Origin of the sequence: Pseudomonas sp. NFX15 (assembly GCF_049132105.1) — a bacterium.
Classification (GTDB): Bacteria; Pseudomonadota; Gammaproteobacteria; order Pseudomonadales; family Pseudomonadaceae; genus Aquipseudomonas.
Genome location: NZ_JAFMPV010000008.1, coordinates 170,898 through 221,580, shown reverse-complemented (window position 1 = coordinate 221,580; position 50,683 = coordinate 170,898). Strand labels below are relative to the sequence as shown.

The window sequence follows — 50,683 nt, the reverse complement described above, 5'->3', positions numbered from 1 at the left end:
TTCGCCGGCAAGCCGGCTCCTACAGTACTTAGGCGACACCCCTCCCTTCTTTCAATGTTCGAATATTTTCCTTTAACGGCCCTTCGATGAGTATTTTCAATCGAAGCCGACTGGCTGCGCGCGTCTTTATGGGCTAGTATTTTCGCAAATGAACATTTATGTTCGAATTCAAATACAGAACATCAAAGAATGCCGAGGCCGTGCCGATGCCCACTTCCACTCTGTCTACGCCCCCTCTCGCTGAGGTCTACGATATCGCCGTCATCGGTGGCGGGATCAATGGCGTGGGGATCGCAGCGGATGCCGCCGGTCGCGGGCTCTCGGTGTTCCTTTGCGAAAAGGATGACCTGGCCAGCCATACGTCGTCGGCCAGCAGCAAGCTGATCCACGGTGGCCTGCGCTACCTCGAACATTACGAATTCCGCCTGGTGCGCGAAGCCTTGGCCGAGCGTGAAGTGCTGTTGAAGAAGGCACCGCACATCGTCAAGCAAATGCGCTTCGTGCTGCCACACCGCCCGCACCTGCGCCCGGCGTGGATGATCCGCGCCGGTCTGTTCCTCTATGACAACCTGGGCAAACGCGAACAACTCGAAGGCTCGAAAAGCCTGAAGTTCGGCCCCGACAGCGCCTTGAAAAGCGAAATCACCAAAGGCTTCGAATACTCCGACTGCTGGGTCGACGACGCGCGCCTGGTGGTACTGAACGCCATGGCCGCCCGGGAAAAAGGTGCCCACGTGCATACTCAGACCCGCTGCGTCAGCGCTCGCCGTACCAAGGGCCTGTGGCACCTGCACCTGGAACGCGCCGACGGCAGCCTGTTTTCGATCCGCGCCAAAGCGCTGGTGAACGCGGCCGGGCCATGGGTCGCCAAGTTCATTCGCGATGACCTGAAGATGGAATCGCCCTACGGCATCCGCCTGATCCAGGGCAGTCACCTGATCGTGCCGAAACTGTACGAAGGCGAACACGCGCACATCCTGCAAAACGAAGACCAGCGCATCGTGTTCACCATTCCGTACCTGAATCATTTCACCCTGATCGGCACCACCGACCGCGAGTACACCGGCGATCCGGCGGCCGTGGCGATTACCGACGGCGAAACCGATTACCTGTTGAACGTGGTCAACGCCCACTTTAAAAAGCAGATCAGCCGCGACGACATCCTGCACAGCTATTCCGGCGTGCGCCCGCTGTGCAACGACGAGTCCGACAACCCGTCGGCGGTGACCCGCGATTACACCCTCGCGTTGTCCGGTAGCGGCGAAGAAGCACCGTTGTTGTCCGTGTTCGGCGGCAAACTCACCACTTACCGCAAACTCGCCGAGTCGGCGCTGGCGCACCTGGCCCCGTACTTCCAGCACATACAGCCAAGCTGGACCGCCACTGCCACGCTGCCGGGCGGTGAAGACATGACCACCCCGCAAGCATTGAGCTCGCGGATCCGCGACCAATTCGACTGGATCCCGACCGAAATCGCCCGCCGCTGGGCCACCACCTACGGCAGCCGCACCTGGCGTATGCTCGAAGGCGTACAAGCGCTCAGCGACCTGGGCGAACACATCGGCGGCGGCCTCTACACCCGTGAAGTCGATTACCTGTGCAGCGAAGAATGGGCCACCAGCGCCCACGACATCCTCTGGCGGCGCAGCAAGCTCGGTTTGTTCACCACGGCGGTCGAGCAGGAAAAACTCAAGGCCTACCTGAACAAGGTCGAACAGAATCGCAGCAAGATCGAAGCGGCCTGACCGGTCACCGGCAAAAACAAAAAGCCCCTGGATCTGACGATTCAGGGGCTTTTTCGTATCGACGGATGTCAGTCGCGCAAATCCGATTCGTGAATCGGCTGCTCACGGTGAGTCGCCCGCTGATACTGCGCCGGCCACACCGCCTTGTGACCACCCAGATCATCATCGGCGTGCAGCGCCCAGTACGGGTCGCGCAACAATTCACGGGCGAGGAAAATAATGTCTGCCTGGCAGGTCCGCAGAATGTGCTCGGCCTGAGCCGGCTCGGTGATCATGCCGACCGTGCCGGTGGCCATGCCAGACTCCTTGCGCACGCGTTCGGCGAAACGGGTCTGGTAGCCCGGCCCGGTAGGAATCTCGGCGTTCACCGCCGTCCCGCCCGACGACACGTCGATCAAGTCCACGCCCAGATTTTTCAGGCGCCGCGCCAGCTCCACGGTTTCGTCGGGGTTCCAGCCGTCCTCCACCCAGTCGGTGGCCGAGACCCGGACAAACACTGGCAACTCCTCTGGCCACACTGCGCGCACCGCTTCGGTGACTTGCAGCACCAGCCGGATGCGATTTTCGAACGAACCGCCATATTGATCGCGGCGTTGATTGCTCAACGGCGACAGGAATTGATGCAGCAGGTAACCATGTGCCGCGTGCACTTCGACGACCTTGAAACCCGCCGTAAGGGAGCGCTTCGCTGCATCGACGAAGGCCTGGATCACCTGGGCGATCTCGCCCTCATCCAGTTGTTTGGGCTGCGTGTGCTGGGGATCGAAAGCAATCGGCGACGGGCCGACCGGTACCCAGCCGCCATCATCGGCTTTGACGCTGCCATGCTTGCCGAGCCACGGTCGGTAGGTACTGGCCTTGCGCCCGGCATGGGCCAGTTGAATACCGGCAACGGCGCCCTGTGCGTTGATGAAGCGGGTGATGCGTTGCAACGGCTCGATTTGCTCGTCATTCCACAAACCGAGGTCCTGGGCAGTAATCCGGCCGTCGGCAGTGACTGCCGTGGCCTCGGTAAATACCAGCCCGGCCCCGCCGACAGCACGGCTGCCGAGGTGGACCAGGTGCCAGTCATTGGCCAGGCCATCGGTGCTGGAGTACTGGCACATCGGCGAGACCGCGATGCGGTTGGGCAAGGTCAATTGGCGAAGGTTAAAAGGTTCAAGCAGCAGACTCATGGGGCACCTCTCGAATCAGTGGGCAGGCTCCAGGTTCTGTTTGAATAGTCGACGAGTGACAGGAAAACGGTGCAACACCCGCCCCCGCGGGCAAAAAATTCGACAAGACGTCACAAGGCCAAAATCAAGCAGTGCTTAGAGCCTAGTCGACAACCGGGAATGAGGGAGGGTTCAGAGAGATTCGGTGTCAGGGAAATCGCCTTCGCTGGCAAGCCAGCTCCTACAGGGTTTATGCAAATCCTGTGGGAGCTGGCTTGCCAGCGAATGGGCTCAACGCGGTTCGATGTGGGCAATCATTAGTTGAACCGTTTCGTTGCCGCGAAACTCGTTGAGGTCGAGCTTGTAGGCCAGTTCCACCCATTTGATGGTCGGGTTCGGCCAGATGTCGCGGTCGATGCCGAAGGCGATGCCGTCGAGTTTCACCGAACCGCATTCACTTTTCAGCACGACTTTGAGGTGCCGCTCGCCTACGACCCGTTGCTCGACCAACTGGAACACGCCGTGAAACAACGGCTCCGGGAAGTGCTGCCCCCAAGGGCCGGCGTGCCGCAAGGCGCGGGCCAGTTCCAGGTGAAACTCTTCCACCGCCAGGGTGCCGTCCGACAGCAGGCGCCCGGTCAGGTCCTCTTCGCGCAGTTGCCGGCGCACCTCAAAGTCAAAGGCTTCGGCGAACAATGGGAAATTCGCTTCCGGCAGCGTCAGGCCGGCCGCCATCGCGTGGCCGCCGTACTTGGTGATCAGGTTCGGATGCTGCGCGGCCACCACACTCAAGGCGTCACGAATGTGAAAGCCCTGGACCGAACGCCCCGAGCCCTTGAGCAGACCGTCGCCGGCATCGGCAAAGGCGATGGTCGGGCGGAAGTAGCGCTCTTTCATGCGCGAGGCGAGGATACCGATGACACCCTGATGCCATTGCGGATCGAACAGGCACAAGCCGAACGGCATCGACTCCACCGGCAAATCCTTGAGCTGCGCCAGCGCTTCACGCTGCATGCCTTGCTCGATGGATTTGCGATCCTGGTTCATGCCGTCCAATTGAGCGGCCATCTCACGAGCCATCGCCGCATCATCGGTCAGCAGGCATTCGATGCCCAGGCTCATGTCATCCAGGCGCCCCGCCGCATTCAGGCGCGGCCCGACAATGAAACCCAGGTCGGTAGAGGTGATGCGCGCATGATCGCGCTTGGCCACTTCGAGGATCGCCTTGATCCCCGGCCGGGCACGCCCAGCGCGAATCCGCTCCAGGCCTTGATGCACCAGGATCCGGTTGTTGGCATCCAGCGGCACCACGTCGGCGACGCTGCCCAGGGCCACCAGATCGAGCAATTCGCCGATATTCGGCTGCGGCTTGCTGGTGTACCAGCCGAGTTCGCGCAACCGCGCACGCAAGGCCATCAGCACATAGAAAATCACCCCGACACCGGCCAGCGCCTTGCTCGGAAATTCGCACCCTGGCTGGTTCGGATTGACGATGGCATCGGCCAGCGGCAGCTCGTCACCGGGCAAGTGGTGATCGGTCACCAACACCTTGAGCCCGGCCTTTTTCGCCGCGGCCACGCCTTCGACGCTGGAGATGCCGTTGTCGACGGTGATGAGCAAATGCGGCTGGCGTTCCAGCGCGACTGCGACGATCTCCGGCGTCAGGCCATAGCCGTAGTCGAAACGGTTGGGCACCAGATAATCGACGTGGGCAGCACCCAGCAAGCGCAACCCCAACGTGCCCACAGTGCTGGCCGTCGCGCCGTCGGCATCGAAGTCACCAACGATCAAAATGCGCTGGCGCTGTTCGAGTGCCGTCACCAGCAGATCCACGGCGGCATCGATGCCCTTGAGCTTCTGGAATGGAATCAACCGCGCCAGGCTCTTGTCCAGCTCCGCCTCGGACAACACGCCCCGCGCCGCATACAAACGGGTCAATAGGGGTGGAAGATCACCGAGGAACGGCAGGGTGTCGGGCAGCTGGCGAGGTTCGATGCGCATGGGGTGAAAGGGGCTTCTCTTGAGTACGTAGGATAAAACCGGGGGAACTGGCGCAGACTCAGCCGCGCTCACCCGCCAACCACTGCAACTGGACTTCATGCTGACCACGGTCGTCGGTGACGAAGATCGTCCCTTCGCTGATCATCACGTCCCACTTGATCACCCGCGGCATGTCCTTGGCCAGGGTTTCCAGGACTTCCTGAGGCACGGCCGCGATGTTGACGTTCTTCAGGTTTTTCACCGCCGGCACCACTTTGCCTTCCCACACGCGCAGGCTGCCGTAGGCCAGCAGGCTGGTGCGTTCGGTGCGGCGCGAACACCAGGTCAGGCGCTCGGCGTCGGGCTGGCCGACTTCGATCCAGTGCAGGACGCGGTCATCCAGGCTTTTTTCCCACAAGGCGGGTTCATCCACTTCCGACAGACCGCGGCCAAACGACAACTGCTCGTTGTACCAGAGCGCGTAGGCCAGCAGGCGCACGGTCATGCGCTCTTCGGTTTCCGAAGGATGACGGGCGATGGTCTGCTTTACGCTCTCATAGACGCTGCGGTCGAGGTCGGTGAGGTTCAGTTCAAACTTGTAGGTCGTGGACGGCTGGGCCATGAACGGGCTTCTTGATACGAGGAAAGGCGGCAAGTCTAACCGATGCGCAAGGCAATCCACGAATTGAAGGTGATCAACCTGAAGCGCCTGACAGTCGGCTATGTTAAAACGCTGTATTCGCTCAGCCTTTGTCCTACAGGATTCAGCATGCCGTTCACCGCCAAACCGCTCTCGGGTCTGAAAGTCATCGAATTGGGCACCTTGATTGCTGGTCCGTTCGCCTCACGCATTTGCGCCGAATTCGGCGCCGATGTGATCAAGATCGAATCCCCGGACGGCGGCGACCCCTTGCGCAAATGGCGCAAATTGTACGAAGGCACGTCGTTGTGGTGGTTCGTCCAGGCGCGCAACAAAAAGTCCCTGACCCTCAACCTCAAGCACCCCGAAGGCCAGGCGATCCTCAAGCAACTGTTGGGCGAAGCCGACATCCTGATCGAAAACTTCCGCCCCGGCGTCCTGGAAAAACTCGGCCTGGGCTGGGATGTCCTGCACGCCTTGAACCCGAAACTGGTCATGGTGCGGCTGTCCGGTTTCGGCCAGACCGGGCCGATGAAGGATCAGCCCGGCTTTGGTGCGGTCGGTGAATCCATGGGTGGCCTGCGCTACATCACCGGCTTCGAAGACCGGCCACCGGTGCGCACCGGCATTTCCATCGGCGACTCGATTGCCGCACTGTGGGGCGTGATCGGGGCGTTGATGGCCCTGCGGCATCGCGAGGTCAACGGCGGCCAGGGCCAAGTGGTGGACGTGGCCTTGTATGAAGCCATCTTCGCCATGATGGAAAGCATGGTCCCGGAGTTCGACGTGTTCGGCTTTATCCGCGAACGCACGGGCAATATCATGCCGGGCATCACCCCGTCCTCGATCCACACCAGCGCCGATGGCAAGCACGTGCAGATCGGCGCCAATGGCGATGCGATCTTCAAACGTTTCATGTTGATCATTGGTCGGGAAGACCTGGCGAACGACCCATCGCTTGCCAGCAACGATGGCCGCGATACCCGACGCGACGAGCTCTACGGCGTCATCGATCGCTGGGTCAATTCGCTGCCGCTGGACACGGTGCTGGCGCAACTCAACCAGGCCGACGTGCCGGCCAGCCGGATCTTCAGCGCCGAAGACATGTTCAGCGATCCGCAGTACCTGGCGCGGGAAATGTTCCTGCAGGCCAAGTTGCCCGACGGCAAAGCCTTCAAGATGCCGGGCATTGTGCCGAAACTCTCAGAAACACCCGGCGAATGTGAATGGGTCGGGCCACAGCTGGGTGAGCACAACGCACCGGTACTCCAGGAACTGGGCTATGACGCGTCGCAAATTGCGCAGTTGCGCAAAGACGGAGCCATCTGAACTGATGGCGGCTGCCGGCAGGGGCCATTCGACACTGCCCATCGCTCTGCAAGTGGCTGCCGTGCATGCTGGCGACCCTGTTCCTGCTCGTTGACGCCGTCCCGCCTGCCCTGGCGCAACCCAAGGAAACCCTGATCTGGCTCAAGCGCGACCTACCGCCGCTGACGATTTTCGACGGACCGAAGAAGGGTCAGGGCGTCATCGATCAACTCCTGCCGTTGTTGATCGCCGCCATGCCGCCTCCTGCAAATGCAGCGCCTGGGGCGTTTGCGCCTACTGTTGGGCTATCGTCCGGAAATTCGCTACCAGGCCTCGCTGCAAGGTATTGCCGAGGATGAGTTGCAGTTCTACCCGATTCGCGGCACAGGCCAATACTTGTCTGGCTACATTGGCTGCACCGATACCCCCAAGGGCCGGCAGGCCATCGTCGAGATCAACCAGGTGCTGCGTACCCTGCCCCGCGGGCGCCTCGACGCGGCCTACGCGGCCTGGCTGGATCCGCAAAGCCGCAGCGACTACCTGAAAGACACCAAGGCGTTTTTCGACAATCTGGCGCAGCCGTGAGGAATGGCGGGCAAAAGAAACCCCGAGAAGTGGGGAAACGACTCGGGGTTAAACGTGGTCTGCTTGGAGACCAGTAGCAGCAAGCGACAAGCACCGGAGCACAATGCTTGATCCTGCTGTTACAAAGTCTGACTGACCTTGGCGCGGGAAGGTTCCCCCGCCGCTTCATTCAATTGCGGCTGGCCAACAACTTGTCCTGCGCCGCATTGCGCAATGCGGCAATGACACAGGGCTCCAGGCGTCCTTCAGCGATCAGCACGTCGCGATGCAAACCGTCGACTACGTCGGTCAGCAGGCGTTTGTCATTCAACTGCGCCTGGTTGAACTCGCGCTCGACCACGGTCGCGCCAATGGCATTCTTCAAGGTCACCCGGCATTCGCCATGTATGCCTGACGGCGTCAAAGTGACTTGATACGGGCTCAGCGCTTCACCGAGCAACAGACTGATACTTTCCATCCCGATCACCATTCAATAGTCCGAAAAACAACGTGCCTGGGGCATGCCTTGTACAGATGACCACTGGCCCGAGAAGAAAGTTCTGAAGACTGGGCGCGGGCGAACCGGCGACTCAGACAACTGAGCATGCACGGCAAACATGACAGGGAAAAAACGTACGCCTCACGTTTGTCGGGTACGTCGGCCGATATCGGCCCATCCACCCAACAATCCTCGAAGCTGGCCATCCCCGGTGTAAAACGGCACCGTCCACTGGTAGACATCCCTGACGCCGTCCTTGAACACCAGTTGACGCTCGAAAAAACGCGTGCGGCGCGTGCTCAATTGCGCCATGAACTCGGCATGCAATAGCTCCGCGGTGTGTCGGGGCATGGCATCGACCTCCATCAATTGCCGCCCCTGCATTCGGTCGAAACGCGTCGACAGGGCGTCCTCGTAGCTTTTGTTGCACATGATCAAACGCCCTTGCAGGTCACGCACGAACATCGGGTCAGGCATCGCATCCATCAGGGCATGCTGGAAGGCAAGTTGATCGCGCAGACTGCTTTGCGCTTCGAGCCGTTGCCTGACCAGCACTGCCAACCGTCGGTTCCAGACCAGGGACAACAGGCCGAACAGGCCGAGCACCCACACGCCCCAGCACACCCACTGGTCAATCCGCTGCCATAAGCCGGATTGATAGGGCGGGGGCGTGCCGCCTAGCCATTTCAGGCGCAGGGCGCGCAGCTCCGGCTCGGGAAACGCTTCCAGCGCCTTGTTGAGGATGCCCAGCAGGTGTCGCTGGCCTTTGCGTACTGCCAGATAATCCGCGTCCCACTTGCCCGGCACCACGGCCCCGAGTTGTAGCCGGCTCGAAGGAAAAAGCTGGGCGCCGATTTCGTTTTCAATCGTCGCCCAGGCTTCGCCGCTTTCAACCAGGGCCCGGGCTTCGGCGTAGGTCTTGACCGAGCGCAATTCGATCGACGGATAATCGCGGCGGATCATTCCCTCCAGCACATGCCGGGCCGGCAGCACCAACACCCGCCTGGCCATGTCCTCCAGCGACTGAACCGGTGGCGCCCCAACCTGCCCGACGAACACCCAGCCGGCCCCGCCGAATGCATGGCTGAAATCGAGGAATAGCCTGCGCTCCTCATTCAGCGACAAGGTGGTGCTCAAATCTGCCGTGCCGCTTTCCAGGTGCATCAACATCTGGTCAGTGGAAAACGCTTCCTGATAAACGAACTGCACGCCCGTCATGTCGCTGATGCGCTTGAGCAGGTCATTGTTCAGGCCCGTCCATTGCCCCTGTTCATCCTTGAACAGGTACAAGGGGTATTCCAGTGCCGCGACCACCACCCTTGGACGGTGGGCCAACCAGCGCAATTCCTGATCATTGAGCACGACCATTGGGCGAGGGTCCGACTTGCCGCGCTCCGGAATCGATGCCCAGCCTACCCCTCCCCATTGGGTCACCCCCATGATGCCGAGCAAAAACAGCCAGCGCGCAACCGGCTTGTACACACTTGTAAACAGCATTGCCACGTCCTTGGTGATCCTTTCGCCTGTCCTTTGGCGGCGATGACCTGACAAGTGTGCATGCAGAAATGAAAAAGCCCGTCAGGAGACGGGCTTCAAAATGTGACAGCTTCGAGCGGTTACAGCGGCTTGCCGCGGTTGCCATGCTGGCTGACAAAGGCCTGCACGGCCTTCAGGTCATTTGGCAATACGGTGCAACGTTCGTCTCGTTCAAACAAATCAGAAAGATGTGCAGGCAGTTCGAGTGCTTTTCCTACACCGGCTTTTTCCACGGCGTCCGGGAACTTGACCGGGTGGGCGGTCCCCAGGATCACCATCGGAATGTCCAGGCTGCGACGGCATTCCCGCGCAGCTTTCACGCCGATGGCCGTGTGCGGATCCAGCACTTCACCGGTCTGCTCGTAGACTTCAGCGATGGTTTCGCAGGTTTGCGCGTCATCCACGGCCAGCGAGTCGAACAACTTGCGGGCTTCGGTCCAACGCTCTTGCTCGACGCTGAAACCGCCACCCTGCTTGAACGAGTCCATCAGCCCGGCGATCGCCGCGCCGTTGCGACCGTGCAGGTCGAACAGCAAACGCTCGAAGTTCGACGAAACCATGATGTCCATCGATGGCGACAGCGTGGCGTGCAGGGTTTCCTTGACGTACTGGTTGCCGCTCATGAAGCGGTGCAGGATGTCGTTGCGGTTGGTGGCGACGATCAACTGGTTGATCGGCAAGCCCATGTTGCGAGCCAGATAACCGGCGAAGATGTCGCCGAAGTTGCCAGTCGGTACCGAGAACGCCACCGAGCGACCCGGGCCGCCCAACTGCAGGGCTGCGTGAAAGTAGTAGACGATCTGGGCCATGATCCGCGCCCAGTTGATCGAGTTCACCGCGACCAGGCGCGTGCCTTTGAGGAAGCTCTGGTCAGCGAAGCTGTTCTTGACCATTTCCTGGCAGTCATCGAAGTTGCCTTCGATAGCGATGTTGTGGATGTTCTCACCGAAAATGGTGGTCATCTGCCGACGCTGCACTTCAGACACGCGGTTGTGCGGGTGCAGGATGAAGATGTCGACATTTTCGCAGTGCTTGCAGCCTTCGATGGCGGCCGAGCCGGTGTCACCTGAAGTGGCGCCAACAATCACCACGCGCTCGCCGCGTTTTTCCAGCACGTAGTCGAGCAGGCGGCCGAGCAGTTGCAGGGCGAAGTCCTTGAACGCCAGGGTCGGGCCTTGGAACAGCTCCAGCACCCATTCGTTGCCGTTCAACTGGCGCAGTGGCGCGACCGAACTGTGGGCAAACACACCGTAGGTTTCTTCAAGGATCTTTTTGAAATCGGCATCCGGAATGCTGCCGGTAACAAACGGGCGCATCACGCGAAAGGCCAGTTCGTGATACGGCAGGCCGGCCCAGGAAGCGATTTCTTCCTGGGTGAAACGTGGCAGGTTTTCCGGGACGTACAGACCGCCGTCGGTGGCCAGACCGGCCAGCAGGACGTCTTCGAAATTCAGGGCCGGTGCCTGGCCGCGGGTACTGATGTAACGCATGACTGACTCCAATGGACAGTGTTCGTAATCCGGGCTCAACCCGTGAGCCCGGTGAACGATAACGGCTTAGTTCAGGTGCTCGACGCGGATCCGTACAACCGGACCGACCACACCCGCCAGGGCTTCCAGCGCCTGGATCGCATCGTTGATGTGCTGTTCCAGCACGCGGTGGGTCAGCAGGATCATCGGCACCAGGCCGTCGTGCTCCTCGGCTTCCTTCTGCATGATCGACTCGATGTTGATGCCGCGCTCCGAGAGGATGCTCGCGACCTGAGCCAATACGCCTGGATGGTCCTTGGCCTGGATACGCAGGTAGTAGGCGCTTTCGCAGGCTTCGATCGGCAGGATCGGGTGCGCCGACAACGAATCCGGCTGGAATGCCAGGTGCGGCACACGGTTCTCCGGGTCGGAGGTCATGGCGCGGACCACGTCCACCAGGTCGGCGATCACCGACGAAGCCGTTGGCTCCATGCCGGCACCGGCACCGTAGAACAGAGTCGAACCGGCGGCGTCGCCGTTGACCATGACCGCGTTCATCACGCCGTTGACGTTGGCGATCAGACGATCGGCCGGGATCAGCGTCGGGTGCACGCGCAACTCGATGCCGGCCGCAGTGCTGCGCGCCACGCCCAAGTGCTTGATGCGGTAGCCCAGCGCTTCGGCGTAGTTCACGTCGGCGGTGGTCAGCTTGGTGATGCCTTCGGTGTAGGCCTTGTCGAATTGCAGCGGGATGCCGAACGCGATGGATGCCAGGATCGTCAGTTTGTGCGCGGCGTCGATGCCTTCAACGTCGAAGGTCGGATCGGCTTCGGCGTAACCCAGGGCCTGGGCTTCGGCCAACACGTCTTCGAAGGTGCGACCCTTCTCGCGCATTTCCGTCAGGATGAAGTTGCCGGTGCCGTTGATGATGCCGGCCACCCAGTTGATGCGGTTGGCGGACAGGCCTTCGCGGATCGCCTTGATCACCGGGATGCCGCCAGCCACGGCCGCTTCGAACGCAACGATCACGCCCTTCTCGCGGGCCTTGGCGAAAATTTCATTACCGTGAACGGCGATAAGCGCCTTGTTCGCGGTGACCACATGCTTGCCATTCTCGATGGCCTTGAGTACCAGCTCGCGGGCAACGGTGTAGCCGCCCATCAGCTCTATAACGATGTCGATCTCAGGGTTCGTGGCCACTTCGAAGACATCGTTGGTAATCGCAATACCGGTCGTGTGGAACTGAGGCTTTGGCGTGCGCATGGCAATTTGTGCCACTTCGATCCCACGCCCGGCACGACGAGCAATTTCCTCGGCGTTGCGCTGAAGTACGTTGAAGGTACCGCCACCGACGGTTCCTAACCCACAGATGCCTACTTTGACCGGTTTCACTGTGAACTCCCCATAAAACGGCCGACTCGAGGCCGGCCGTGAAAACAACCGCGTGCTCGCGGCTCTCTATTGATGGCCCGGCGAATGTCGCTGCCAGGCCACGATCGTCACCGGCTGACCGTGACGATGCGAATTTACTTCGCGCTCAGTGCCAGTTTGGCGACTTGTGGCGCAGGCTGGTAGCCCGGAATGACCTGACCGTCGGCCAAAACGATGGCCGGTGTACCGTTCACGCCAATCGACTGACCGAGGGCGAATTGCTTGGAGACCGGGTTATCGCACTTGGCGGCCTTGATTTCCTTGCCATCGACCATTTTATCCATGGCCGCTTTCTTGTCTTTCGAGCACCACACCGCTTGCAGTTGCTCGTCACCCGGCGAACCCAGGCCCTGACGCGGGAACGCGACGTAACGCACTTCGATGCCGCGCTTGTTCAGCTCAGGCACTTCGGCGTGCAGCTTGTGGCAGTACGGGCAGGTGGTGTCGGTAAACACGGTGATGTGCGATTTGGTTTCGCCAATGGCCGGGTAGACCACGGTTTCAGCCACCGGAATGTCGTTGATCAGTTTGGAGATGCCCAAGCGCTCGGTCTTCTCGGTCAGGTTGACCGGTTTGCCGTCCTTGAGATCGAACAGGTAGCCCTGCACGACGTACTGGCCGTCGGCGCTGGCGTAGAGCACGCGGCTGCCCTTGAGCTTGACTTCGTACAGGCCTGGCAGCGGGCTGGCGGTGATGGTCTCTACCGGCACTTCGAGCTGGAGGTTTTCCAGGCTTTTACGGATGGCTTTGTCGGCCGCATCATCGGCGACGGCAAAGGTGCTGACCAACGCAATGGCGGCGGCGGCGAAAATCTGGGTCAGACGCATGAGAACTCCTGAAGGCGAACATATGGGACGATCAGAACGCCCGTGCCGAAACACCGGGTCATAACCGCCCATCGTGCAAACCGGCCAAGCCTATCACATAAGGCCCTTGTGGCGAGGGGGCTTGCCCCCGTTGGGCCGCGAAGCAACCCCTCTTGACGATCTCAATCCGACAAACAGAGCAGTTTGTATGGCTTGACGATTGCTGCGCAGTCGAACAGGGGCAAGCCCCCTCGCCACAGGTCTGTATTCCTTTAGAGCCTGCGTCAGCCTCTGGGATGGTGCTTGGCATGCAAATCCTGCAACCGCGCCCGGGCAACATGGGTATAGATCTGCGTCGTCGACAAATCGCTGTGCCCCAGCAGCATCTGCACCACCCGCAAGTCTGCGCCGTGGTTGAGCAAGTGCGTGGCGAAGGCGTGGCGCAGGGTGTGCGGCGACAGCGATTTGCCGATCCCGGCGACCTTGGCCTGGTGCTTGATCCGGTGCCAGAACGTCTGGCGGGTCATCTGCTCGCCACGCTGGCTTGGGAACAACACATCGCTGGGGCGCCCGCCGAGCAGTTCGCCACGGGCATCACGCATGTAGCGCTCGATCCAGACAATCGCCTCCTCGCCCATCGGCACCAGGCGCTCCTTGCTGCCCTTGCCCATCACCCGCAGCACGCCTTGGCGCAAATTGACCTGTTCCAGGGTAAGGCTGATCAGCTCGGTCACCCGCAAGCCGCAGGCATATAGCACTTCGAGCATGGCCCGGTCGCGCTGACCGATGGCTTCGCTCAAGTCAGGCGCCTTGAGCAAGGCTTCCACATCGGCCTCGGACAAGGATTTGGGCAGCGGCCTGCCCAGTTGCGGCATATCAACCCGTAGCGTGGGATCGATAGCGATCAACTTTTCCCGCAACAGATAGCGATAAAAGCCACGCACGCCCGATAGAAACCGCGCGGTGGAGCGCGGCTTGTAATGTTGCTCCAGCCGCCAGGCCAGGTGGTCGAGGATCAACTCGCGTCCGGCGTTGACCAGTTCCAGTCCTTTGTCCTGCAACCAGCCGTTGAACAGCGCCAGGTCACTGCGATAGGCATCGCGGGTGTTATCGGAAAGGCCTTTCTCCAGCCACAGGGCATCGAGGAATTGATCTATCAGCGGGTGGTCGATGGCAGGCATGGGCACTCGAATCACGCAGCCTTGAGGCGGCTGCTGAAAATTAAAATTGGACATGGAAACGGCCGCTAGTCTTTCATAGGCCGCCAAATCAAGGAACAGGGAGCAGCAATGAGCGAGCAGCAGATTTTATTGGCATTTGGCGCAATTGGCGCAGCGGCGCTGCTTTGCCAATGGCTGGCGTGGCGGTTGAAATTGCCAGCGATCCTTTTCCTGCTGCTGACCGGCATCCTCGTCGGCCCCGTGCTGCACTTGCTCGACCCGCAAGAAATGTTCGGGCCGCTACTGATGCCGCTGGTGTCTCTGGCGGTCGCGCTGATCCTGTTCGAAGGCAGCCTCACCTTGCACCTGTCGGAATGGCGCGAGATCGGCAGCGTGGTCCATCGGCTGGTCACCGTGGGTGCGCTTTCGACCTGGATCGTGATTGCGGTTGCCACCCACTGGCTGCTGGATTTCGACTGGATGCTGGCCATCCTCTTTGGCAGCCTGACCCTGGTGACCGGACCGACCGTGATTGTGCCGATGCTGCGGGTCGTGCGTCCGAAAGCCTCGATTGCCAACATCCTGCGCTGGGAAGGCATTGCCATCGACCCGATCGGCGCCCTGCTCGCGGTGGTGGTCTACAGCTTTATCATCGCCAGCTCCGAAGGTAACGGCCTCAAGGAAAGCCTGCTGACCTTCGGCGGTGTCATTTTGTGCGGCAGCCTGTTCGGTATTGCTGGTGGCTGGTTGCTCGGCACCCTGATGCGGCGCCAGTGGCTGCCGGAATACCTGCATAACCTGGCAGCGCTCGCGGCGGTCCTGGGCATTTTCATTGCTTCGAACGAAGTCACCAATGAGTCCGGGTTGCTGGCCGTGACCCTGATGGGCATGTGGCTGGCCAACATGAAAGGCGTGGACGTACGGCACATCCTGCACTTCAAGGAGAACCTCAGCGTGCTGCTGATCTCCGGCCTGTTCATCCTGCTGGCGGCGCGCCTGGACCTGAACGCCATGATCGGCCTAGGGCCGCTGGTGCTGATCCTGCTGCTGGTGATCCAGTTCATTGCCCGCCCCTTGAACGTGCTGCTGAGCACGGCCGGCTCCAGCCTGAGTTGGCGCGAGCGGGCGCTGCTGGGGTGGATTGCGCCCAGGGGCATCGTGGCGGCGGCGGTCTCGGCGATCTTTGCCATTCGCCTGCATGAGGCTGGGCATCATGGCGCGCTGCTGCTTGTGCCGCTGACCTTTGCGGTGATCATCGGCACGGTCGTGTTGCAAAGTGCGACGGCACGGCCGCTGGCTCGCTTGCTGAAGGTGGCGGAACCGGCACCGAGCGGCTTCCTGATCATCGGCGCCAACGGACCTGCGCGCACGCTGGGCAAGGCACTGCAACAACTGGGCAGTCGGGTACTGCTGACCGATTCGAGCTGGGAAAACATTCGGGCGGCGCGGATGGACAGCTTGCCGACCTATTTCGGCAACCCGGCGTCGCAACATGCCGATGCGCACCTCGACCTGGTCGGTCTGGGGCATTTGCTCGCGCTGTCACCCTCGGGCGAGATGAACACCCTGGCGCTGATGCGCTTTCGACATGAACTGGGGCATCAGCGCATGTTTGGCCTGGCGAGTGGCCAGGAAAGCCGTCGCACCGACAAGCACCGCACCAGCCTGGAACATCGCGGCAATCAACTGGGCAGCGAAGCGCTGACCTACGCCAAACTCGCCAGCCAGCTGAGCCACGGTGCAGAAGTGTATAGCACGACGTTGACCGACGGTTTCAGTTGGGACGACTACCAAGCGCTACATGGCGAGCGTGCGACGTTGCTGTTCGTGCGCGACGACAGTGGTTGGGTGCATGTGGTGACGCCGGACAGTTCGTTGAAGCCTGCGGCGGGGTGGACGTTATTGGCGTTGATTCAGTCCGAGACCAACGCAGCCTGATCGATTCGCCGGCAAGCCAGCTCCTACAGTAATGGGTGTGGGTGAGAACATCTCTGCCGAACGCCGAATCCTGTAGGAGCAAGCTTGCTCGCGATAGCCGTGACGCGGTGTGTCAGGCCAGCGAAGAGGCCTGGCCTGCGGGGATAAATCGCAGGCAACAAAAAAGCAGCCCGCAGGCTGCTTTTTTCTGCATCGGAAGCTGGACTTAAACCAGTTTTTCCTTGATGCGAGCTGCTTTACCCGACAGGTCACGCAGGTAGTACAGCTTGGCTTTACGTACGTCACCGCGACGCTTGACAGCCATGCTGTCGATTTGCGGCGAGTAGGTCTGGAAAGTACGCTCTACGCCAACACCGTTGGAGATTTTACGAACGGTGAATGCACTGTTTACGCCGCGGTTACGCTTGGCGATAACAACACCTTCGAACGCTTGCAGACGCGAACGGTCGCCTTCCTTCACTTTCACCTGAACGACAATGGTGTCGCCCGGGGCAAAGGGAGGGATCTCTTTGGTCATCTGCTCTGCTTCGAGTGCAAGGATGATTTTGTTAGTCATGCTGTGCTCCTAAGGTAAATCGTCGGATCTACCATCGATACGTTGTTAACTATCGTCCCGCTCGCGGATGTATTCCTCGAGCAGCTTCTTCTCTTCTCCAGAAAGCGAGCGGCTTTCCAGAAGATCGGCGCGTCGTTCATAGGTCCGACCAAGGGACTGCTGTAAACGCCAACGCCGGATGTGCGCGTGATTGCCACTTAGCAATACGTCGGGAACACGCTGATCCGCATACACCTCCGGTCGGGTGTAGTGCGGGCAATCCAGCAAACCATCCGTAAAGGAATCTTCCTCGGCGGAGTCCGCATGCCCTAAAGCTCCGGGCAGCAGTCGTGTAACCGCATCGATCAGGACCATCGCCGGCAGCTCGCCGCCAGACAGTACATAGTCGCCAATCGACCACTCTTCATCGACATGAGCATCAATAAAACGCTCGTCAATGCCTTCATAGCGGCCGGCAATCAGGATCAATGCATCCAGATTCGCCAACTCGCGTACCGCCGACTGAGTCAGTTGACGGCCTTGGGGCGACAGGTAAATAACCTTCGCCGCCTCCCCGGCTGCTGCCTTGGCCTGAACCAGGGCGTCTTCCAGGGGCTTGATCTTCATCACCATGCCCGGACCACCGCCAAACGGGCGATCGTCCACAGTGTGATGTCGATCCGTCGTGTAGTCTCGCGGATTCCAACAGGTGAGCTGCAAGAGCCCCTGTTTCACCGCACGACTGGTGATGCCGTACTCGCTGATGGCGGAGAACATCTCGGGAAACAGACTGATCACTTCTACGCGCAAGTTAGCCACGCTTAGAAATCCGCGTCCCAATCCACCTTCATCTCACCCGCGGCCAGGTCGACGGCCAACACGCATTGCTCGGTATAGGGCAACAGGCGTTCGCGATCATCCAGGCTGCCAGCGCAAGGCTTGACCACCATTACATCATTCGAGCCGGTCTCCAGCAGGTGATCGATCTTCCCGAACAGTTGCCCGAGGGTATCGATGACCTTAAGACCTTCCAGCTGGTACCAGTAGTACTCGCCGTCGGTCAGTTCAGGGAACAGGTTGCGCGGCACGCAGATCTCATAACCGGCCAGAAGACGAGCTTCTTCGCGATCATCGAGACCCTTGAGCTTTGCGACCAGGAACTTGTCGTTCCCACGTCCGCTGACCAGCTCTACCTGCTTTACATTGCCGTCACGCTTGAGCGTCCAGGTTTTGTAATCCAGCAGGTTCTTGATCGGATCAGTAAAGGAATACACCTTCACTTCGCCGCGAACGCCGTGAACAGAGTAAATCTTGCCGATAACGATCAAATCATCAGCAACCGTTGGCGTCGCGTTCATATTGCTCAGGCCGCAGCCTTAGCAGATTCCTTCAACAACTGAGCAACGCGCTCAGAAGGTTGTGCACCAACGCTCAGCCAGTAGGCTACGCGCTCTTGGTTCACGGACAGACGAACTTCCTGACCACGAGCAACAGGGTTGAAGTAGCCAACCTGTTCCTTGTGCGAACCGTCGCGCGGGTTGCGGCTGTCGGTTACGGTCAAGTGGTAAAACGGGCGCTTTTTGGAGCCGCCAAGGGCAAGACGGATTGTTAGCATGTGAACATCGTTCCTGTAGTCGGTGCTGCAAATCTAAATGCACAGCGGGCATGGGTGCCCGAAAGGCCGCATATTCTAAGGAATATCCGGACTTTTGCAAATGTCTTTTTCCGGCGCCTATCGGCCGCCATGCAGATTTGCTATAGAGCCGTCATTGAAAACGGCCGGTCAGCTCCCGCCAAGTGCGGGTTTGCTGGAGATCCCGCATCCTTGCGGGGTCGACGCCGGTACGACGACCGGCGTTGATTCTTTACATCTTGGGCATGCCGCCGCCGGGCAACATACCGCCCATGCCGCGCATCATCTTGGCCATTCCGCCTTTGGCAGAGAACTTCTTCATCATTTTCTGCATCTGCTTGTGCTGCTTGATCAAGCGGCCGATGTCCTGCACCTGGGTGCCCGAACCCATGGCGATCCGGCGCTTGCGCGAACCGCTGATCATCTCAGGGTCGCGGCGCTCGGCCGGGGTCATGGAGTTGATGATGGCTTCCATCTGCTTGAATTGCTTTTCTGCCGCACCCTGGGCGTTGCCCATCTGCGCCAGGTTCACGCCACCCATGTTCGGCAGCTTGTCCATGAGCCCGCCGAGGCCGCCCATGTTCTTCATTTGTTGCAGCTGATCGCGGAAGTCTTCGAGGTCGAAGCCCTTGCCCTTCTTCAGCTTCTTGGCCAGTTTTTCGGCCTTGTCCTTGTCGAGGGTCGCTTCGGCCTGTTCGATCAGGCTGAGCACGTCGCCCATGCCAAGGATGCGCGAGGCGATACGCTCAGGGTGGAACGGGTCGAGCGCTTCGCTTTTCTCGCCCATACCGATGAACTTGATCGGCTTGCCGGTGATGGCACGTACCGACAGCGCGGCACCGCCACGGGCGTCGCCATCGACCTTGGTCAGGATCACACCGGTCAGCGGCAGTGCGTCGCCGAAGGCCTTGGCCGTGTTGGCGGCATCCTGGCCGGTCATGGCGTCTACCACAAACAGCGTTTCGACCGGGTTGATCGCGGCGTGCAGGGCCTTGATCTCGCCCATCATCTCTTCATCGATGTGCAGGCGACCGGCGGTGTCGACGATGACCACGTCGATGAATTTGAGTTTTGCTTCCTTAATAGCCGCGTTGGCGATGTCGACCGGCTTTTGGCTCAGGTCCGACGGGAAGAACGTCACGCCGATGTCGTTGGCCAGGGTTTCCAGCTGCTTGATCGCCGCCGGACGGTAAACGTCGGCAGACACGACCATGACCGATTTCTTCTTGCGCTCTTTAAGGAACCGCGCGAGCTTGCCGGCGGTGGTGGTTTTACCAGCACCCTGCAAACCGGCCATGAGGATGACCGCTGGCGGCACGGCGCTCAGGTTCAAATCTTCGTTGGCCGCGCCCATCAGGCTTTCAAGTTCGGCCTGAACAATTTTCACGAAGGCCTGGCCCGGCGTCAGGCTGCGCGACACCTCGGTGCCGACGGCGCGCTCCTTGACCGAATTGACGAAGTCCTTGACCACCGGCAGGGCGACGTCGGCTTCGAGCAACGCCATGCGCACTTCGCGCAGGGTGTCTTTGATGTTGTCTTCAGTCAGCTTGGCCTTGCCGGTGACATGGCGCAGCGTCTGCGAGAGACGGTCGGTTAAGTTTTCAAACATTGCGCGATCCTTTCAGGCCCTGTGTAGACCGGGATAATGGCGGCCCGGACCGGACTAAACGTGTGCTCGGCGAGCCTGCGGCGTGGGCAGGTCGCGGATTATAGCGAAGACTGTGGCTGGCGGACACCTCGCCGTCAGGTTGTGCGGTCTTTCGTGTGGCGGGGGTTCTATGCCAAACTCAGCGACTTTCGGGCTTGCCTAACAGGATTTATGCTCCCCTTGTCACCCAGCTTGCTTACTACCCTCGCCGCCGCCTGCTTGTATGCCGCTGCGACCTTTTATCAGGGCACTCGCCTGGCTTCCGGCGCCAAGGCCAACAAACGCCTGCTGGTCACGCTCGGCGTGCTCGCCGTATTGGCCCACAGCGCCAGCCTGCTGACCCACCTGCTGACCCCGATCGGCCTGGGCCTGGACTTCTTCAGTGCCGCCAGCCTGATTGCCGTGGCGGTCATCGCGCTGACCCTGCTGGCCTGCTCGCGCATTCCGGTGGAGAACCTGCTGGTGCTGCTGTTCCCGCTGGGCGCCCTGACGGTGCTGCTGGCACAATTTGCCCCGGCCGGTACGGTGCAGGTCATCGACGAGGAGCCGGGCATTCTCGCCCACATCCTGCTGTCGATCCTGGCCTATGGCATGTTCACCATCGCGGTGTTCCAGGCCTTGCTGCTACTGGTGCAAGACCACCAGCTCAAGCACAAGCACCCTTCCGGGCTGATCAAGAACTTCCCGCCACTGCAAACCATGGAAAGCCTGCTGTTCGGCTTCCTGTGGGCCGGCTGGACGCTGTTGTCGCTGTCGCTGATTTCCGGCTGGCTGTTCGTCGAGAACCTGTTCGCCCAGCACCTGGTGCACAAAACCCTGCTGGCCTGCCTGGCCTGGGTCGTGTTCAGCGTGCTGCTGTGGGGGCGCAACCGCCTCGGCTGGCGCGGGCACAAAGCCATTCGCTGGACCTTGGCCGGTTTCTGCCTGCTGATGCTGGCGTACTTCGGCAGCAAACTGGTTCGTGAATACATCCTGCATATCTGACGGGCGGCATTAATGGACGACTTGCCCATAGGGCCGATGCTCGCGGTAATCACCCTGCTGATTTTATGGTCGGGGTTGTTTACCGCCATCGAAGCGGCACACCAGCATTTGCTGGCACAGCGCACCGCGACGCGTTCCAGCGACAAGCCGGTGGCCAAACTCAGCTTCCCCCTGGCCAGCCTGATTTTCTGCAATACCCTGTGTCGTGCACTGGTGGTGGTCATCAGCACCTTGCTGGCCATTTTCACCTGGGCCGAAAACGGTCCGTGGGCTGCTTGCGTCGGCGCTGGCGCCATTTTGCTGGTGTTTTGCGACTACCTGCCGCGCGCCCTCGCCGCCCGCTATACGGATGCCATCCTCGCCCAAGGCAACAACCTGCTGCGCGTACCGCTGAAAATCATCTATCCGGCGGCGTGGCTGCTCAGCACCCTCAGCCAGTCGCTGCTACGGCCGTTTGCCCGCAAGACCAAAGTGGTGCAACAGAGTGAGGACGACCTGCCGACTGAGCGCCAGGACGCGCCCGAAGTTGCCGCCAACCGCCCGCACTCGCTGTCGGGCATTCACGCGCTGGACAACATCACGGTCAATGACATCCTGGTGCCCCGCAGTGAAGTGGACGGCATCAACCTCGACGATCCCATCGACGAGATCATCGAGCAACTGCGCCGCAACAACCGCACGCGCCTGCCGGTGTTCCACAGCGACATCAACCAGGTCGAAGCCGTCCTTAATACCCGGCACATCCTGCATTTGCTGCACGATGCGAGCCTGACCAGGGAAGCCCTGCTCGCGGCCAGCCATGAACCGTACTTCGTGCCGGAAAGCACGCCACTGCAATTGCAACTGCTCAATTTCCACAAGCAGCAACGACGCCTGGGCATGGTGGTCGACGAATACGGCGAAGTGCTGGGTATCGTTACCCTGGAAGACATTCTCGAAGAAATCGTCGGCGAGTTCGAAAGCCAGCACAGCCTGGACAACCCGCACATTCATCCGCAGGCCGATGGGCGACTGGTGGTTGATGGCGCCGCGTCCATCCGCGAGCTGAACAAAAGCCTCGGCTGGCACCTGCCCAGCGACGGCCCGAAAACCCTGAACGGCTTGGTCACCGAGGCGCTGGAGACCATTCCCGATTGCGCGGTGTGCCTGAAGATCGGTCGCTACCGCCTGGAGATTCTCGAGACCGAGGACAACCGGGTTACGCGGGTGCTGATCTGGCAGACCAGCTCGATGCCTGTCCTTATCTAACACTCGTACACTTCCCTGTGGCGAGGGGGCTTGCCCCCGTTGCGCTTCGAAGCAGCGCAAAACCATGCAACCACACTTCATCTGACGCACCGAGACCGCCAGCTTCACGACTGCGTCGCAGCCGAACGGGGGCAAGCCCCCTCGCCACAATGTGTTCGCAATGCCTCTTGTTCGATCGTTAGCCACCTTCCTATAATCACTGCGCTTACCCAAGCCCCGCCGGGCCCGTGCTTACCCCGCACTTCGCTGCTTCCGGTCGGTCCATCAGTAATGTCCGCAACAAACCGACGACTGTTCCTACCTGAAACAGCGACCGTGCCCTCACCCACATCCCTGGGTTCTCGACCATAATAATTCGCTCCACTGGAGCCCATGACTGTCAGGGATAACCGCATGACGACCAGCACGACCTATAGCGACGCCACACCGGCGCAACCGACGAACTCCACGGCCCGCGTGGCCACCGCGAGCTTCATCGGCACCGCGATCGAGTTCTACGACTTCTACGTCTATGCCACTGCCGCCGCACTGGTGATTGGCCCGGTGTTTTTTCCGCAAACCTCCGGCACAGCCCAGATGCTCTCGGCGTTTCTCACGTTTGGCATCGCCTTCCTGGCGCGCCCACTGGGTTCGGCACTATTTGGCCACTTTGGCGACCGCATCGGACGCAAATCGACCCTGGTCGCTTCGCTCCTGCTGATGGGTGTGTGCACCACGCTGATCGGCGTGTTGCCGGGGTACGACAGCATTGGCGCCTGGGCACCGATCCTGCTTTGCGTCCTGCGCTTCGGCCAGGGCCTGGGGCTGGGTGGCGAATGGGGTGGCGCTGCGTTGCTGGCCACGGAGAACGCACCTAAAGGAAAACGCGCCTGGTTCGGCATGTTCCCGCAACTGGGGCCATCCATTGGTTTTCTGGCGGCCAATGGCCTGTTCCTGACCTTGGCCGTGGTGCTGGACGATGAACAATTCCGCTCATGGGGCTGGCGTATTCCGTTCCTGCTCAGCGCTGTACTGGTGATGGTCGGCCTGTACGTTCGCCTCAAGCTGCACGAAACCCCGGTGTTCGCCAACGCCATGGCGCGCCAGGAACGGGTGAAGATCCCGTTGTTCGAGCTGTTCGGCCAATATTGGGCACCGGTATTGCTGGGCGCCGGTGCGATGGTGGTGTGCTACGCGCTGTTCTATATCTCCACCGTGTTTTCCCTCAGCTACGGCGTGGCCACACTCGGCTACAGCCGCGAAACCTTCCTCGGCCTGCTGTGCTTCGCCGTGCTGTTCATGGCCGCGGCCACCCCGCTGTCGGCCCTGGCCAGCGACCGTTATGGGCGCAAACCGGTGCTGATCGTCGGTGGCGTGCTGGCGATCCTGTCCGGGTTTCTCATGGAGCCGCTGCTGACCCACGGTTCGACCTGGGGTGTGGCGTTGTTCCTGTGCATCGAACTGTTCCTGATGGGCGTGACCTTTGCGCCGATGGGCGCGCTGTTGCCAGAGCTGTTCCCCACTCACGTGCGCTACACCGGTGCCTCGGCGGCCTACAACCTGGGCGGGATTGTCGGCGCCTCAGCGGCGCCGTTCTTCGCGCAGAAACTGGTGGCGATGGGTGGTTTGAATTATGTCGGCGGGTATGTGTCCGGGGCGGCGGTACTGAGTTTGATTGCGGTGCTGTGCCTTAAAGAGACCCGGCATAACGATTTGAACCGCATTGACTGACAGACCGCTTTCGCTGGCAAGCCAGCTCCTACAGGGTTTGGTGTCATTCACAAAACAGCTGTACGACACATAACCCGTGGGAGCTGGCTTGCCAGCGATGGGTCCCCACTGACAAAACGAAAACCTCAACTTTTCTCCCACCCATTGTCACCTCGCTCTACGCGCACCCGCTCATCCCCGCTATACTTCCCGGCTTTTCCTGAATAAATGCCAATAGGGTCCCGCCGCGCATGGATAAGACCTACCAGCCGCACGCCATTGAAACTTCCTGGTACAACACCTGGGAGTCAGAGAATTATTTCGCCCCGCAAGGCGCGGGCGACTCCTACACCATCATGATCCCGCCGCCGAACGTCACCGGCAGCTTGCACATGGGTCACGGCTTCAACAACGCGATCATGGACGCCCTGATCCGTTTCCGCCGCATGCAGGGTCGCAACACCCTGTGGCAGCCGGGCACCGACCACGCCGGTATCGCTACGCAGATGCTGGTGGAGCGTCAGCTCGAAGCCAAAGGCCAGAACCGTCACGATCTGGGTCGCGAGAAATTCCTCGAGAAAGTCTGGGAATGGAAAGATGAGTCCGGCGGCAACATCAGCCGTCAGATCCGTCGTCTCGGTTCGTCTGTAGATTGGAGCCGCGAGCGCTTCACCATGGACGACGGCCTCTCGGAAGCCGTGAAAGAAGCGTTCGTACGCCTGCACGAAGACGGCCTGATCTACCGCGGCAAGCGCCTGGTCAACTGGGACACCAAGCTGCATACAGCGATTTCCGACCTCGAAGTGGAAAACCACGACGAGAAAGGTTTCCTGTGGAACCTGAAGTACCCGCTGGCCGACGGCGCCAAGACCGCTGAAGGCAACGACTTCCTGATCGTCGCGACCACTCGCCCGGAAACCATGCTCGGCGACTCCGCCGTCGCGGTTAACCCGAACGATGAACGCTACAAAGCCCTGATCGGCAAATTTGTCGAGCTGCCACTGGTTGGCCGCCGCATCCCGATCATCGCCGACGATTACTGCGACCCTGAATTCGGCACCGGCTGCGTGAAGATCACCCCGGCCCACGACTTCAACGACTATGAAGTCGGCAAGCGCCACAACCTGCCGCTGCTGAACATCTTCGACAAGAACGCCGCTGTCCTGCCGGCCTGCCAGGTGTTCAACCTCGACGGCACGCTGAACGAAAGCATCGACGGCAAGATCCCGGCTGAATACGCCGGCCTTGACCGCTTCGAAGCGCGCAAGCAAATCGTCGCGGCATTCGACGCTGCCGGCTTGCTGGTCAGCGTCGACGATCATGGCCTGAAAGTGCCGAAAGGCGATCGCTCCGGCACCATTATCGAGCCTTGGTTGACCGATCAGTGGTACGTCTCCACCAAGCCATTGGCCGAGCCTGCGATAGCTGCCGTTGAAGACGGTCGCATCCAGTTCGTGCCGAAACAGTACGAAAACATGTACTTCTCGTGGATGCGCGACATCCAGGACTGGTGCATCAGCCGCCAGCTGTGGTGGGGCCACCGGATTCCGGCCTGGTACGATGAGTCGGGCAAAGTCTACGTCGGTCGCGACGAAGCCGAAGTGCGTACCAAGCACAACCTCGGCGCCGACGTATCGCTGCAACAGGACAACGACGTTCTCGACACTTGGTTCAGCTCGGGCCTATGGACGTTCTCTACCCTGGGCTGGCCGGAAAAAACCGAATTCCTGAAGAAATTCCACTCTACCGACGTGCTGGTGACTGGCTTCGATATCATTTTCTTCTGGGTTGCCCGGATGATCATGCTCACCATGCATTTGGTGAAAAACGAAGACGGCACGCCTCAGGTTCCGTTCAAGACCGTGTACGTGCACGGCCTGGTGCGCGATGGCCAGGGCCAGAAGATGTCCAAGTCCAAGGGCAACGTCCTGGACCCGCTGGACATCATCGACGGTATTGAGCTGGAAGAACTGGTGCAGAAACGCACCTCCGGCCTGATGCAGCCGAAACTGGCGAAGAAGATCGAAAAGCAGACCCGCGACGAGTTCGCCGAAGGCATCGCCAGCTACGGTACCGACGCCCTGCGCTTCACGTTCTGCTCGCTGGCGTCCACCGGTCGTGACATCAAGTTCGACATGGGCCGCGTCGAAGGCTATCGCAACTTCTGCAACAAGATCTGGAACGCGGCGCGCTACGTGCTGGACAAGGGCGAAGACTGCGGCCAGAACGGCGAAGCCTACGAGCTGTCCCTGGCGGATCGCTGGATCATCTCGCAGTTGCAGCGCACCGAAGCCGAAGTGACCCGTCAGCTCGACCAGTTCCGCTTCGACCTGGCCGCGCAAGCCCTGTATGAGTTTATCTGGAACCAGTATTGCGACTGGTACCTGGAACTGTCCAAGCCTGTGCTGTGGGACGAGAACGCGCCGGTCGAACGCCAGCGCGGCACCCGTCGCACCCTGGTTCGGGTGCTGGAAGTCGCCCTGCGCCTGGCGCACCCGTTCATGCCGTTCATCACCGAAGAAATCTGGCAGCGCATCGCGCCGCTGGCCGGTATCGAAGGCAAGACGATCATGCTGCAACCTTGGCCAGTGGCCAACGAAGAGCGCATCGATCCGGCCGCCGAAGACGACATCGAATGGCTCAAGGGGCTGATGCTCGGCACCCGTAACATTCGTGGCGAAATGAACATCGGCCCGGGTAAACCGCTGCCGCTGTTCCTGAAGAACGTCAGCGTCGAGGATCAGCGTCGCCTGACCGAGAACGAGGCCTTGCTGAAGAAGCTGGCGCGCCTGGAGTCGATCACCGTATTGGCGGCGGGTGAGGAAGCACCGCTGTCGGCCACCGCGCTGGTCGGCGAGATGGAAGTGCTGGTGCCAATGGCCGGCCTGATCGACAAAGGTGCGGAACTGGCGCGTCTGGACAAGGAAATCCAGCGTCTGCAAGGTGAAGTACAACGCGTCGGCGGCAAGCTGTCCAACGCCGGTTTCGTTGACAAGGCCCCGGCCGAAGTCATCGAGAAAGAACGCGCCAAACTGGCCGAAGCCGAACAGGCTTTGGGCAAGCTGGCCGAGCAGCATGCGCGGATTGCCAGCCTGTAACGGCAAATCGCAATCAACAAGGGAGGCCATTTGGGCCTCCCTTTTTTGTCCCCCGCTTTTTTGTAGGAGCTGGCTTGCCAGCGAATCGCCCGAATAATCACCGCCGACCTCAAGATCCCCTTCGCCGGCGAACCGGCGCCTACAAAAAGCCTGTTCAGCTACCGGGCGATAGATGTGGGACAATGGCCGCCACTTTCAGCCATACCCGAATCGAACACAGCCATGACCGCCCCCCGCACACCCAAACCTGCGCGCAAGAAGCCTGACTCCGCGACCCCGGCCAAAGCCGTGGAACCCCGCGAGAAGGCCAGCCTGCACCCGCGCAACCGCCACCAGGGTCGCTACGACTTCCCGGCGCTGATCAAAAGCACGCCGGAATTGAAGAAGTTCGTGATCATCAATCCCTACGGCAAGGAAAGTATCGACTTTGCCAGCCCGGATGCAGTCCGCGTGTTCAATCGGGCGCTGCTCAAGGCGTTCTATGGCATTCAACATTGGGACATCCCGGCGGACTACCTCTGCCCACCTGTACCGGGCCGAGCCGATTATGTGCACTTCCTGGCCGATTTGCTGGCCAGCATGAACGATGGCAAGGTCCCGCGCGGCGCAATTGTCAATGTGCTGGACATCGGCATGGGCGCCAACTGTGTTTATCCGCTGATCGGCAATAGCGAGTACCGCTGGCACTTCCTCGGCTCGGAGATCGACCCGACGGCCGTAGCTGCTGCCAGAGCCATCGTCCAGTCCAATGATCTGAATAAGGTTATCCAACTGCGCCAGCAGGAAAATCGAAAGCACATCCTGATCGGCCTGCTGGAGCCGGGCGAACGCTTTGACCTGACCATGTGCAACCCGCCGTTCCACGCTTCGCTGGAAGAAGCGACCAAGGGTAGTGAGCGCAAATGGCGCGCCCTGGGCCGTGCCGATCCGAAACGCAAACTGCCGGTGCTGAACTTCGGGGGCCAATCCGCCGAGCTGTGGTGTGAAGGTGGCGAGGCGCGCTTTGTGACACAACTGATCGCCGAGAGCGCGAACTTCCAACATAAAGTGCTGTGGTTCAGCACACTGGTATCGAAGGCGTCGAACCTGCCCGCCATCGAAACCGCCCTGAAGAAGGCCGGCGTGCTGGAAAGCCAAGTGGTGGAAATGTCTCAGGGGCAGAAACAGAGCCGCTTCGTCGCCTGGACCTTCCAAACCAAGTCCGAGCAGCAGATATGGCGCCGCGAGCGCTGGGTTCGTTAAGTTTCTACGAAACAGGCAGGCACAAAAAAACCGTGCCCGGATCGCTCCGGCGCACGGTTTTTTTTAACAAGTCTTACTTGTTAACAGCGTCGGTCAGGCCTTTGGCCACAACCAGCTTGATCACTTTCTTGGCAGCGATTTCGATGGCAGCGCCAGTCGAAGGGTTGCGGCCGGTACGGGCAGGGCGCTCAGTCACTTTCAGTTTGCCGATACCTGGCAGAGTGATTTCGCCGCCGTTTTCCAGCTGATCGGCAACGATTTGGCCCAGTTGGTCCAGAGCGTTACGCGCGGTGGTTTTCGGCGCGTCGATAGCTTCAGCGATGTCGGCGATCAGTTGGTCTTTAGTAAGAGCCATGTAGTGTTCCTTCCCTATCAAATTCATATGGATTGCAGAGTGCAATGTCAGCCATCGAGCCCGATCTTTTGGATCCGGCACCCTCGGCCAAATAACCGCGGGATCGGGGTTATAGATACCGAAATCAGGGTTTGGTTCGACCTGACAAATGCTGACTGCACGCTTAACGCAGTGACTTCGCGCAAGACCGGGCAAAGCTAGCACACAGACGTGGAAATATCCGCCTCTAGCTACCCATTTGGTCAGCTTTATTGCGCTAAAACAGGAAAAAAACGCATAAGCGCCGCCGGTCACCCCCGAATTACCCCACAACCCGCGCCAAAACCAATGGGTGCGGTACACTGAGCGCTTTTTCGGGGGAGCACGCCCTCCTCTCTTCATTCAGCCGAGAAGCCCATGCCGATCCGTCATTGCATCGTCCACCTGATCGACAAAAAACCCGACGGCACACCCGCAGTTCTCCACGCTCGTGACTCTGAACTGGCTGAGTCCGCCGCCATCGAGAACATGCTCGCCGACCTCAACGAAAGCTATAACGCCAAACAGGGTAAAGCCTGGGGCCTGTTCCATCCGGAATCCGGCGCGTTCCCGTTCAGCGGCTGGCTGAAGGAATACCTCGAGGGCGGCCAGGACTTCACCGCGTTCAGCCGCGTGGCGGTCGAACATCTGCAAAAGCTGATGGAGGAATCGAACCTGTCGGTCGGCGGCCACGTTCTGTTCGCCCACTATCAGCAAGGCATGACCGACTACCTGGCCATCGCCCTGCTGCACCACAGCGAAGGCGTGGCCGTGACCGACGAACTGGACGTGACCCCGTCCCGTCACCTGGACTTGGGCCAGTTGCACCTGGCGGCGCGGATCAACGTGTCCGAGTGGCAGAACAACAAGCAATCCAAGCAGTACATTTCGTTCATCAAAGGCAAGAACGGGAAAAAGGTTTCGGAGTATTTCCGCGACTTCATCGGCTGCCAGGAAGGGGTCGACGGCCCGGGTGAAACCCGCACGTTGCTCAAGGCCTTCAGTGACTTCGTTGAAAGTGAAGACCTGCCGGAAGACGATGCCCGCGAAAAGACCAAGACCCTGGTGGACTACGCCAGCAGCCAGGCCAAGCTTGGCGAGCCGATGGGTCTGGAAGAACTCTCGGGCCTGATTGACGAAGAACGTCCGAAGGCGTTCTACGATCACATTCGCAACAAGGATTACGGCCTGTCGCCGGAAATCCCGGCGGATAAACGCACCCTTAACCAGTTCCGCCGCTTCACCGGCCGCGCCGAAGGGCTGTCGATCAGTTTCGAAGCGCACTTGCTGGGCTCGAAGATCGAGTACGACGAAGAAGCCGGCACGCTGATCATCAAGGGCCTGCCGACCTCGCTCACCGATCAACTGAAGCGACGCAACTGATGCTCGGCGGCGTACTGAAGAAGGTCCTGCTGATCCTGCTGGTGGTCGTCGTTTACCAGAACTGGGGCAAGATCGAGCGGGTGTTCAATCCTTCGCAGGTGGTGTCCGAGCAGACGCAGGCCAAGGCCAATGTGGTGCTCTACGCCACCGAGTGGTGTGGGTATTGCAAACTGACCCGGCGCTTTCTCGATCAGAAAGGCATTCCGTACAAGGCGTTCGATATCGAGAAGGATGCGGTCGCGCGCAAGGACTATGAGGCGCTGGGTGGCGGCGGGATTCCGATCATTGATGTGAACGGCACGTTGATTCGTGGATATGACCCGGATGCGATTCTGGCTGCACTGAAATAATCCGGAACATCATTGCAAAATCCAAAGGCCCCTTCGCCGGCAAGCCGGCTCCTACAAGGGACCTTGGCTCCCCGCCTCCCCTTTAATTGGATGGCTAGCCAGCGAAGACGGTGGTTCAGCCGACAGATGCGATGACTGATACATCGCTTTCGCTGGCAAGCCAGCTCCTACAAGGGTTGCATCTACTGGGCTTCGATGCGAAAGCCCAATCGCGGGAAGTGCACATGCACCACGCCGCCACGTTCATCCTGGCGGCGTACGATCAACTCTTCGCTGCCGGCAAACAACAATTCCCCCGCCACCGGATCAACGCCGTAATCCGTGGCCGCAATCACTACGTGTTGCCCCGCCTTGAATCCATTGGGATCGACAAACTGCTCGTCCGGCAAGGCCGCCGGTGTGGACGTACGCGCCACTTCCAGCGCCTCTTCGGAACTCATCTCGCTAAACGCGCCATGGCCAAAGCCCAACACCCGTGCGTGCCACGCGCTCACCGCCGGATAAGCGTTGACCAGCGGTGCGGTCACCGGCGTGGCCTTGAGGAACCACAGGCAATGGGCCAGGGCGAAGTCGGCTATCGATGGCTCGCCGAACAGGAAGTCGCCGTCCTCGCGCTGCAACTGCTGCTCCAGCCGCGACATGAGGGTGGGCCATTGATGCTTGGCCTGCTCGGCGGACAACTTGGTCGCACTACCGCCACTGAACAATCCGGCGCGATCGGCGATGAACGCCTTGATCGCTTCGGGCGGCAAACTGCCGAAACGCACGGCAATTGATTCGGGCTGGAAGACCAGGCTCACCGCATGCTGGAACACCACTGAATCAGCCCAGGCAGCGAATGACGCAGCAACCATTTCCTGTCCTTGCGGGAAGAACGCCGGCAAGGCTTTTTCCTGCTCCAGGCGTCGGGCAATCAACGCGGTGTCGCAGTAAATATCGGCACCAATCTGCAGCACCGGCGTCTTGCGATAGCCACCGGTCAGCGCCGTGAGATCGGGTTTTGGCATCACCGGCGAGATCTTCACCGAACGCCAGGACAGGCCCTTGAAGCCCAGCAGCAAGCGGGCCTTTTCGGCAAAAGGGGACGTCGGGTAATGATGCAGGATCAACTCGGACATGCTCGGCTCCGCCGCAAGAATCAGGAGCCCGCAGCTTAGCGTGCAATCGGTTGGCAGCCTACCGATCTGCCTGATGGGAACTTATCAGTCAGAGTGATAAGCCAACAGCGGCACTCGCCACCAGGCATTCCTTGGCGCTCTTCTTGAGTTTTTTGATCAGCCGTTCCTGGCGCAGGGCATCGCCCTTATCGCGACAACGCTCGGTATAGACCAGTGCCATCGCCGGGCTGGACAGAAAGAACCGCGCACCCTTACCGCTTTGATGCTTGGCAAAACGGCGCACGGGATCGTCGCTGATTCCGCAATAAAGCGAACCGTTGGCCGCACGAACGAGGTAGACGAACCAGGGTTTGCTCGCGGGCATTTCGTCTTCGGCAAGGTTTTCGCTGAGGGTGTTCACGTCACGTTCAAGGCTTGTAGGAAAACAAGCCGCGATCTTATCAGCGACTGGCCTGGAATGCCTTCAACCCCTTCAACGCCTGGGCGCGAACGGCATTGCGCACCAGTGGCGACCAGCCCAGCAACAGGCCTTTGAAACCCAGTGCCTGACGCGACCAGGCCCACAGGTCGAAACGGTCGTGGTGCTCGCAAATCTTGCCGTCGCGAAAGACGAAGCGCGCCTGGATGTCGTTGATCACGATATTGCCAGTCTGGCTGAACAGGTACGTCGCGACCCAATGCGCGCCACCGCTGCGCTCGTCGACGCGGACATTATCGAAGGTCAGGGAAAAGTCCTTGGCCCGGGTGGTGAGCATGCGCCACATGTCGGCGGCATCGCGACCGCGCAGTTCGCCGAACGCCGGGTCACTGAACACCACGTCATCGGTGTAGCAAGCCGCCATGGCTTCGGCATCCAAGCGCTGGAAGGCCTGGTAGAAGCGGGTGATCACTGCGCTGTGGGCATCACTCATGGACAAGCTCCGTTCGATGGAAGAATGCCTGCACAATAATCTGCAAATGTGTTGAACACTATCGGCATTCGTACGCCGAATACCGACAGTGTCGGGCTTCAGACCTTTTCGCTTTCTACCTGTACGTAGAGCGCGCGACCGGCACCCAATCCCGCGATGATCGCGCCAGTACCAATGACCGCGAAGATCCAGCCAACGGCATTCCAGCCGCCGGTCCAGTCATGCACGATGCCGACCGCGAACGGCCCCATGGACGCCAGGGTGTAGCCGAAGCCTTGCGCCATGCTCGACAGGTTTGCCGCCACGTGGGAATCGCGCGAGCGCAGCACGATCAGGGTCAATGCCAGGCTGAACGTGGCCCCCTGCCCCAGGCCCAGCACAATCGCCCAGCCCCACAAACCTTCGATCGGTGCATACAGGCAACCGAACAAACCACCGAGGGTCAGCGCCATCACGATCACGATGGCCAGCCGCTGGTCCTTGCCGCGCGTCGCCAGCCACGGTGCTGCCAGTGAGCTGACCAACTGCACGATCACCGAACCGGACAGCACCAGCCCGGCCTGGGTCGGGGTCAGGCCACGGCCGATGAGGATCGACGGCAACCAGCCGAACACGATGTAGGCCAGCGACGATTGCAGGCCCATGTACAAGGTCACTTGCCAGGCCAGCGGATCACGCAGTAAGCCTCGCACGCGATAGGCGACGTTGTGGGTGCCGTGCTTCTGGCCGGTTTGCGGTAGCCAGAACAACGCCGCGGCCAGCGCCGGAATGACCCAGAAGCCGAGGCCCATGGCCCAGCTGTTGTCGAAGTGCTCGCTCAGCGGCACGGTCGAACCCGCCGCCATCGCCGCGCCCAGGCACAGCGCCATGGTGTAGACGCCGGTCATGGTCCCGGCCTGTTTCGGGAAATCACGCTTGACGATGCCCGGCAGCAACACGCCGATCACGCCGATGCTGGCACCCGCCAGAACGCTGCCAGCGAACAGGCCGATTTCGCCGAAGGAGCTGCGCAGAATGATCCCGCCGGCGAGGGTCAGCAGGATGCCGAGCACCACCCGTTCGGCGCCGAAACGCCGTGCCAGCAACGGTGCCAACGGCGCGAACAGGCCCAGACACAGCACCGGCAGCGTGGTCAGCAAACCGGCCTGAGAAGCCGACAAGCCAAGGGATTTCGACACTTCGCTGAGCATCGGCGCCATGCTCGACAGCGCCGGGCGCAGGTTCAGCGCCACCAGGATCAACCCCAGCAGCAACAGCCACGGCCGGCGCAGGACGGGGTGGGTTTGCTGCACCTGATCGTCATCGGCTTCGGCGTCGATCAGCAGCTCTTCGAGCTCGGCCGTGCGCTTGTACGGTGATGGTTCAAGGCTGGACATGTGGTTCTCGGTTTCACGGTTCATTGATCAACTGCCTCGACAGGGCTTTGGCCCGTTCCGGGTCGCGTTGTTCGACGGCATCGAGCAGCTCGATGTGCAAGTCGAACACTTCCTGGCGGCGGGGAGTGATGTTCAGGCAGTGGCGCAATTGGGCGCCGACCACGCTGGAGAAGTAGCGATATAACTCGCTGAGTGTGGGGTTGTGCGCGGCGTCCACCAGACGGCGGTGGAACACCAGGTCGCAAGCGATGTAGGTGTCGAGGTCGCCGTGGTAGTGGCTGCCGCTGACGCCGAGCGCTTCGCGCAAGGCGATCAGGTCTTCATCCGAGCGACGCAGGGCCGCCAGGCCGATGGCCTCGACTTCGAGGATATGCCGGGTTTCCCGCGCCTGTTCGCGCGAACAACTGGACAACGCCTTCAAGGTGTCCAGCGGATCGACCACCGCGCGCAGATAGCTGCCGTCGCCCTGGCGGATTTCGATGAGCCCGGAAAACGCCAACACGCGCATGGCTTCGCGCACGGTGTTGCGGCTGATGCCCAGTTCGGCGGACAGCTCGGGTTCGGTGGGCAGGCGCTGGCCGACGGCCCAGGTACCTTGGGTGATGCGCAGGCGCAATTGGTCCAGAGCCTGGTCGACCAGAGATCGTTTAACGAGTGGAGAAATGTCTGACATGGAATTCACCCTTTCATCCAATCATAGGATGAATTTTCTGACATGGTAGTCAGACCGCGTCCAACACACAACCCTCCAACGTGCTGCGCATTCCCTTTGTAGGAGCTGGCTTGCCAGCGAAGGCGGTGGTTCAGGCACCTGCGATGTTGAACAGGAGATTGCCTTCGCTGGCAAGCCAGCTCCTACAAGGAATGGTGGTGCATCAGGCAAAAATAAACCCGGAACGATGTCCGGGTTTATTTCAGTGCCTGGCTGGGATCAATGCAGGATCTGGCTCAGGAACAGTTTGGTGCGTTCATTCTGCGGGTTATCGAAGAAGTCGTTTGGCGCGGCCTGTTCGACGATTTCGCCCTTGTCCATGAAGATAACGCGGTTGGCCACGGTGCGGGCGAAGCCCATTTCGTGGGTCACGCAGAGCATGGTCATGCCGTCTTCAGCGAGGCCGATCATGGTGTCCAACACCTCTTTCACCATTTCCGGATCGAGGGCCGAGGTCGGTTCGTCGAACAGCATGATTTTCGGTTTCATGCACAGCGCACGGGCAATCGCCACACGCTGCTGTTGACCGCCGGACAACTGCCCCGGGAATTTATGCGCCTGCTCCGGAATGCGTACGCGCTCCAGATAATGCATGGCGATTTCCTCGGCCTTGCGCTTGGGCATCTTGCGCACCCACATCGGCGCCAGGGTGCAGTTCTGCAGGATGGTCAGGTGCGGGAACAGGTTGAAATGCTGGAACACCATGCCGACTTCACGGCGGATTGCTTCGATCTGTTTGAGGTCGTTGGTCAGTTCCACGCCATCGACCACGATGCGGCCCTGCTGGTGTTCTTCCAAGCGATTGAGGCAGCGGATGGTGGTGGACTTGCCCGAACCCGACGGGCCGCAGAGAACGATACGCTCGCCCTGCTTGACGTTGAGGTTGATGTCCTTGAGTACGTGAAACTGGCCGTACCATTTGTTCACGCCCTGCATCTGAATAATGCCTTCAGGGTTTGCAGGCTGCTTGATTGCTTCGCTCATCACAAAACTTCCTAAATTGGGTAGCGACTCAGCGCTTGTGGCCAGTGTCGAGCTTGCGTTCCAGATGCATGGAATAGCGCGACATACCAAAACAGAAAATCCAGAACACCAGGGCGGCGAACACATAGCCTTCGGTGGCCATGCCCAGCCATTTCGGATCGGCAGCCGCTTGCTTGACGCTGTTGAGCAGGTCGAACAAGCCGATGATGATCACAAGGCTGGTGTCCTTGAACAGTGCAATGAACGTGTTGACGATGCCGGGAATCACCAGCTTCAGGGCTTGCGGCAGAATTACCAGGCCCATGCTGCGCCAGTAACCCAGGCCCATCGCCGCGGCCGCTTCGTACTGACCTTTGGGAATCGCTTGCAGGCCACCGCGCACCACTTCGGCGACGTAGGCCGACTGGAACAGGATCACGCCGATCAGAGCCCGCAGCAGCTTGTCGAAGTTCATGCCTTCGGGCAGGAACAGCGGTAGCATCACCGAAGACATGAACAGCACCGTGATCAATGGCACGCCGCGCCAGAACTCGATGAAGGTCACGCAGACCACGCGAATCGCCGGCATGTTCGAACGACGACCCAATGCCAGGACAATCCCCAGCGGCAACGCCCCGGCAATGCCGACGGTGGCGATCACCAGGGTCAGCATCAGGCCGCCCCACTGGCTGGTCGAGACGTTGGTCAGGCCGAAGATGCCGCCATGTAACAGGAAGTAGGCAAAGATCGGGTACAGCACCAGGAAGCTCAGCCCGTACACCGCTTTATGGTGAAAGCGCGAGATGAACAACGGCGCCACGCCGACAATCGCCAGCCACACCGTCAGGTCCACGCGCCAGCGCAGTTCCGGCGGGTAGTAGCCGTACATGAACTGGCCGAAGCGCTGCTCGATGAACACCCAGCAGGCGCCAGCCTTGGTGCAGTCGGCGCGGGTCGTGCCGACCCAGTTGGCGTCGAGGATGGCCCAGTGCAGGATCGGCGGCACCACCAGGTAGATGAGGTAGAACGCAAACAGGGTCAGCAGGGTGTTGAGCCAACTGGAGAACATGTTCGCGCGCATCCACGCCACCACACCGATGCTACTGCTCGGTGGGGGCATGTCAGGTTTGAAAGTATGAGTGCTCATGCGCTTTTCCTTACCGCTCGATCAGCGCAATGCGCTTGTTGTACCAGTTCATCAGCAGGGAAATGCTGATACTGATCGCCAGGTACACACTCATGGTGATCGCAATCACCTCGATAGCCTGGCCGGTCTGGTTGAGCACGGTCCCGGCAAACAGCGAGACCATTTCCGGGTAGCCAATACCGGCCGCCAGCGAGGAGTTCTTCGCCAGGTTCAGGTATTGGCTGGTCAGCGGTGGAATGATCACGCGCAGGGCTTGCGGGATGATCACCTTGCGCAGGGTCGGACCGTTGCGAAGGCCCAGGGAATGCGCCGCTTCGGTCTGGCCGTGGCTGACCGACTTGATGCCCGAACGCACGATCTCGGCGATGAACGCCGCGGTGTACACGGTCAGGGCCAAGGTCAGCGCCAGCAGTTCCGGGATCAATACCCAGCCACCAACGAAGTTGAAGCCTTGCAGCTTCGGCAGCTCCCAGTGCAGCGGCGCGCCGAAGATCAACGCGCACAGCGCCGGGATCGCCAGGATCAACGCCAGGCCGGTCCAGAACTTATGGAACGGCACGCCGGTCGCTTCGAAGCGCTTGTTGGCCCAGCGGCTCATCATCACGATAGCCACGATGGCCACCACGACGCTGACCACGAACGGCCAGAAACCGTCCGCCATCTTCGCGGCCGGCATGTTCAGGCCACGGGCGCTGACAAAGAAGGTGTCACCGAAGTTGTGACTGTTGCGCGGCCCCGGCATGGTCAGGAATACCGCGAAGTACCAGAACAGGATCTGCAGCAGCGGTGGAATGTTACGGAAAACTTCCACATACACCGTTGCGAGCTTGGCGATGATCCAGTTCTTCGACAGCCGTGCCACGCCGACGATGAACCCCAGGAGTGTCGCCAGGATCACGCCGATGAACGTCACCAGCAAGGTGTTGAGCAGGCCGATGACAAACACCCGGGCGTACGTGTCCGATTCGGTGTAGTCGATCAGGTGTTGAGCGATGCCGAAACCGGCACTGCGCTCCAGAAAGCTGAAGCCCGAGGTAATGCCCCGGTGCTGAAGATTGGTCTGGGTGTTATCGAACAGATACCAGCCCATCGAGACCACCGCGACAATGGTGATGATCTGGAAAAGCCACGCGCGCACTTTTGGATCGCTGAGGCTGAGCCTCTGCTTTGGTGCGCCGATTGAATTTTGCATGAAGTGCCCCGCAAATAATGGAACAGAACATCACCCGGTGGTTGGCCCACCGGGTGATAGAACCATCAGCGCACTGGTGGTGCGTATTGAATGCCGCCAGCGTTCCACAGCGCGTTCAGGCCGCGGTCGATTTCCAGTGGAGTGCTCTTGCCGAGGTTTTTCTCGAACACTTCGCCGTAGTTACCCACTTGCTTGACGATCTGCACGACCCAGTCTTTCTTCACTTTCAGGTCTTTGCCGTACTCGCCATCGGTACCCAGCAGGCGGGCAACGTCAGGGTTCTTGGTGTCTTTGGCTTCAGCTTCGACGTTCTTCGAAGTGACGCCGGCCTCTTCGGCGTTGAGCATGGCGTAGCCAACCCAACGAACGATGGCCAGCCACTCGTCGTCGCCGTTACGCACGACCGGGCCCAGCGGCTCCTTGGAAATGGTTTCCGGCAGGACCACGTAGTCCTTCGGCGCCGCCAGCTTGCTGCGCTGGGCGAAGAGCTGGGATTTGTCGGAGGTCAGCACGTCGCAACGACCGGATTCCAGCGACTTGGCGCTTTCATCGGAGGTGTCGAAGGTGATCGGGGTGTATTTCAGGCCGTTGCCGCGGAAGTAGTCGGAAACGTTCAGCTCGGTGGTGGTACCGGCCTGGATGCAGATGGTTGCACCGTCCAGTTCCTTGGCGCTTTTCACGCCGAGCTTGTTGTTGACCAGAAAGCCGATGCCGTCGTAGTAGGTGATGAAGCCCGGGAATTTCAGGCCCATGCCGGCGTCACGCGAGCTGGTCATGGTGGTGTTGCGCGACAGGATGTCGATTTCGCCGGATTGCAGCGCGGTGAAGCGCTCCTTGGCGTTCAACTGGCTGAACTTGACCTTGGTCGCGTCGCCGAAGACGGCGGCGGCTACAGCACGGCAGTAGTCAGCGTCGATACCGACGATCTTGCCGGTGGAATCCGGAACCGAGAAGCCTGGTAAGCCATCGCTGACGCCACACTGCACGAAGCCTTTCTTCATCACTGCATCCAGGGTTGCGCCCGCCTGGGCAAACCCGCTGACACCGAGTACCGCGGCTGCGGTCACGATCGCCAGGGTGGATTTCAACATCTTCATTCAAACCTCCAGTTTTGCTCTTGTTGTGTCGGAGCGTGAGTCCTGTCGCACCCTTTTGAGGCGTAGTCGACCCGTGTTGGCTTGTTTTGGGGTCAACCGACGTAAGACGTTAGCTATGAGTCTAGTAGGAGAAAATCCACGTCATGGAAAACTCACTTTCACCAGTCGGCCGAAACGGGGCGGTAGCCCTCATCACGTTCGCTACGCCTGATGCGGCCATTGGCGAACATCCATCACCGGATTCATTGCTATCCCGCAGTCCGCAGTACACTGATAGTGTTACCGCCGGGCGCGAGATGGGTTGCACCGTTCTCCCATAGCAAAGCCCGTACCACACCGCTTGCGGAAGCGGTTCAGCCGCGGGTCAATAGCAAAACTTGTACGCTTGCGACATCTTCTTAACAGATCAACCAGACGCGCCCTCGCATCACGCACTGAATGAGCGCGCACGCACAACCTTGGAGCAGACATGACCGAGCCCCTGATTCTTCAACCCGTCAAGCCGGCAGACGCCTGCGTTATCTGGCTGCATGGCCTGGGCGCTGATCGCTATGACTTCCTGCCGGTGGCCGAAGCGCTGCAGGAAACCTTGCTGACCACCCGCTTCGTTCTGCCCCAGGCACCGCATCGCCCTGTCACTATCAACGGCGGCTACGAGATGGCGAGCTGGTACGACATTCTGACCATGAGCCCGGCGCGCGCGATCAACATCGGCCAACTGGAAGAGTCGGCCAACCGCGTCATTGAATTGATCGAAGCACAGCGAGCGAGCGGAATAGACGCCTCGCGGATTTTTCTGGCAGGTTTTTCCCAGGGTGGCGCCGTGGTGCTGCACACCGCCTTCCTGAAATGGCAGGGGCCGCTGGGTGGCGTACTCGCCCTCTCCACCTATGCGCCGACCTTCAATGAACAACTGCAGTTGTCTGCCAGCCAGCAACGCATTGCAGTGCTGTTCATGCACGGCCAGTACGACAACGTGGTGCAAAACTCCATGGGCCGCAGTGCCTACGAGCACCTGAAGGGCCATGGTGTCACCGTGACATGGCAGGAATACCCAATGGAGCACGAAGTGTTACCCGAGGAAATTCGCGACATCGGCACTTGGCTCATCGAGCGCTTGCGTTAGGCATTTGCGTTTAAAAGCACCCTTTGATCATCCCACTACGCCGCGCCCGATTCTTGCATTACACTGGCCGGCGTACATTCCTTAACCAATTGATGAGATGACCGTGCTCAAAGCACTCAAGAAAATGTTCGGTAAAAGCGAGACTGAGCAACTCGCGCCAGTCCCAAGCGCTGCGTCTCACGCTCCCGGCCACCGCCCTGACGGCATCGAGCCTGAACGAGCCACCCCCACTGCGGCCCCCCGGCATGAGCCCAAGCCCGCAAAAGCAGCCCAGCCTGCGGCAGTGGCTGCCCCGGAACAACCGCACAGCGAAACGCCGAAACCTGACAAACCGCGCCGCGAACCCAAGCCCAAGGCGCCGGTCATCCCCTGGAAACTCGAAGACTTCGTCGTCGAACCCCAGGAAGGCAAAACCCGCTTCCACGATTTCAAACTCGCCCCGGAACTGATGCACGCCATCCAGGACCTCGGCTTCCCGTATTGCACGCCGATCCAGGCCCAGGTGCTGGGTTTCACCCTCGCCGGCAAAGACGCCATTGGCCGCGCCCAGACCGGTACTGGCAAAACTGCCGCGTTCCTGATCTCGATCATCACCCAGCTGTTGCAAACCCCGCCGCCGAAAGAACGCTACATGGGTGAGCCACGGGCACTGATCATTGCGCCGACCCGCGAACTGGTGGTGCAGATCGCCAAGGACGCCGCCGATCTGACCAAATACACCGGCCTCAACGTCATGACCTTTGTCGGTGGCATGGACTTCGACAAGCAACTCAAGCACCTCGAAGCCCGTCATTGCGACATCCTCGTGGCCACGCCGGGCCGCCTGCTGGACTTCAACCAGCGCGGCGACGTGCACCTGGACATGGTCGAAGTGATGGTGCTGGACGAAGCCGACCGCATGCTCGACATGGGCTTCATCCCGCAAGTGCGCCAGATCATCCGCCAGACGCCGCCGAAGGCCGAGCGCCAGACGCTGCTGTTCTCCGCGACCTTCACCGAAGACGTGATGAACCTGGCCAAGCAATGGACCACCGACCCGTCGATCGTCGAGATCGAGTCGCAGAACGTGGCCAACGAAAATGTCGAGCAGCACATCTACGCGGTGGCCGCGGCCGACAAGTACAAACTGCTCTTCAACCTGGTCAACGACAACGGTTGGGAGCGGGTCATCGTGTTCGCCAACCGCAAGGATGAAGTGCGGCGCATAGAAGAACGCCTGGTGCGTGATGGCATCAACGCCGCGCAACTGTCCGGCGACGTGCCGCAGCACAAGCGCATCAAGACCCTGGAAGGTTTCCGCGAAGGCAAGATCCGTGTCCTGGTCGCCACCGACGTGGCCGGTCGCGGCATCCACATCGATGGCATCAGCCACGTGATCAACTTCACGCTGCCGGAAGTGCCGGACGACTACGTACACCGCATCGGTCGTACCGGTCGCGCGGGCGCGGACGGTGTGTCGATCAGCTTTGCCGGTGAAGACGACTCGTACCAGCTGCCGTCCATCGAGGAAAAACTGGGACGCAAGATCAGCTGTGAAACGCCACCAACGCATCTGTTGCGGGCGGTTGAGCGTAAGCGTTCGCAATAAGCACCATTGAAATGAAAAGCGCAGCCGGCAACGGACTGCGCTTTTTTTTCGCTCGGATGTTGCCGACAGAAACTAAAAGTCCATAATGGACAAATTAGTTTACTTCGCACATCGGAGCCAAGCATGCCCAATACCCCGCAAGTGATTACCCAAGACCAGGCTCGCGAGCTGCTGGCACAGGTCGATGTGCCGCAGATCATGCGCAAACTGTTCCGCGACCTGGCGGCCGGGCAAGCCGTACAACCGGCGCAGCAAGGGGTGGAATTTCCACAGGGTGCCGGCGACTTCATCAACTACCTGGGCGTACTGGCTGAAGACGGCGTGTACGGCATCAAGACTTCGCCGTACATCGTGCGTGAACAGGGACCGTTGGTGACAGCGTGGACGCTGTTGATGTCGATGCAAACCGGCCAACCGCTGTTGCTTTGCGATGCCGGCGAACTGACCACGGCACGCACCGCCGCAACCACCGCCGTGGCCGTCGATGCCCTCGCGCCTATCCATGCGAGTCGCCTGGCCATTATCGGCAGTGGCAAAGTGGCTCAGGCGCACCTGCATTACGTGAAAGGCCTGCGCGACTGGCAAAGCATCAGCCTGTACGCGCCGAACCTGAGCGATGATGTTGAAACCGCGAGCCTGCTGAAAACCATCGAGCCGCGTGTGAACATCGTCGACAGTCGCGAAACCGCCGTTCAGGACGCCGATGTGATCATGCTCTGCACTTCGTCTGCCAGACCGGTGATAGATCCTGCGCAATTGAGCAAACCGGCGCTGATCACCTCCATCAGCACCAACGCGCCGCGTGCCCACGAAGTCCCGCCGCAGAGCCTCAACGACATGCAGGTATTCTGCGACTATCGCCTGACCACCCCGGGCTCGGCTGGTGAAATGTTGATTGCTGCCGAACAGCACGGTTGGGACAGCAGCGTGATTGCCGGCGACCTGCCGGACCTGGTCAGCGCAAAAGTGCAGCGTCCGGCGTACGACCGCCACGTGTTCTTCCGCTCCATCGGCCTGGGTCTGGAAGACATTGCGCTGGCCAATGCGATCTACCACCTGCTTCCCTAACACCACAAATGCTGTAGGAGCTGGCTTGCCAGCGATGCAGACGCTGCGGTCTATCAGACAAACCGCGGTGATGCGTTCGCCGGCAAGCCGGCTCCGACAGGAATCATCAATACCAGGAGACGTTCATGAGCCAGGCAGACTTCATCATCATCGGCGGCGGAATTGCCGGGGCTTCCACCGGTTTCTGGCTGTCGCAGCACGGCCGTGTGATCGTGCTCGAACGCGAATCCCATCCGGCCTATCACTCCACCGGACGTTCGGCGGCGCTGTTCACTGCCGCCTATGGCACGCCACAAGTGCGAGCGCTGACCCAAGCCAGCCGCGACTTCTTCGACAACCCGCCGAGCGGCTTCTGCGAACACCCGCTGCTGACCCCGCGCGGCGAAATGACCGTGGACCTGACCGGTGACCCGGACGAACTCCAAAGGCAATACCAGAGTGCAAAAACCACCGTGCCAGAGATGCAATGGCTCAATGCCGACGAAGCCTGCGCCTTGATGCCGATCCTGCGCCGGGAAAAGGTCCACGGCGCGATCTACGACCCGACCGCCAGCGACATCGACACCGATGCGCTGCACCAGGGCTATCTGCGCGGTATCCGTCGCAACCAGGGTGAAGTGCACACCGACAGCGAAGTCGTCAGCCTGAGCCGCGATAACCAAGGCACCTGGCACGTGCAGACCGGTAGCCAGACCTTCAGCGCGCCAATCATTATCAACGCCGCCGGCGCCTGGGCCGACAAGCTCGGCGAGTTGGCCGGTGCCAAGCCGCTGGGCCTGCAACCGAAACGCCGTGCCGCGTTCATCTTCGCCGGCCCTGAAGGCGTGGATATACACCACTGGCCAATGCTGGTCAGCCTCGACGAGTCCTTCTACATGAAGCCCGACGCCGGGATGTTCCTCGGCTCGCCGGCCAACGCCGACCCGGTGGAACCCCATGACGTGCAGCCCGAGGAGCTGGACATCGCCATGGGCATCTACCAGATCGAAGAAGCTACGACCCTGACCATTCGCCGCCCAACCCGTACCTGGGCCGGCTTGCGCAGCTTCGTCAGCGACGGCGACTTGCTGTCCGGTTTCGATCCACAGGTGCCGGGGCTGTTCTGGGTCGCGGCGCAAGGCGGTTATGGCATCCAGACGTCGCCGGCCATGGGCCAGGCCAGCGCAGCATTGGTACGCGGCGTCGCCCTGCCCGAAGCGCTGGGCCGTTTTGGCCTGAATGCCGACATGCTGTCCCCTGCCCGCCTCGGCTGACCCTGATCGTCAGGTGACGTGCCCCCACGATTACGGCACACTTTCAGCGCCCCTTTGATGGGGCGCTGACGCTGCCTGGAGCCCCACTCAATGAACGCCCCCGAAAAAGACTTGGCACTGGACGACACGTCCCTGGATAACTTCCACGCGATCGCCGACGCCATCGCCACGTTGTTTTTCCCCCACGCCGAAGTGGTGCTGCACGACCTGCGCACGCAAAAGGTCGACTACATCGCCAACAACCTGTCCAAGCGGGAGATCGGCGACGACTCGGCGCTCGATGACATGCTCAGCGAAGACGTCAGCGAACGAAACATCGGGCCGTACGAAAAGCTCAACTGGGATGGTCAGAAGATTCGCAGCCTGAGCACCGTGCTGCGCGACAGCGAAGAGCATCCGCTGGCGGTGCTGTGCATCAACCTGAATATTTCGCTGTTCGAGAATGCCAAGGCCGCGCTGGACCTGTTCCTGTCGCCGAGCAAGCTGATCCCGCAACCCGATTCACTGTTTCGCGATGACTGGCAGGAGCGGATCAACACCTTCCTCCACGCCTGGCTGCGCGAACGCCAACTGAGCCTGAACCTGCTGACCCGCGACCATAAGCGTGAGCTGGTGCTGGCGCTGCACGCCGAAGGCGCGTTCAAGGGCAAGAGTGCATCGAACTACGTGGCCAATGTACTGAACATGGGGCGGGCGACGGTGTACAAGCATTTGAAGGAATTGAAGGGTTAAGCACTGAGATTTGTATTGCTTGATCTGGCCTCTTCGCGAGCAAGCCCGCTCCCACACTGGATCTTCGTCTTTTGGAGATCAAGTGTGGGAGCGGGCTTGCTCGCGAAAGCGGACTATCAGTCGCCGTAGATGTCGGACTTGAAGTACTTGTCGGAAATCTTCTGGTACTCACCACTGGCACGAATGCCATCAATGGCCGTGTTCAGCTCGCTGACCAGCTCGGCATTGCCCTTGCGCACCGCAATCCCGGCACCTTCGCCCACATACTTCGGATCTTTCAGCTCCGGCCCGACAAAGGCATAACCCTGGCCACGGGGCATCGACAGGAAGTCATTGAGCGGAATGGTGTCGGCAAAAATCGCATCGAGGCGACCGGCTGCCAGGTCCATGTAGATTTCTTCGTTGTTGCTGTAGCGCTTGACGTTGATGCCCTTGGGCTCGAACACCTCAGTGGCATAACGGTCGGTGGTGGTGGCGCGCTGCACGCCGACGGTCTTGCCCTTGAGGCTCGCGTACTGGTCATCCACCACCGCGCCGTCCTTCATCACCAGGCGCGACGAGGTGAAATAGTACTTGTGGGTGAAGTCCACCGACTTCTTGCGGTCCTCGTTGATGGTCATGGACGACAGCGCCATGTCGATTTTCTTCACCTTCAGGGAAGGAATCAGACCGTCGAACTCACCTTCGACCCACACACACTTGGTCTTCATCTGTGCGCACAGGGCATTGCCGATGTCATAGTCGAAACCGACGATTTCGCCTTTGTCGGTTTTCGAGGCGAACGGTGGGTAGGCGGCTTCGATGCCGATGCGCAGGGTTTTCTCGGCGGCGAACACAGCGCTGCACGCCAACAGGCTCAGGGCCAGACCGGTGATGAGGGGGAACTTCTTCATGTTCGTTTTCTCGCGGTTGTTGTTGGTTTGGCAAGACAGAAGAAAAAGCTGAAGCGGGGCGGGAGCCTTTTTTTGTACTTATAATTCCATCTTGGACTTTTATGTATTATCCGTCAATCAGGCAAATGTGGCCCGTGCCGGCCAATGGTCGGGTGGAGAATCAGCAGGATTTTTTGTGGTGCAGAAGACGCCATCGCGAGCAGGCTCGCTCCTACATTTGAACTGTGAACACAGATCTACTGTAGGAGCGAGCCTGCTCGCGATGGGTTAATCAGAGACACAACTGAAACTACTGCTTCCAGCGATCCGCCGCCGCATGATCACTGTCACGCCCCTCGACCCAACGCGGTCCGTCACTGGTGATTTCTTTCTTCCAGAACGGCGCGCGGGTTTTCAGGTAGTCCATGACAAAGGCGCAGGCGTCGAATGCCGCCTGACGATGGGCGCTGGCGGCGCCGACGAAGACAATCGGCTCACCCGGCTCCAGGGCGCCGATGCGATGCAACACTTCCAGCTTGAGCAGCGGCCAGCGCTGCTCGGCCTCGACGGCGATCTTGCCCAAGGCTTTTTCAGTCATGCCCGGGTAGTGCTCAAGGAACATCCCGGCCACATCGAGGCCGTCATTGAAGTCGCGCACGTAGCCCACAAAACTCACCACCGCACCGACACCGACATTGGCGTCGTGCATGGCGTTGACCTCGGCTCCCGGGTCGAACGCCGTGGCCTGCACGCGAATCGCCATGCCTCAGCCTCCGGTCACGGTCGGGAAGAACGCCACTTCATCGCCGTCGCTGACCAGCTCGTCGAGCTGGCACAGGTCTTCGTTGCGGGCGCACATCAGGTTCTGCTCGCTCAACACCTCGGCTCCGTCACGCTGGGCCAACAATGCTCGCACGTCGTCGACGGTGGCGAAGTTGCCTTCAACCTTCACCGAGTCCACACCCAGTGCTTCACGATAACGGGCGAAAAACTTCACTGTGATGTTCATGGCTGTTCCGCCTGGAAATGCCCGCTCTTGCCACCGACCTTCTCCAGCAGGCGCACGCTTTCGATGGTCATGCCACGGTCCACGGCCTTGCACATGTCGTAGATGGTCAGCGCGGCGACGCTGGCGGCGGTCAGCGCTTCCATCTCGACGCCGGTCTGCCCGGACAGTTTGCAGCGAGCCACGATGCGCACGGTGTTGTCGCCTTCGGCACTGATCTCGACCTTGACGCCGGTCAGCATCAGCGGATGGCACAAGGGAATCAGGTCACTGGTTTTCTTCGCCGCCTGGATGCCGGCTATGCGCGCCACGGCAAACACATCGCCCTTGGGGTGGCCGCCGCTGACGATCATCTGCAGGGTTTCGGGCAGCATGCGCACCAGCGCTTGGGCGGTCGCCTCACGGAACGTCACGGCTTTTTCGGTGACGTCGACCATGTTGGCGCGACCTTGGGAATCGAGATGAGTCAGCACGGGATTACTCCTGATCAGGAGCGTCGATTGTAAACCTGCGGGTCAATTTTTCGCACGCCTGATTATCGGACGCACCACAACTTGTAGGAGCTGGCTTGCCAGCGAAGACGGCCTTGAATTCAATGCATGCCTCAAAGCAGCCTTCGCCGGCAAGCCGGCTCCTACAGGGTTATATGTACGGCAAAAAAAAACCGGGCGACCCGTAAAGGCCGCCCGGTTTCGATGAGTCGATTACAAATGCGTTTCGGCGTATTCGGCCAGGATCGAACGTGGCACCCCTTGCAGGGTGATGTGCACCCCGTTCGGGAAGTCCTTGAAGCGTTCAGTGAGGTAGGTCAGCCCGGAGCTGGTCGCGGACAGGTAAGGGGTGTCGATCTGCGCCAGGTTGCCCAGGCACACCACTTTGGAACCGGCGCCGGCACGGGTGATGATGGTTTTCATCTGGTGCGGCGTGAGGTTCTGGCATTCGTCGATCAAAATCAGGCTTTGCTGGAAACTGCGGCCCCGGATGTAGTTGAGGGATTTGAACTGCAACGGCACTTTGCTGAGGATGTAGTCGACGCTGCCGTGGGTGCTTTCGTCGTCCATGTGCAAGGCTTCGAGGTTGTCGGTGATGGCGCCCAGCCAGGGCTCCATTTTCTCCGCCTCGGTGCCGGGCAGGAAGCCGATTTCCTGGTCCAGGCCCTGCACGCTGCGGGTGGCGATGATGCGGCGATAGCGTTTGCTGACCATCGTCTGCTCGATCGCAGCGGCCAGCGCCAGGATGGTTTTACCGGAACCGGCGGCACCCGACAGGTTGACCAGGTGGATGTCCGGATCGAGCAAGGCATACAGCGCCAGGCTTTGGTAGATATCACGCGGTTTCAGGCCCCAGGCTTCCTGGTGCAGCAGCGGTTCCTGGTGCAGGTCGAGGATCAGCAAGCGGTCTTCGTCGATCTCCTTGATCCAGCCGACAAAACCCTGCTCATCAATAATGAATTCGTTGATGTGCACTGCCGGCAAGTTGTCGATCAATTGCACCTGGTGCCAGGTGCGGCCATGGTCCTGACGGGTTTCGACCTTGCTCACGCGGTCCCAGAACGAGCCGGTCATGTTGTGGTAGCCATTGGGCAGCAAGGACACGTCATCAACCAGTTGGTCGGTGCTGTAGTCTTCGGCCGCGATCCCGCAGGCGCGCGCCTTGAGGCGCATGTTGATGTCTTTGGTCACCAGCACCACGGGCTTCTTGGGGTCGCGTGCGTGCAGGTCGATCAGCTGGTTGATGATTTTGTTGTCGTTCAGGTGCTCGGGCAGAATCAGGTTCGGCTCGGCATGCTTGCTCATCAGAATTGACAGCAAGCCCTTGGGCCCGCTCTTGCCTCGCTGGATCGGCACGCCCTGCTCGACGTCCTCGGGTGAGGCATCGCCCAGGGTCTTGTCGATCAGGCGGATGGCCTGGCGGCATTCGGCGGCAACGCTGTGATGCCCGCTCTTGAGCTTGTCGAGCTCTTCAAGCACGGTCATCGGGATCGCGACGTGGTGTTCTTCGAAGTTAAGCAGCGCGTTTGGATCGTGAATCAATACGTTGGTATCGAGTACATAAAGGATTGGCTGGTTGGAAGAAGAGCTACGTCCGTGATCATCCATACTCGGTCACCTTTGTGGGAGCCAGTCGACGCAATACCTTGGCGGTGCTGCGCCTCGAAGTGACTGCCGAATACACCTGCGGGGACTCAAGTGTCCTGCCTACATAGCGGGGTCTTGGAAGACGCCACCTGTGTTGCAGGTTTCGGCGGTCTGTCTTCGTAATACTCCAAAACGTGTGACAGAAAAAAGCACTTTGACGTTTTTTTGAAGTTTATTTTTCAGAGTGACCAATAACACTTGGCGGACCGCCATCACCCGTTTACAGTCGGAAGTCAACCTGCAACGAATCCCCCTCAAAAATTGCCAAAAACCCAATGTTTACGGGGTTTGGCCGTTTTCAGCGAAACGCGTCCTGACACTCCTCCCAGCCGATTCCGACCGGCGCCGTTTGCGTGACTAACCATGGCAACGACGTTTTCACCGCATCCTGCTTCACATTGAAATTGATCACGCCGTGCCGCCACAGCAGCATCAGGGTCAGCACCCGTTGCGCACTCTGCTCGCCCTTGAGTTTGCCGGCGCCATCCTGGGCGTCGATGTCCCATAACGCCACCTGCAACCCCTGGACCTTGAAGAAGCTTTCGGCGTCAGCCCGACGCTGGCCATCGGGCGGGCGGAACAGCGGCACGTAGTTTTCCGGCAGTTTGCTTTTCACCAGGTCAGCGCTGCGGCGCACCGAGTCTTGCCAGTCCTGCCAGTGGCTGTGGGAGCGAAACTCCCAGCCTTGCACACCGATGCACTGGGCCGAATACGTCGCTTGCAGCTGACTCACCGAATGTTCGGCCAATCGGGCCTGAATGTCCTTGCCGAGGACAAAGAACGTGCCGTCGAGGTTCGACTTGCGCAGGTACTCGCTGACCCACGCGGTGTTGTCCGGTGCGGCGTTGGCGGCGCTGTCGAAGCTCAGCAGGAACAGCCGGTCATGCATCTCGTCGCCGGTGCGCTCATAGTCGCCAAAACGATCGACTTCACTGCTGGCCTGCGGGAACAGCGCGGCCTTGCGCAACTGCTCGTCCAGGTACTGGGTATGAAACACCCGGCTCGGCTCGGCCCACTTGATGTAGTAGCTGTCGGCGCTGACCTGGAACTTGGCGGCTTCCTCGCGCAGGGTCGGCATGTCTTCGACCAGGAAACAGAAGGAGGCATCCTGGTCGCAGCTCTGCTGGGCGAAGTTGTAGTTGTCCAGCAGGCGTTGCCACAGGTGCTGGCGAACCCGGTTGACCGACTCCAGATTGATCGTGCGCAGGCCCAGGCGCTGGGCCAGGGCCGGTTCGTCGAGCGACTCGCTGGCCAGCAGGACGCTTGAAAACATGAGGATCTCGGCCCGCGACGCCACGTCGAACAGCGTTGGGTTGGTGAGCTTTTCCGGCCAGGTGCTGCGATCAAGCGTCGCTACATCGCCCGGCGCCGCGATGGCAACGGCGCTCAACAGCCAGATCGAGATGAGAAAAACGATACGCAATGGGATGTCTCCATAACAAAACCCGCGCGGCACTATAGCTGATCCAGACACACCTCCTGCAGCAACACAGCCCCTTGTAGGAGCGAGCCTGCTCGCGATGGAGTGTCAGGCACCGCTGTGTCGACTGACACACCATCGCGAGCAGGCTCGCTCCTACAGAGGCCACCGCTGATCACCTATGACCCTGATAGCTGGAGTCAACGCCGACAACCCCCTAGAATCGCCGCCACGATTAAAGGAGACGACTTCATGCTGATGGTGATTTCACCCGCCAAGACCCTCGACTTTGAAACACCGCCGGCGACCCAGCGCTTTACCCAGCCGCAGTACCTCGACCATTCCCAGGAATTGATCCTGCAACTGCGTGAGCTGTCTGCGGCGCAGATCAGCGAACTGATGCACGTTTCCGACAAGATCGGCGGTCTCAACGCCGCGCGTTTCGGCAGCTGGACCCCTGCGTTCACCCCGGAAAACGCCAAGCAGGCGCTGCTCGCTTTCAAGGGCGATGTGTACACCGGCATGAATGCGCAAACCCTCAGCGAAGCCGA

The 50,683-nt window shown here is 60.3% G+C and carries 46 protein-coding genes and 1 pseudogene (1 of these 47 running past the window's edge); 17 read left to right on the top strand and 30 right to left on the bottom strand.

All coding sequences use genetic code 11. The annotated features are described in order from the left end of the window. Positions 1–206 precede the first annotated feature (206 nt). A complete protein-coding gene (gene glpD, locus J1D76_RS11930) occupies positions 207–1,745 on the top strand; it encodes a glycerol-3-phosphate dehydrogenase (protein ID WP_421138505.1) in 1,539 nt (512 codons plus the stop codon). A 68-nt stretch (positions 1,746–1,813) separates the two neighbouring features. On the opposite strand, the gene J1D76_RS11925 is transcribed toward glpD, so the two are convergent. The 3 genes from J1D76_RS11925 to J1D76_RS11915 all read right to left on the bottom strand — a co-directional run bounded on the left by J1D76_RS11925 (position 1,814) and on the right by J1D76_RS11915 (position 5,501). Then, entirely contained in the window at positions 1,814–2,920 is a 1,107-nt protein-coding gene (locus J1D76_RS11925; RefSeq protein ID WP_421138504.1) for an NADH:flavin oxidoreductase/NADH oxidase, read from the bottom strand. Positions 2,921–3,190: 270 nt separating this feature from the next. Further along, entirely contained in the window at positions 3,191–4,900 is a 1,710-nt protein-coding gene (recJ, locus tag J1D76_RS11920) for a single-stranded-DNA-specific exonuclease RecJ (RefSeq protein WP_421138503.1), read from the bottom strand. A 58-nt stretch (positions 4,901–4,958) separates the two neighbouring features. Next, positions 4,959–5,501, bottom strand: coding sequence for a YaeQ family protein (locus J1D76_RS11915; RefSeq protein WP_007971297.1), 543 nt, complete (start codon positions 5,499–5,501; stop codon positions 4,959–4,961). Between the two features lie 147 nt (positions 5,502–5,648). Here J1D76_RS11915 and J1D76_RS11910 point away from each other — a divergent pair, with 147 nt between their 5' ends. After that, positions 5,649–6,848 carry a CaiB/BaiF CoA transferase family protein gene (locus J1D76_RS11910; RefSeq protein ID WP_421138515.1) on the top strand — a complete coding sequence of 400 codons (1,200 nt, stop codon included), beginning with the start codon at positions 5,649–5,651 and terminating at the stop codon, positions 6,846–6,848. Continuing rightward, a pseudogene (locus J1D76_RS11905) lies at positions 6,802–7,412 on the top strand (hypothetical protein). The gene J1D76_RS11910 and the pseudogene J1D76_RS11905 overlap by 47 nt, the downstream one beginning before the upstream one ends. 169 nt (positions 7,413–7,581) lie before the next feature. On the opposite strand, the gene J1D76_RS11900 reads toward J1D76_RS11905, so the two are convergent. From J1D76_RS11900 to xerD, 6 genes are all read right to left on the bottom strand, one after another. Next, positions 7,582–7,869 carry a DUF3509 domain-containing protein gene (locus J1D76_RS11900; RefSeq protein WP_150715430.1) on the bottom strand — a complete coding sequence of 96 codons (288 nt, stop codon included), beginning with the start codon at positions 7,867–7,869 and terminating at the stop codon, positions 7,582–7,584. Positions 7,870–8,031: 162 nt separating this feature from the next. Continuing rightward, positions 8,032–9,387: a transporter substrate-binding domain-containing protein gene (locus J1D76_RS11895; RefSeq protein WP_421138502.1), complete on the bottom strand. Its 1,356-nt coding sequence runs from the start codon at positions 9,385–9,387 to the stop codon at positions 8,032–8,034. A 119-nt stretch (positions 9,388–9,506) separates the two neighbouring features. Continuing rightward, on the bottom strand, positions 9,507–10,916 hold the full coding sequence (gene thrC, locus J1D76_RS11890; RefSeq protein ID WP_421138501.1) for a threonine synthase: 1,410 nt from the start codon (positions 10,914–10,916) through the stop codon (positions 9,507–9,509). A gap of 66 nt (positions 10,917–10,982) precedes the next feature. Further along, positions 10,983–12,287 (bottom strand): homoserine dehydrogenase, encoded by a 1,305-nt coding sequence (locus tag J1D76_RS11885; RefSeq protein WP_421138500.1) that lies wholly within the window; start codon positions 12,285–12,287, stop codon positions 10,983–10,985. Between the two features lie 134 nt (positions 12,288–12,421). Beyond that, positions 12,422–13,153 carry a bifunctional protein-disulfide isomerase/oxidoreductase DsbC gene (dsbC, locus tag J1D76_RS11880; RefSeq protein WP_421138499.1) on the bottom strand — a complete coding sequence of 244 codons (732 nt, stop codon included), beginning with the start codon at positions 13,151–13,153 and terminating at the stop codon, positions 12,422–12,424. Positions 13,154–13,416: 263 nt separating this feature from the next. After that, positions 13,417–14,313, bottom strand: coding sequence for a site-specific tyrosine recombinase XerD (gene xerD / locus J1D76_RS11875; RefSeq protein WP_421138498.1), 897 nt, complete (start codon positions 14,311–14,313; stop codon positions 13,417–13,419). Positions 14,314–14,421: 108 nt separating this feature from the next. On the opposite strand from xerD, the gene J1D76_RS11870 reads away from it, so the two are divergent. Continuing rightward, positions 14,422–16,230, top strand: a complete 1,809-nt coding sequence (locus tag J1D76_RS11870; RefSeq protein WP_421138497.1) for a cation:proton antiporter — start codon at positions 14,422–14,424, stop codon at positions 16,228–16,230. Positions 16,231–16,435: 205 nt separating this feature from the next. Here J1D76_RS11870 and rplS read toward each other — a convergent pair whose 3' ends face one another. The 5 genes from rplS to ffh all read right to left on the bottom strand — a co-directional run bounded on the left by rplS (position 16,436) and on the right by ffh (position 20,007). Further along, positions 16,436–16,786 (bottom strand): 50S ribosomal protein L19, encoded by a 351-nt coding sequence (rplS, locus tag J1D76_RS11865; RefSeq protein ID WP_008018567.1) that lies wholly within the window; start codon positions 16,784–16,786, stop codon positions 16,436–16,438. A gap of 45 nt (positions 16,787–16,831) precedes the next feature. Next, positions 16,832–17,584, bottom strand: a complete 753-nt coding sequence (trmD, locus tag J1D76_RS11860) for a tRNA (guanosine(37)-N1)-methyltransferase TrmD (RefSeq protein ID WP_007941398.1) — start codon at positions 17,582–17,584, stop codon at positions 16,832–16,834. Positions 17,585–17,586: 2 nt separating this feature from the next. Further along, complete coding sequence (rimM, locus tag J1D76_RS11855; RefSeq protein ID WP_421138496.1) at positions 17,587–18,123, bottom strand: ribosome maturation factor RimM; 537 nt, start codon at positions 18,121–18,123, stop codon at positions 17,587–17,589. Positions 18,124–18,128: 5 nt separating this feature from the next. Further along, complete coding sequence (rpsP, locus tag J1D76_RS11850; protein ID WP_007972721.1) at positions 18,129–18,380, bottom strand: 30S ribosomal protein S16; 252 nt, start codon at positions 18,378–18,380, stop codon at positions 18,129–18,131. A gap of 250 nt (positions 18,381–18,630) precedes the next feature. Next, on the bottom strand, positions 18,631–20,007 hold the full coding sequence (gene ffh, locus J1D76_RS11845) for a signal recognition particle protein (protein WP_421138495.1): 1,377 nt from the start codon (positions 20,005–20,007) through the stop codon (positions 18,631–18,633). A 210-nt stretch (positions 20,008–20,217) separates the two neighbouring features. On the opposite strand from ffh, the gene J1D76_RS11840 reads away from it, so the two are divergent. The 5 genes from J1D76_RS11840 to rlmF all read left to right on the top strand — a co-directional run bounded on the left by J1D76_RS11840 (position 20,218) and on the right by rlmF (position 28,307). After that, the gene (locus tag J1D76_RS11840) at positions 20,218–21,030 is read left to right on the top strand and encodes a cytochrome C assembly family protein (protein ID WP_421138494.1); all 813 of its coding nucleotides are present in this window, start codon (positions 20,218–20,220) and stop codon (positions 21,028–21,030) included. A gap of 12 nt (positions 21,031–21,042) precedes the next feature. Beyond that, the gene (locus J1D76_RS11835) at positions 21,043–22,278 is read left to right on the top strand and encodes a transporter associated domain-containing protein (protein ID WP_421138493.1); all 1,236 of its coding nucleotides are present in this window, start codon (positions 21,043–21,045) and stop codon (positions 22,276–22,278) included. A gap of 393 nt (positions 22,279–22,671) precedes the next feature. Further along, on the top strand, positions 22,672–23,988 hold the full coding sequence (locus J1D76_RS11830; RefSeq protein ID WP_421138492.1) for an MFS transporter: 1,317 nt from the start codon (positions 22,672–22,674) through the stop codon (positions 23,986–23,988). 230 nt (positions 23,989–24,218) lie between these two features. Then, the gene (locus J1D76_RS11825; protein ID WP_421138491.1) at positions 24,219–27,065 is read left to right on the top strand and encodes a valine--tRNA ligase; all 2,847 of its coding nucleotides are present in this window, start codon (positions 24,219–24,221) and stop codon (positions 27,063–27,065) included. Between the two features lie 222 nt (positions 27,066–27,287). Continuing rightward, positions 27,288–28,307, top strand: a complete 1,020-nt coding sequence (gene rlmF / locus J1D76_RS11820) for a 23S rRNA (adenine(1618)-N(6))-methyltransferase RlmF (RefSeq protein ID WP_421138490.1) — start codon at positions 27,288–27,290, stop codon at positions 28,305–28,307. Between the two features lie 73 nt (positions 28,308–28,380). Here rlmF and J1D76_RS11815 read toward each other — a convergent pair whose 3' ends face one another. Further along, on the bottom strand, positions 28,381–28,662 hold the full coding sequence (locus J1D76_RS11815; protein ID WP_007905514.1) for an HU family DNA-binding protein: 282 nt from the start codon (positions 28,660–28,662) through the stop codon (positions 28,381–28,383). Positions 28,663–29,058: 396 nt separating this feature from the next. Between J1D76_RS11815 and yejK the strand changes: the two genes are divergently transcribed. Together yejK and J1D76_RS11805 are read left to right on the top strand one after the other, a co-directional pair. Continuing rightward, entirely contained in the window at positions 29,059–30,063 is a 1,005-nt protein-coding gene (gene yejK / locus J1D76_RS11810; protein WP_008018580.1) for a nucleoid-associated protein YejK, read from the top strand. Further along, on the top strand, positions 30,063–30,413 hold the full coding sequence (locus J1D76_RS11805; RefSeq protein ID WP_421138489.1) for a glutaredoxin family protein: 351 nt from the start codon (positions 30,063–30,065) through the stop codon (positions 30,411–30,413). Before yejK ends, J1D76_RS11805 begins: the two co-directional genes overlap by 1 nt. Positions 30,414–30,595: 182 nt before the next feature. Here the strand turns inward: J1D76_RS11805 and J1D76_RS11800 are convergent, their stop codons facing one another. From J1D76_RS11800 to J1D76_RS11760, 9 genes are all read right to left on the bottom strand, one after another. Then, entirely contained in the window at positions 30,596–31,531 is a 936-nt protein-coding gene (locus J1D76_RS11800; protein WP_421138488.1) for a glutathione S-transferase family protein, read from the bottom strand. A gap of 88 nt (positions 31,532–31,619) precedes the next feature. Beyond that, positions 31,620–31,895 (bottom strand): GIY-YIG nuclease family protein, encoded by a 276-nt coding sequence (locus tag J1D76_RS11795; protein ID WP_421138514.1) that lies wholly within the window; start codon positions 31,893–31,895, stop codon positions 31,620–31,622. 76 nt (positions 31,896–31,971) lie between these two features. Continuing rightward, positions 31,972–32,442: a nuclear transport factor 2 family protein gene (locus J1D76_RS11790; protein WP_421138487.1), complete on the bottom strand. Its 471-nt coding sequence runs from the start codon at positions 32,440–32,442 to the stop codon at positions 31,972–31,974. A 98-nt stretch (positions 32,443–32,540) separates the two neighbouring features. After that, positions 32,541–33,842 (bottom strand): CynX/NimT family MFS transporter, encoded by a 1,302-nt coding sequence (locus J1D76_RS11785; RefSeq protein WP_421138486.1) that lies wholly within the window; start codon positions 33,840–33,842, stop codon positions 32,541–32,543. Then, entirely contained in the window at positions 33,832–34,491 is a 660-nt protein-coding gene (locus J1D76_RS11780) for a FadR/GntR family transcriptional regulator (RefSeq protein ID WP_421138485.1), read from the bottom strand. The genes J1D76_RS11785 and J1D76_RS11780 overlap by 11 nt, the downstream gene beginning before the upstream one ends. Before the next feature lie 258 nt (positions 34,492–34,749). Continuing rightward, complete coding sequence (locus J1D76_RS11775; RefSeq protein ID WP_421138484.1) at positions 34,750–35,514, bottom strand: amino acid ABC transporter ATP-binding protein; 765 nt, start codon at positions 35,512–35,514, stop codon at positions 34,750–34,752. Positions 35,515–35,542: 28 nt separating this feature from the next. Further along, on the bottom strand, positions 35,543–36,640 hold the full coding sequence (locus tag J1D76_RS11770; protein WP_421138483.1) for an amino acid ABC transporter permease: 1,098 nt from the start codon (positions 36,638–36,640) through the stop codon (positions 35,543–35,545). A 10-nt stretch (positions 36,641–36,650) separates the two neighbouring features. Continuing rightward, complete coding sequence (locus tag J1D76_RS11765; protein ID WP_421138482.1) at positions 36,651–37,832, bottom strand: amino acid ABC transporter permease; 1,182 nt, start codon at positions 37,830–37,832, stop codon at positions 36,651–36,653. Positions 37,833–37,897: 65 nt separating this feature from the next. Next, entirely contained in the window at positions 37,898–38,929 is a 1,032-nt protein-coding gene (locus tag J1D76_RS11760; RefSeq protein ID WP_421138481.1) for an amino acid ABC transporter substrate-binding protein, read from the bottom strand. Between the two features lie 469 nt (positions 38,930–39,398). Between J1D76_RS11760 and J1D76_RS11755 the strand changes: the two genes are divergently transcribed. The 5 genes from J1D76_RS11755 (at position 39,399) to J1D76_RS11735 (ending at position 44,696) form a co-directional block, all read left to right on the top strand. Further along, positions 39,399–40,055 carry an alpha/beta hydrolase gene (locus J1D76_RS11755; protein WP_421138480.1) on the top strand — a complete coding sequence of 219 codons (657 nt, stop codon included), beginning with the start codon at positions 39,399–39,401 and terminating at the stop codon, positions 40,053–40,055. Positions 40,056–40,152: 97 nt separating this feature from the next. Next, positions 40,153–41,643: an ATP-dependent RNA helicase RhlB gene (gene rhlB, locus J1D76_RS11750; RefSeq protein WP_421138479.1), complete on the top strand. Its 1,491-nt coding sequence runs from the start codon at positions 40,153–40,155 to the stop codon at positions 41,641–41,643. Between the two features lie 123 nt (positions 41,644–41,766). Next, entirely contained in the window at positions 41,767–42,711 is a 945-nt protein-coding gene (locus J1D76_RS11745; protein ID WP_421138478.1) for an ornithine cyclodeaminase family protein, read from the top strand. A gap of 125 nt (positions 42,712–42,836) precedes the next feature. Continuing rightward, a complete protein-coding gene (locus tag J1D76_RS11740; protein WP_421138477.1) occupies positions 42,837–43,964 on the top strand; it encodes an NAD(P)/FAD-dependent oxidoreductase in 1,128 nt (375 codons plus the stop codon). A gap of 90 nt (positions 43,965–44,054) precedes the next feature. Then, the gene (locus J1D76_RS11735; protein WP_421138476.1) at positions 44,055–44,696 is read left to right on the top strand and encodes a helix-turn-helix transcriptional regulator; all 642 of its coding nucleotides are present in this window, start codon (positions 44,055–44,057) and stop codon (positions 44,694–44,696) included. 116 nt (positions 44,697–44,812) lie between these two features. Here J1D76_RS11735 and J1D76_RS11730 read toward each other — a convergent pair whose 3' ends face one another. From J1D76_RS11730 to J1D76_RS11705, 6 genes are all read right to left on the bottom strand, one after another. Next, on the bottom strand, positions 44,813–45,589 hold the full coding sequence (locus J1D76_RS11730) for an ABC transporter substrate-binding protein (protein ID WP_421138475.1): 777 nt from the start codon (positions 45,587–45,589) through the stop codon (positions 44,813–44,815). Between the two features lie 289 nt (positions 45,590–45,878). Then, on the bottom strand, positions 45,879–46,331 hold the full coding sequence (gene moaE / locus J1D76_RS11725) for a molybdopterin synthase catalytic subunit MoaE (RefSeq protein ID WP_421138474.1): 453 nt from the start codon (positions 46,329–46,331) through the stop codon (positions 45,879–45,881). 3 nt (positions 46,332–46,334) lie between these two features. Beyond that, positions 46,335–46,577 carry a molybdopterin converting factor subunit 1 gene (moaD, locus tag J1D76_RS11720; protein WP_421138473.1) on the bottom strand — a complete coding sequence of 81 codons (243 nt, stop codon included), beginning with the start codon at positions 46,575–46,577 and terminating at the stop codon, positions 46,335–46,337. Beyond that, positions 46,574–47,047, bottom strand: coding sequence for a cyclic pyranopterin monophosphate synthase MoaC (moaC, locus tag J1D76_RS11715; RefSeq protein ID WP_421138472.1), 474 nt, complete (start codon positions 47,045–47,047; stop codon positions 46,574–46,576). The genes moaD and moaC overlap by 4 nt, the downstream gene beginning before the upstream one ends. Before the next feature lie 231 nt (positions 47,048–47,278). Next, positions 47,279–48,673 (bottom strand): PhoH family protein, encoded by a 1,395-nt coding sequence (locus tag J1D76_RS11710; protein ID WP_421138471.1) that lies wholly within the window; start codon positions 48,671–48,673, stop codon positions 47,279–47,281. Positions 48,674–49,010: 337 nt separating this feature from the next. Next, the gene (locus tag J1D76_RS11705) at positions 49,011–50,135 is read right to left on the bottom strand and encodes a polysaccharide deacetylase family protein (protein WP_421138470.1); all 1,125 of its coding nucleotides are present in this window, start codon (positions 50,133–50,135) and stop codon (positions 49,011–49,013) included. Between the two features lie 249 nt (positions 50,136–50,384). Here J1D76_RS11705 and yaaA point away from each other — a divergent pair, with 249 nt between their 5' ends. Then, positions 50,385–50,683, top strand: partial view of a peroxide stress protein YaaA gene (gene yaaA, locus J1D76_RS11700; protein WP_421138469.1) — the 5' portion only. 481 nt of this gene lie beyond the right edge of the window; 299 of the gene's 780 nt are visible here — the first part of the coding sequence; the start codon lies at positions 50,385–50,387; the stop codon falls past the right edge of the window.

What these genes read in the sequence shown, in the direction of transcription:
- J1D76_RS11745 (WP_421138478.1), top strand. Translation starts at nt 41,767, where the DNA reads ATGCCCAATACCCCGCAAGTGATTACCCAAGACCAGGCTCGCGAGCTG.
- J1D76_RS11740 (WP_421138477.1), top strand. Translation starts at nt 42,837, where the DNA reads ATGAGCCAGGCAGACTTCATCATCATCGGCGGCGGAATTGCCGGGGCT.
- J1D76_RS11800 (WP_421138488.1), bottom strand. Translation starts at nt 31,531, where the DNA reads ATGTCCGAGTTGATCCTGCATCATTACCCGACGTCCCCTTTTGCCGAA.
- xerD (WP_421138498.1), bottom strand. Translation starts at nt 14,313, where the DNA reads ATGCCTGCCATCGACCACCCGCTGATAGATCAATTCCTCGATGCCCTG.
- J1D76_RS11840 (WP_421138494.1), top strand. Translation starts at nt 20,218, where the DNA reads ATGCTCCCCTTGTCACCCAGCTTGCTTACTACCCTCGCCGCCGCCTGC.
- rhlB (WP_421138479.1), top strand. Translation starts at nt 40,153, where the DNA reads ATGACCGTGCTCAAAGCACTCAAGAAAATGTTCGGTAAAAGCGAGACT.
- J1D76_RS11730 (WP_421138475.1), bottom strand. Translation starts at nt 45,589, where the DNA reads ATGAAGAAGTTCCCCCTCATCACCGGTCTGGCCCTGAGCCTGTTGGCG.
- rplS (WP_008018567.1), bottom strand. Translation starts at nt 16,786, where the DNA reads ATGACTAACAAAATCATCCTTGCACTCGAAGCAGAGCAGATGACCAAA.
- J1D76_RS11795 (WP_421138514.1), bottom strand. Translation starts at nt 31,895, where the DNA reads ATGCCCGCGAGCAAACCCTGGTTCGTCTACCTCGTTCGTGCGGCCAAC.
- J1D76_RS11870 (WP_421138497.1), top strand. Translation starts at nt 14,422, where the DNA reads ATGAGCGAGCAGCAGATTTTATTGGCATTTGGCGCAATTGGCGCAGCG.
- J1D76_RS11780 (WP_421138485.1), bottom strand. Translation starts at nt 34,491, where the DNA reads ATGTCAGACATTTCTCCACTCGTTAAACGATCTCTGGTCGACCAGGCT.
- yejK (WP_008018580.1), top strand. Translation starts at nt 29,059, where the DNA reads ATGCCGATCCGTCATTGCATCGTCCACCTGATCGACAAAAAACCCGAC.
- J1D76_RS11895 (WP_421138502.1), bottom strand. Translation starts at nt 9,387, where the DNA reads ATGCTGTTTACAAGTGTGTACAAGCCGGTTGCGCGCTGGCTGTTTTTG.
- recJ (WP_421138503.1), bottom strand. Translation starts at nt 4,900, where the DNA reads ATGCGCATCGAACCTCGCCAGCTGCCCGACACCCTGCCGTTCCTCGGT.
- J1D76_RS11790 (WP_421138487.1), bottom strand. Translation starts at nt 32,442, where the DNA reads ATGAGTGATGCCCACAGCGCAGTGATCACCCGCTTCTACCAGGCCTTC.
- J1D76_RS11735 (WP_421138476.1), top strand. Translation starts at nt 44,055, where the DNA reads ATGAACGCCCCCGAAAAAGACTTGGCACTGGACGACACGTCCCTGGAT.
- J1D76_RS11805 (WP_421138489.1), top strand. Translation starts at nt 30,063, where the DNA reads ATGCTCGGCGGCGTACTGAAGAAGGTCCTGCTGATCCTGCTGGTGGTC.
- dsbC (WP_421138499.1), bottom strand. Translation starts at nt 13,153, where the DNA reads ATGCGTCTGACCCAGATTTTCGCCGCCGCCGCCATTGCGTTGGTCAGC.
- J1D76_RS11815 (WP_007905514.1), bottom strand. Translation starts at nt 28,662, where the DNA reads ATGGCTCTTACTAAAGACCAACTGATCGCCGACATCGCTGAAGCTATC.
- moaE (WP_421138474.1), bottom strand. Translation starts at nt 46,331, where the DNA reads ATGGCGATTCGCGTGCAGGCCACGGCGTTCGACCCGGGAGCCGAGGTC.
- J1D76_RS11755 (WP_421138480.1), top strand. Translation starts at nt 39,399, where the DNA reads ATGACCGAGCCCCTGATTCTTCAACCCGTCAAGCCGGCAGACGCCTGC.
- J1D76_RS11765 (WP_421138482.1), bottom strand. Translation starts at nt 37,832, where the DNA reads ATGCAAAATTCAATCGGCGCACCAAAGCAGAGGCTCAGCCTCAGCGAT.
- J1D76_RS11835 (WP_421138493.1), top strand. Translation starts at nt 21,043, where the DNA reads ATGGACGACTTGCCCATAGGGCCGATGCTCGCGGTAATCACCCTGCTG.
- J1D76_RS11760 (WP_421138481.1), bottom strand. Translation starts at nt 38,929, where the DNA reads ATGAAGATGTTGAAATCCACCCTGGCGATCGTGACCGCAGCCGCGGTA.
- J1D76_RS11825 (WP_421138491.1), top strand. Translation starts at nt 24,219, where the DNA reads ATGGATAAGACCTACCAGCCGCACGCCATTGAAACTTCCTGGTACAAC.
- J1D76_RS11910 (WP_421138515.1), top strand. Translation starts at nt 5,649, where the DNA reads ATGCCGTTCACCGCCAAACCGCTCTCGGGTCTGAAAGTCATCGAATTG.
- J1D76_RS11710 (WP_421138471.1), bottom strand. Translation starts at nt 48,673, where the DNA reads ATGGATGATCACGGACGTAGCTCTTCTTCCAACCAGCCAATCCTTTAT.
- J1D76_RS11830 (WP_421138492.1), top strand. Translation starts at nt 22,672, where the DNA reads ATGACGACCAGCACGACCTATAGCGACGCCACACCGGCGCAACCGACG.
- rpsP (WP_007972721.1), bottom strand. Translation starts at nt 18,380, where the DNA reads ATGCTAACAATCCGTCTTGCCCTTGGCGGCTCCAAAAAGCGCCCGTTT.
- rimM (WP_421138496.1), bottom strand. Translation starts at nt 18,123, where the DNA reads ATGAACGCGACGCCAACGGTTGCTGATGATTTGATCGTTATCGGCAAG.
- J1D76_RS11785 (WP_421138486.1), bottom strand. Translation starts at nt 33,842, where the DNA reads ATGAACCGTGAAACCGAGAACCACATGTCCAGCCTTGAACCATCACCG.
- thrC (WP_421138501.1), bottom strand. Translation starts at nt 10,916, where the DNA reads ATGCGTTACATCAGTACCCGCGGCCAGGCACCGGCCCTGAATTTCGAA.
- ffh (WP_421138495.1), bottom strand. Translation starts at nt 20,007, where the DNA reads ATGTTTGAAAACTTAACCGACCGTCTCTCGCAGACGCTGCGCCATGTC.
- J1D76_RS11775 (WP_421138484.1), bottom strand. Translation starts at nt 35,514, where the DNA reads ATGAGCGAAGCAATCAAGCAGCCTGCAAACCCTGAAGGCATTATTCAG.
- J1D76_RS11915 (WP_007971297.1), bottom strand. Translation starts at nt 5,501, where the DNA reads ATGGCCCAGCCGTCCACGACCTACAAGTTTGAACTGAACCTCACCGAC.
- glpD (WP_421138505.1), top strand. Translation starts at nt 207, where the DNA reads ATGCCCACTTCCACTCTGTCTACGCCCCCTCTCGCTGAGGTCTACGAT.
- rlmF (WP_421138490.1), top strand. Translation starts at nt 27,288, where the DNA reads ATGACCGCCCCCCGCACACCCAAACCTGCGCGCAAGAAGCCTGACTCC.
- J1D76_RS11770 (WP_421138483.1), bottom strand. Translation starts at nt 36,640, where the DNA reads ATGAGCACTCATACTTTCAAACCTGACATGCCCCCACCGAGCAGTAGC.
- J1D76_RS11900 (WP_150715430.1), bottom strand. Translation starts at nt 7,869, where the DNA reads ATGGAAAGTATCAGTCTGTTGCTCGGTGAAGCGCTGAGCCCGTATCAA.
- moaD (WP_421138473.1), bottom strand. Translation starts at nt 46,577, where the DNA reads ATGAACATCACAGTGAAGTTTTTCGCCCGTTATCGTGAAGCACTGGGT.
- J1D76_RS11925 (WP_421138504.1), bottom strand. Translation starts at nt 2,920, where the DNA reads ATGAGTCTGCTGCTTGAACCTTTTAACCTTCGCCAATTGACCTTGCCC.